The following is a 54,822-nucleotide window of genomic DNA, read 5'->3' as shown; positions in this document are numbered from 1 at the left end:
GAAGGCGATGCGGCCCGAGGACCTGACCCGGCTGTTCGTGGAGCGCTCCAACGCGGGCGACGCCGCCGGGGTCGCCGCGCTGTACGAGGAGCACGCCGTGATGGCCTACCCGCCGGGGCAGTTCACGGTCGGCCGGGCCGCGATCCAGCAGCTGTGGGAGCAGGTGCTGGCCCACCGGCCGCAGTTCACGCCCGAACCGCCGCTGCCCACGCTGGCCGCGGACGGCATCGCGCTGACCGCCACCCCGCCGAAGGACGGCGCCGGGGCCCGCGCCCAGGTGGTGCGGCAGCAGCCGGACGGCAGCTGGCTGCGGCTGCTGGACCAGCCGGAGTTCCAGCGTCCGGGCGGGGCGGGCTGACCCCGTCCGGACACCGCGCTGCGGCCGTGCGGAATCGTGACACTTCTCCGGGCCCAGGACCGAAACCCGGCCGCCCCTTCGTGCGTGTACCTCTTCCGGAAAGACCGAACGGAGGGGGCCGTCGTGCGACGGATTTCGATGGTGGGCGGGGTACTGGGCGGGGTGCTGCTGCTGGCCGCGTGCGGGGGCGGCGGCACCGGGGGCGGCGCGGGCGCCGGCGGGCCGGTCCGGGGCGGGGGGAGCAGCCCGGCGGCGCCGAAGGCGTCCGCGGCCGTGCTGTCGATCGAGCCCGGGGACGGCGCGCAGGACGTGGCCCCGGGCGCGGTCAAGGTCTCGGTGGCGACCGGCAAGCTGACCGGGGTCACCGTCACCGACCAGGACGGCAGGCCGGTCGAGGGCGCCATCGCCGCCGACAGCCTCAGCTGGGTCCCGGCCACGGGCGGCCTCGCGGTCGGCGCGACCTACCGGGTGAACGCCGAGGCCGCCGACGCCGACGGCGTGGCCACCACCGCCACCAGCACCTTCACCACCCTCGTCCCCAAGCGGACCGCGAAGGTCGAGGACAACGTGGTGACCGGCGACAGCTTCGGCGTCGGCATGATCATCTCGGTGGACTTCGGCGTGAAGGTCAAGAACAAGGAGGCGGTCGAGCGGGCCGTCGTCGTCGAAGCCTCGGACGGCACCCAGGTCAAGGGGCACTGGTTCGAGAACGACACCCGGCTCGACCTGCGCCCCGCCGAGTACTGGAAGCCCGGCACCACCGTGCAGGTCCACCTGCGCACCAAGAGCGTGGAACTGGCGCCCGGCGTGTACGGCGCGACCCAGCGCGACGAGCACTTCACCATCGCCCGCTCCCGGATCAGCGAGGTCGACGCCCGCACCCACCAGATGGTGGTCAAGGAGGACGGCAAGCCCGACCAGACCATCCCGATCGTCGCGGGCACCAACGACAACCCCTCCTGGAACGGCACCATGACCATCTCGGCCAAGAGCCGGATGGAGAAGATGACCTCCGAGGGCCAGACCAACCTCAAGGGCCCCGGCTACGAGGCGATGGAACCGCACGCGATGCGCCTGACCTCCTCCGGCACCTACCTGCACGGCAACCCGCAGGCCGCCGGGTCGGTCGGGCGGGCGAACATCAGCCACGGCTGCATCGGCATGGTCGACACCCCGCAGGGCGACGAGAACTCGACCGCCGGGAAGGTCTACGCCGCCTCGAAGATCGGCGACGTGGTGATCGTCCGGAACTCCGTCAAGCAGGAGCCGCTCGACCCCTCCAACGGCCTCAGCGGCTGGACCGTGCCCTGGTCGCAGTGGTGACCGCGGCCCGCTCGTGATGATGACCGCGGCCCGGGCGCAGCGGTGAACGCGGCCCGCGGCGGCGGGCCTCAGCGGGTGCGGCGGCGGTAGTCGGCCGGGGTGGTGGCCAGGGTGCGGGCGAAGGCCCGGCGCATCGCCTCGGCCGAGCCGTAGCCGCAGGCCCGGGCGATCTGCTCGACGCCGTCCCGGGTGTCCTCCAGTCGGCGGCGGGCCGCCTCCAGCCGGGCCCCGGCCACGTAGCGGCCCGGGGTGACGCCGACGTCCGCGGTGAAGACCCGGGCGAACTGGCGCGGCGACAGCGCGGCGCGGCGGGCCAGCGACTCCACCGACAGGTCGTCCTCGGGGTGCTCGGTGATCCAGCGCTGCACCTCGCGCACCGGGTCCCGCTCGGCGAGCTGCGCCGACAGCTGCGCGGAGAACTGGGCCTGGCCGCCGGGACGGCGCAGGAACACCACCAGCTCGCGGGCGATCGCCAGCGCGGCGTCCCGGCCGAGGTCCTCCTCGACCAGGTGCAGCGCCAGGTCGATGCCCGCGGTGACGCCCGCCGAGGACAGGAACCGCCCGTCCCGGACGTAGATCGGCTCCGGGTCGACGGTCAGTTCGGGGTACTGGGCGGCCAGCGTCGCGCAGTGCCGCCAGTGCGTGGTGACCCGGCGGCCCGCCAGCAGGCCGGCCGCGGCCAGCAGGAAGGTGCCGGTGCAGACCGAGACGACCCGCCGGGCCTCGGCCGCGAGGACGGCGATCCGGTCCGACAGCCCCGGGTCGACCGCTCCCCGGGTGCCGGCACCGCCCGGCACCAGCAGGGTGTGCGCGGGGGCGGCCAGGTCGAGATCGGTGTCGGGCAGCAGGGTGAGACCGCTGCTGGTGCGCACCGGGCGGCCGCCCGGCGAGGCGGTGGTGACGGCGTAGCCGCCCGCGTGGAACACCTCCAGCGGGCCGCTGACGTCGAGGCTCTGCACCCCGTCGAACAGGACCATCAGCACACTGCGGGTCGGCATGTTCCCAGCCTGGCGGGCGGGGGGCGGTGGCAGCAAGGACACGGACCCCATCTTTTCTGCCATCGGGTGGGGCGGTGGGGAAGGGTCGGGAGGCGGGCCGGGGCGGGTGAAGAGGCCCTGGCGGGCAAGGGGCGGGGGGATCCGGGGCAGGGGCCGACGGGGGCGGGGAGGCCCTGGCTGCGGGAACCAGGGGCCGCCGGGCAGCGGGGAGGAGGCCCGGGCTGGGCAAAGGGGTCGGGGGGTCAGGCGAGGTGTTTGTAGTAGTGGGTGGTGTCGGCGAGGGTGCCGTCCGGGGTGGCGGCGTGGGCGGGGACGGTGCCGAAGGGGGTCCAGTGGGCGGTGCGGTAGAGGTGTTCGGCGGGGCTGCCGGTCTGGGTGTCGAGCAGGAGGAGGGTGGTGCCGGTGGTGCGGGCGGCCTGTTCGGCGTGGGTCAGCAGGTGGCGGCCGAGGCCCGCGCCGCGGGCGGTGCGGTGGACCAGGAGTTTGGCGATCTCGGCGCGGTGGCGGCCGTTCGGTTTCTGTTCGCGGAGCAGGGAGACGGTGCCCAGGGCCCGGCCGGCGGGGTCCTCGGTGACCCAGAGCAGGCGGGTGCCGTCGGCGACGGAGGGGCGGAGGGTGTCCCACCAGGCGGCGGCCTCGGCGTGGGTGGTGCCGGCCAGGAAGCCGACCGAGGCGCCGTCGGCGACCGCGTCCAGCAGCAGGTCGGCGAGGGTGTCGCGGCGGGCGTCCAGGCCCTCGGGGGTGAGCAGCAGCGGGGGCGGGGTCATGGCAGCACCAGGGCGATCAGGTAGCGGGCGGGGTGGGGGCCGGGGCAGTGGAAGCCGGAGGTGCCGTGCAGGCGGTAGCGGAGGCAGTCGCCCGCGGCGAGGTGGTGCACGGTGCCGTCGAGTTCCAGGTGCAGTTCGCCGTCCAGCACCCACAGGTGCTGTTCCAGGCCGGGGACGGGCGGGGCGTCGTAGCGGACGGCCGCGCCGGGCTGGAGGGTGCCCTCGACCAGTTCGGCGCGCAGCCCGGGGTGCGGGGGCGAGACGGAGCGGCGGGCGAAGCCGGTGGCCGGGTCGTGCCAGCGCGGCTGGTCGGCGGCGCGCAGCAGGCCGGGCGGTTCGGCCTCGACCTCGGCCAGCAGCCGGGAGACGGTGCGGCCGTGGGCGGAGCAGAGCCGGCCGAGCTGGGCGGCCGTCGGGCTGAGTTCGGCGCGTTCCAGCCGGGACAGCGTGGAGCGGCTGATGCCGCTGCGGCGGGCGAGTTCGTCCAGTGACCAGCCGCGGTCGGTGCGCAGGGCGGCGAGGCGGGCGGCCAGGCGGTGGTCCTCCTCGCCCGGGAGGTCGTCGTTTCTCACATCAGGGACAGTATCCCGAAATGGAGAGGACGGGGAACGGGGTCGGCGGCGGGGAGTCGGCGACCCGCGCTCATCGGGGATGTCAGGAATGGTTACCGTGGTGGGGTGTACCGGTTCCTGCTCAGCCCGCGGTGGCTCGTCGGCACGGTCGTCGCGGTGGCGGCGATCGTGGTCTGCCTGATGCTGGGCACCTGGCAGCTGGACCGCTTCGAGTCCCGGGTCTCGACCCACCAGGAGAACGGGCGGGCCGCGGCCGCGTCCGCGCAGGCCGACGCGCAGCCGCTGGCGGCGGTGCTGCCGGACGGTGCGGCGAAGGTCGGCACCGACACCGTCGGCCGGACGGTGCACGTCACCGGCGCGTACGACGGCGCGCACCAGCTGCTGGTGCCGGGCCGGACGGTGGACGGCAAGCAGGGCTACTACGTGCTGACGCCGCTGATCACCGACGGCGGCCGGGCGGTGGCCGTGGTGCGCGGCTGGGCGGCGGGCGAGCCGGGGGCGGCGCCGGACGTGCCGGCCGGGCAGGTCGGCGTGACCGGCCGGCTGCAGGCCCCGGAGAACAGCGGCAGCGGCGGCGCGGTGGCGGGCGGCCTGCCCGCGGGGCAGTTGGGCACGATCAGTCCGGCGACGCTGGTGAACGTGCTGCCGTACCCCGTGTACGACGGCTGGGTCGCGGCCGACGACGTCCCGTCCGGGCTGACGGCGGTGCCCACGGTGCAGCCGGAGGGCGGGGACGGGCTGAGCCTGCGGGCGTTCCAGAACCTGGGCTACACCCTGGAGTGGTTCGTCTTCGCCGGGTTCGTGGTGTTCATGTGGTTCCGGCTGGTGCGCCGCGAGGCGGAGGCCGCCCAGGACCGGGCCCTCGGGCTGGACCCGGTCCTGGACTGACCTACTGCCGGTGCCCGCTCAGCCGGACTTCGACGGCGCCGGGGACGGCGTCCGCAGCGGGGCGGGCGACTTCGACGGCGGGCCGCCCGGCGCGGAAGCGCTCGGGCTGCCGCACGGCACCGGCGGGGCCGCGGCGCCCGCCCCGGTGCCGGTCGGCGCCGGTGACGGCGTGCCGGTGATCGGGCTCGCCGCGGGCAGCGCGCCGGGGGTGGCGCAGCCCTCGTGGAAGTCGCCGCCCACGACGCCGGGCGCGGGCGACGGGTTGCCGCAGTCGTCGACGTAGTCGTCGGTGCGGGTGGAGCCCGCGGTGCGGTGGTGGTAGTGGTGCACCACCGTGGTGCCGCCCCCGCCGTAGTGCGTGATGCCGGAGCCGCTGGAGCCCGAGCCCTTGCTGCCGGAGCTCTTGGAGCCCTTCGAACCCCGGCTGCCGGAGCCGCCCTTGGAGCTGCGGCTGCCGCCGCTGCTGCCGCCGCTCTTGGCCAGCACGACGCTGCCGGTGCCGTTCCCGGCCGACACCGCGCCGGCGAGGGTGAGGCCGGTGTCGGCGGCGACGGCGCCGGCCGCCTGGACGCAGCCGTGGTCCCCGCTGCCCGACGAACAGCCGGCCGCGGTCAGCAGTACGGCGCCGGCCGCGACGACGGCCAGCGCGGCGCGTCCACCCATCAGTCGTCCCCCTTGTCGACGTCGATCGGCCCGCAGGTCACCGGACGGTGCCGGGCGCCAGGTGGCGCCGGACGAAGTCGATCTCCAGCCGGAGCTGTTTGATCCGCTCGTCGACGACCAGCGAACCGTGCCCGGCATCGTAGCGGTACACCTCGTGGACCTTGCCGAGCTCCTCCAGCCTGCGGACGTAGTTGTCGATCTGCCGGATCGGGCAGCGCGGGTCGTTGACGCCGGCGCTGATGTACACCGGGGCCTTGACCCGCTCGACGTGGGTGAGCGGGGAGGAGGCGTGCCAGCGTTCCGGGACCTCCTCGGGCGTGCCGCCGAACAGCGTCCGGTCCAGCGACTTGAGCGCCTCCATCTCGTCGGCGTACGCGGTGAGGTAGTCGGCGACCGGGACGGCGGCCAGGCCGAGCGTCCAGTGGTCGGGCTGGGTGCCGAGGCCGAGCAGGGTGAGGTAGCCGCCCCAGGAGCCGCCGGAGAGCACCAGCCGGTCCGGGTCGGCCAGGCCGGAGGCGACCGCCCAGTCGCGGACGGCGCCGATGTCCTCCAGCTCGATCAGGCCGACGCGTTCGGTGAGGGCGTCGGTCCAGGCCTGCCCGTAGCCGGTGGAGCCGCGGTAGTTGACCCGGACGACGGCGAAGCCGTGGTCGAGCCAGGCGGCGGGCCCGGCGGCGAAGGAGTCGCTGTCGTGGTGGGTCGGTCCGCCGTGCACCTCGAACACCGTGGGGTGCGGGCCCTGCCCGGACGGGCGCTGCACCAGGGCGTGCACCCGGCCGCCGGGGCCGTCCACCCAGACGTCCTCGACCGGCGCCGAGCCGGGCGGGACGGCGCCGGGGGCGCGCAGCACCACCGTGCCGGAGGTGGAGCGCACCGCGGACGGCTCGGCGGCCGAGGACCACAGGAACTCCACCGTGCCGTCGGGGCGGGCGGTGGCCCCGGCGACGGTGCCGCGCGGGGTGTCCAGCCGGGTCAGCTCGGCGGTGTCCAGGTCGTAGGAGAACAGCTCGGAGCGGGCCTCGTACTCGTGCTCGATCAGCAGCGAGCGGGCGTCCGGCCGCCACTGCGCGGACAGGTCGCCGGGGAACGGGCGGCCCTGCTCGTCGCGGAGCTTCAGCTCGGTCTCGGTGTCGGCCGCGACGTCCCACAGCATCGGCTCCCAGCGGCCGCTGCGCTGGTGGGCGACCAGCAGCCGGGTGTCGCCGGGAGCGGGCGCGAAGCCCAGGCAGGCGACGCCGCGCGGCTCGGTGCGGCCGGTGACCTCGTCGAGTTCGGCGACGGTGGCGCCGTCGGCCAGGCGCAGCACCCGGATCGCCGAGTGCATCGCGTCGCCGTGCTCGGTGTGGTCGACGGCCAGCAGGGTGCTGTCGTGCGAGAGGTCGCCGACGCCGCCGTACTCGGCGTGCCGGTAGACCACCTCGGGCCCGTCGGCGCCGGGGCGGCGCAGGTACAGGGTGGTGCCCTCGTCGTCGGTGGAGGTGCCGACCACCACGGTGCCGTCGCGGCCGAGCGCCAGGCCCGCCGAGTAGGCGGCGGGCACGCCCGGGACGGCCTCCTGGTCGGGGCCGCCGGCGAAGGGCTGGCGGCGCCAGACGCCGAACTCGTCGCCGTCGGTGTCGTCGAACCACCAGATCCACCGGCCGTCGGGGGCGAGTTCGGCGTCGGTGGTGCCGTTGGGGCGGTCGGTGACCCGGCGGTGCTCGTCGGTGGAGCGGTCCCACGCGTACACCTCGTAGGTGCCGGTCGCGTTGGACACGTACAGCGCCCGGTCGGGTGCCTCGTCCGCCCAGTCGGGCAGGGAGACCCGCGCCGCCCGGAACCGCTGCTCCCACGCCGGAACGACGTTCGTCTGCTCGTTCATGCACTCATCCAACCCGATGCCGGGGGGTGATCGGAACGGGTCGGCGGAGCGGACGGGATCGGTTCGGACACGGAGCTGGTGCGGTGCGGTTCCTGACGGACTATCAACGGTACCGTGACAAACACGGACATATCGACCGGAGGAGTCTCGCCGTGCCCGTCCCCGCGCCCCCGTTCGACCGGCTCGACGCCCACGACCTCGCCCGGGAGCTGGGCCTGGTCGAGGAGATCGAGCAGTACCTGGCCGGGCTCCCCGCCCCCGCGCCCGTCCTCCCGCCCGCACCACCGGCCGCCCTGCACGGCAGCGTCCGGCAGCCCTGGAACCACGGCCACCCGCTGCCCAGCCGCTCGCTGCTGGACCGGCTGGCCCGCCGCCCGGCCCGCCCGGCCGAGGTCACCGTCGCCGGGCACCTGCGGCTGACCTCCCGCTACCTCGCCGAGGCGGGCTGGACGCAGGGCGCACTGTGGGACGCCCGGGGCCGGGTCTGCCTGCTGGGCGCGCAGACCGCCGTCCTGGCGCACGGCTACGGCACCGCGCACACGGTGCGCCGGGCCCGCGCCCAGGTGATGGAGGTGCTGCACGCCACCGGCCGCCCGGTGCCCTCCCCCGACGTGTGGAACGACCGCCCGGGCCGCCGCCAGGCCGAGGTGCACGCGCTGCTGGAACGGGCCGGGGCCCGCGCGCTCTCCCTCGGGATCTGAGTCCGGACCCGCCGCTGCGCTCAGAGCGCCGCGGCGGCGGTGAGCCCCGCCAGCCGCCCGGCGGTCACCGAACCCGGCTCGACGGTGTAGACGACCAGCAGCAGCCCCGGCTCGCCGGGCGGGGCCAGCGTCTCGTACCCGAAGTCCAGCTCCCCGGCCCGCGGGTGCAGCAGCAGCTTGCGCCCGGACGCCTTCTCCCGGACGCCGTGCCGGGCCCACAGCTCGGCGAACAGCGCGCTCCCGGCGGTCAGTTCGGCCAGCAGCGCGGCCAGCTCGGCGTCGTCGGGGTGCCGGGCCGCGTCCAGCCGCAGGTGGGCGACGGTCTCGGCGGCGACCCGCTCGAAGTCCGGGTACAGCCGGCCGCCGGCCTCGGTGAGGAAGGCGTGCCGGGCCATGTTGCGCTCGCCCGGCGGCAGCGCGGAGAACCCGATCACCGCGTCCGCCGGGGCGTTCCAGGCCAGTACGTCCATGCAGCGGCCGAGCACGAACGCCGGGGTCGCCAGCGCGTCCAGCACCAGCCGCAGCCCCGGCCGGAGCTGCCGGGGCGTGCGCCGGTGGGTGCCGCGCGGCGGGCGGGCCAGGGTGTGCAGGTGGCCGCGCTCGGTGGCGTCCAGCCGCAGCACCCGGGCCACCGCGTCCAGCACCTCCGCGGAGACGCCGTCGCCCCGGCCCTGCTCCAGCCGCACGTAGTAGTCGACGCTCACCCCGGCCAGCTGCGCCACCTCCTCGCGGCGCAGCCCCGGTACCCGGCGTCGGCGCCCCAGCTCCGGCAGGCCCACGTCGGACGGCTGGATCCGGGCCCGGCGCTGCCGCAGGAACTCCCCCAGTTCGCTCATGCCCAGACGATACGTCGGCCGCCGCGAAGGTGGTTCTCGCGGACCCAGGAAAACCACGGCCCTGGGTGGCGCCGCCGGCCGCGGCCAGACTCGTCCCGTCAGCAGGACGCAGGAACGGACGAGGAGAACGATTCCCATGGGCTACCCCACACTGAACGGTCGGACCGCGGTCGTCACCGGAGCCGCCAGCGGCATGGGCGAGGCGATCGCCCGGCAGCTGGTCGCGGACGGCGCCCGGGTCGCGCTGCTGGCCCGCCGGGCCGACCGGCTCGCCGCGCTGGCCGCCGAACTCGGCCCGAACGCGCTCGCGGTGGCCGCCGACGTCACCGACCAGGCCGCGGTGGACGCGGCGGCCGCACTGGTCCACGAGACCTTCGGCCGGGTCGACCTGCTGGTCAACTCGGCCGGCGTGATGCTGCCCAACCCGGTCGACGACGGCCGGATCGACGAGTGGTCCCGCATGATCGACACCAACCTGACCGGCGTACTGCGGATGATCCGCGCCTTCGGCCCCGACCTGGTCGCCGCCGCGGCGGCCGGCGGCACCGCCGACCTGGTCGACGTCTCCTCCATCGCCGCGGACGTGGTCTTCCCCAACTACGCGGTGTACGGCGCCACCAAGGCCGCGCTGACCCAGCTGTCGGCCGCACTGCGCAGCGAGTACGGCCCGCGCGACGTGCGGGTCACCAACATCGAACCCGGCCTGACCGACACCGAGTTGGGCAACCACATCGACAACCCGGCACTCGGCCCGGACGGGCAGCTCGGCGCGATGTTCGACGCGATCGGCCCGCTGGCCGCCGCGGACGTCGCCGACCTGGTCGCCTACGCGACCAGCCGCCCCCGGCACGTGAACCTGCGCCAGCTGGTGGTGCTGCCGACCCGGCAGGCCTGAGCGCCGTCTACGGGGTGGCGCTCGGCGAGGCGCCCGGGGCCGGGGCGGGCGCGGGCTCCGGGCCGGTCCAGTAGACCGTGCCGCCGCAGCCGGCCGGCAGCGTGGTGTCGACCGGCGGGCCCGCGGAGGCGGCCGGGTCGGGGGTGTAGCCGAGCGTGAAGGCGGCGGCCGGCGGGGGGGTGGCGGTCGCGCCGCCGGTCGGGGCGGCGGTCGGGGACGGGTCGGTCCCGACCGCGGCCCGGGTCGGTCCGGGGGTCGGACCGGCGGCGGACACGGGGTCGGCGCCGGTGCCGGCGGGCACCTCGGCACTGCTGGCCGCCGGGGTGGCCGACGGCGGCCCGGCCGGACCGGTGGGCGTGCCGGAGGCGGTGGCGCAGCCCGTCGGCACCCAGGCGAAGCGGACCAGGTACGAGCCGCCCGCGTCGAGCAGGACCGCGGCGGGCAGCGCCGCCGGATCGGACAGCGAGCCGGCCGGGTCGCCGACGGTGTGCGCGAGCAGGCGGACGCCGGACGCCCCGCTGCCCAGTGCGAGCACCCCGGGGCCGGGGACCCGGCAGGGGCGGGGGCCGGTGTTGGTCAGCCGGAACCAGCCGTACACCGTGCCGTCGGCCGGGTCTGCGGCGTCCTGCCGGACGTCGGCCCGGCCGAGGTCGGTGCGGGCGCAGGGCGGGACGGCGGCGGGCGGGGCGGCGGGGCCGGGGTCGGCGGACGGGTTGGGGAGCGTCTCGGGGCCGGTGCCGGTCGGTCCGGCGGTGGGCAGGGCGGCGGCGGTGTGCGGGCGGCCGGGGTGGGGGCCGGGCGACTTGGCGGGGCTGCTGCCGGGGCCGGGCGCGGCCTGGCCGCCGGTGGAGTCGCCGGAGAGGCTGAACGGCTGGGTGGCGTCCACCACGGGCAGCGCGGCGATGGCGGCGGCCAGCACCACGGCCCCGCCCAGGGCCCGTCGGCGCACGGCACGGCGGCGCGGCACGGCGGCGCGCAGCCGGGGCAGCGCGCCGGGCCCGGGTTCGACGGCGGCGACGGCGCGGTGCAGCCGTTCGCGGAGCCGGTCCTCGGTCAGCGCGTCGTCCGGGCGGGGGGCCCTGCCCTCAGTCATCGGCGTGCTCCATCCGCGCCCGCAGGGCGGCGAGCCCGCGCGACCCGTACGCCTTCACCGAGCCGATGGAAATGCCGAGCACCTCCGCGACCTGAGCCTCCGTCAGGTCCGCGTAGTAGCGCAGCACCAGTACCTCCCGCTGACGGCGTTGCAACCCCCGCAGCGCGGCCTTGAGTTCGTCGCGCTCCAGCGCATCGTAAGCCCCCTCTTCTGCACTGGCCATGTCAGGCATGGGCTTGGGCAGCAGTCGGAGGCCGAGCAGGCGGCGGCGCAGGGTCGACCGGGACAGGTTGACCACGGTCTGCCGCAGGTAGGCGAGCGTCTTCTCGGGGTCGCGGACCCGGCGCCGGGCGGCGTGCACCCGGATGAAAGCCTCCTGCACGACGTCCTCGCAGGAGGAGAGGTCGTCGAGCAGCAGCGCGGCCAGCCGCAACAGGGATCGGTAGTGGGCCCGGTAGGTGTCGGTGAGCTGGTCGACGCTGGCCCCGGTCGCGTCCGCTGCCGCCGCAGCAAAGCCCATCCGACTACCGCCCCGCCGGGCCGCCCCGGGCAGGGCGACCGCCACCGCCGCCCCGGTCACGTTCATCACGATGGTTGGACACACGATCCCCTGTCCTGGTTGCCCCGGCCCGGGGGCATTCTTGCGAGAAGGGGAATCCCCCTCCCGAGCGCACTGGCTCCGAAGGGGGATTCTGGCAGACCCGGCGGACGGGCCGGGTCCGCTTCACCCGTCCCGCACACAACCGTTGCGGTGTGGGTATCCGGCGGACCCGGACGGGCCCGCTGCGTCTCAGCGGCCGGTGCCGCCGTAGACGACCGCCTCGTCGCTGTCGCTGTCCAGGCCGAACGCGGTGTGCACGGCCCGGACCGCCTCCGGCACGTCCTCGGCGCGGGTGACCACCGAGATCCGGATCTCCGAGGTGGAGATCAGCTCGATGTTCACGCCCGCCTCGGAGAGCGCCTCGAAGAACGTCGCGGTGACGCCCGGGTTGGAGCGCATGCCGGCGCCGACCAGCGAGATCTTGCCGATCGCGTCGTCGAAGCGCAGCGACTCGTAGCCGATGCCCTCCTTGACCCGGTTCAGCGCGTCGATCGCCTTCTGGCCCTCGTTGGTGGGCAGCGTGAAGGAGATGTCGGTCAGGCCGGTGGCCGCGGCCGACACGTTCTGCACGACCATGTCGATGTTGACCTCGGCATCCGCGATCGCGCGGAAGATCCGGGCCGCCTCGCCCGGCTTGTCGGGCACGCCGACGACGGTGACCTTGGCCTCCGACGTGTCGTGGGCGACTCCGGAGATGATGGCCTGCTCCATCTCGCCCCCTTCGGGCTTCTGGTTCGGGTTGGTGCCGCTGACGATCGTCCCCGGCAGACCGGAGAACGACGATCGTACGTGAATCGGGATGTTGTAGCGCCGCGCGTACTCCACGCAGCGGTCGAGCAGCACCTTCGAGCCGGACGAGGCCAGCTCCAGCATGTCCTCGAAGGCGATCCAGTCGATCTTGCGGGCCTTCTTGACCACCCGCGGATCGGCGGTGAACACGCCGTCCACGTCGGTGTAGATCTCGCAGACCTCGGCGCCCAGCGCGGCCGCCAGGGCCACCGCGGTGGTGTCCGAGCCGCCGCGGCCCAGCGTGGTGATGTCCTTCGAGACCTGCGACACGCCCTGGAAGCCCGCCACGATGGCGATGTTGCCCTCGTCCAGGGCGGCCCGGATGCGGCCCGGCGTGACATCGATGATGCGCGCCTTGTTGTGGGTCGAGTCGGTGATCACGCCGGCCTGGCTGCCGGTGAACGACTGGGCGTCGAAGCCCAGCGTCCGGATCGCCATCGCCAGCAGCGCCATCGAGATGCGCTCTCCGGCGGTCAGCAGCATGTCGAACTCGCGGCCGGACGGAATAGGGGTCACCTGTTCCGCCAGCTCAATGAGCTCGTCCGTGGTGTCACCCATCGCGGAGACCACGACGACGACCTCGTGGCCGGCCTTCCTGGTGTCCACGATGCGGCGGGCGACGCGCTTGATGCCTTCGGCATCCGCGACGGATGAGCCGCCGTACTTCTGCACGACAAGGCCCACGGGGGCTCCTCGACTCGGGGTGGTAGGTCGCGGCCAGTCTAACGAGCAGGGGTTCCCCGACCGACGCTTTCCACATGGTGAGATGCGAATATCGCACTCTGGTCACCACCGACCGGCAGGTCTGCGGGCCCCGGCCGCCCGCCCCGAAGAATCGCCGCCCGGGCCCCGCCCGCCACCCGGAATCTTCGCCTCCGCGCCGCGGATGACGGATGCGTCACACCCCGGCGCGGACACCCCTCCGGCAGCTCCGCGGCGCCCTTCCCGGAGCCCCTCGCGGAGCCCTTCGCGGCCCCCGGAGCCCCCGGGGCCGGCCCCGCGGAGCCCCGGGCCCGGCCTTTCGGAGCCCCGGGCCCGGCCCCTCGGCTAGAGCCCGAGCTCGGCCGCCATCAGGTCGCCCGCCTGCTGCTCCAGCTGCTCGTCCGTCAGCCCGTCGTCGTCGGTGTCCGCGCCGTCCGGCACCGCGCCCAGCGGCGAGTCCAGCCGCACGTGCGCGATCAGCGACTGCAGTGCGCGCAGCACCGCCGAGCAGGTCGAACCCCAGTTGGACAGGTACGAGAACTGCCACCACCACAGCGCCTCCGAGACCCGGCCCTCGCGGTAGTGCGTCAGCCCGTGCCGCAGCTCGCTGACCACCCCCGCCAGGTCGTCCGAGATCCGGAACGCGCTGGGCTTCTCCGGTGGCCCGTACGGGTCGAAGACCTCGTGGTAGACGTCGATCGGCGCCAGCAGCTCGGCGAGCCGCTCGCGCAGCTCCACCCCGTCCGGCTCCGGGCCGGCGTCCGGCTCGAAGCGGTCCTCCGGCAGCACGTCCTCGATCGCGCCCAGCCGGCCGCCCGCCAGCAGCAGCTGGGAGACCTCCAGCAGCAGCAGCGAGATCGCGCTGCCCGGTTCGTCGCCCTTGGCGACCTCGGTGACGGCCAGCACGAAGCTCCCCACCGAGTCCGCGATCTGCACCGCGAAGTCGTCCGGGGCCTCGGTGCGGCCCAGCGGGCCCGGCAGTCCGTCCGTCAGGTCAGTGGTGTCGGTTCGGTCAGACATCGAGCAGTCGTCTCCCTTCGAACGCCCGGCCGAGGGTGACCTCGTCGGCGTACTCCAAGTCCCCGCCGACGGGCAGTCCGCTCGCCAGCCGGGTGACCTTGAGGCCCATCGGCTTGCACAGCCGGGCCAGGTAGGTCGCGGTCGCCTCCCCCTCCAGGTTGGGGTCGGTGGCCAGGATCAGCTCGGTGACCGTGCCGTCCGCGAGCCGGGTCATCAGCTCGCGGATCCGCAGGTCGTCCGGACCGACCCCCTCGATCGGGCTGATCGCCCCGCCCAGCACGTGGTAGCGGCCGCGGAACTCGCGGGTCCGCTCGATCGCCACCACGTCCTTGGGCTCCTCCACCACGCAGATCACCGCGAGGTCCCGGCGCGGGTCCAGGCAGACCCGGCAGTGCTCGGCCTCCGCGACGTTGCCGCAGACCGCGCAGAACCGGACCTTCTCCTTCACCTGCTGCAGCGCGTGCGCCAGCCGGCGCACGTCCACCGGATCGGCCTGCAGGATGTGGAAGGCGATCCGCTGGGCGCTCTTCGGACCGACTCCGGGCAGCCTGCCCAGCTCGTCGATCAGGTCCTGCACCACGCCCTCGTACACCGCCACGCCTTCCTTCGACCGGGGCTCGCACCCCGGTGCCGTCTCCGGTGCCATCATCCAACGAATCGGGCGCCGGACACACCGCCCGGCGCCCTACCGGCCATAAATCACATCGCCCGTTACCCGGCGTTCCGCGCCGTGCGCCCGGCGTACCCGGCGCGTGTAGCGCGTGCGGCGCTGGTCGGCGTGCCCGGCGCGCTCCGTCCCAGCGGTGGGTACCGGACGCGCCGGGCGGACGGCTCGGGGTTCGGCCGGAAGTCAGAACGGCAGGCCGGGGATGCCACCGCCGCCGCCCAGGCCCTGGGTCAACGGGCCCATCCGCTCGGCCTGCAGCTTCTGCGCCGCCGCGGCGGCGTCGCGCACCGCGGCCACCACCAGGTCGGCCAGGGTCTCGGTGTCCTCCGGGTCGACCGCCGCCGGGGAGATGGTCAGCGCGACCAGCTCGCCCGCGCCCGTCGTCGTCGCCTCCACCAGGCCGCCGCCCGCGGAACCCGACACCCGCGCCTCGGCCAGCTCCTGCTGCGCCCGGGCGAGGTCCTCCTGCATCTTCTGCGCCTGCTTCAACAGCTGCTGCATGTTCGGCTGCCCACCAGGGAACACGGAACTCTCCTCGATCCGTCGACACTGCACACACCGGCGCGCGCCCGGCCGAAACCGCCCGCACCGGCACCTCGTCCCCGAGCCTACGCGGCCGCCCGTCGGCCCCACGTCAGTTCCGCCCGCTCCCCCGCCGCGGTGGGGACGGGGGCACGGGCGGCGGGGATCAGCTCGGACGGTGGTGGATCTCCTCCAGCACCGTCGCGCCCAGCTCGCGGACGATCAACTCCTGGGCGGAGAAGACGTCCTCGTTCAAGTCCGGGTCGTCCTCCTCCGGGACGTCGTCCTCCGGCGCCACCGCAGGCGGGGCCTGCACCGGCTGCGGCCGCTGTTGCTGCGGCGGCTGCGACTGCTGTTGTGGCGACTGCTGCTGCGGGGAAGGGGCGGACGGCGGCGGGACCGGGGCGGCGGCGGGGGCAGGCGCCGGCTGGGCCGCCGGGGCCGGCTGCTGGTACTGCGGCGCCGGTGCCTGCGGGGCCGGGCGCGGGGCCGCCGGAGCACCCCAGCTGCCGGCCGCCGGCGCCGGGGGGGCCGAGGACTGGGCGGACGGCGGGTTCGTCGCACCGGACGGGTCGACGATGCACTCCACCCGCCAGTCCACGCCCAGCGCGTCCGACAGCGCCTGCTTCAGCACCTCGTCGCTGTGACTGCCGACGAAGCTGTCCCGGGCGCCCGCGTTGACGAACGACACCTGCAGCGTGCTGCCGTCGAACCCGGCCACCTGACCGTTCTGGCTCAGCAGGATCCAGGTGAACCGGCGGCGGTTCTTCACCGCCTCCAGGATCTGCGGCCACATCTGCCGGATCTGCCCGGCGCCCTGCTGCGCCGCCGCCGAGGGCTGCGCACCGACGGGCGGCTGCGGCTGTGACTGCGGCTGCGGCTGCACGGGGGCCTGTTGGACCTGTTGGACTTGTTGGATCTGCTGGACGGGAGCGGCCGGGGCCACCGGAGCGGCCTGCTCGGCGGGCGGCTGCTCGCCGGTCGGGAAGCTGCGCGGGATCGGCCAGGCGCCCGGGGTGGCACCGGCCGGAGCCGGAGCCTGAGCCGGGGCCTGCACCGGCGCAGGGGCGGGAACGGGGGCGGGGGCGGGGGCGGGGGCGGGCACCGGCGCGGGGGCCTGCTGCACCGGGGGCTCGGGCGCGGCGGCCATCGGCTGGAACGCCACCGGGGCGGCGAAACCGCCCGTGGCGGCCCGGCGCTCCAGCTTGTCCAGCCGGGCCTGCACCGAGAGCTCGTCGCCGTACGCGCCGGGCAGCATCACCCGGGCGCAGATCAGCTCCAACTGCAGCCTGGGCGCGGCGTTTCCGCGCATCTCGGTCAGGCCGGTGTTCACCAGGTCCGCGGCGCGGCTCAGCTCGGCCGGGCCGAAGCGGTCGGCCTGCGCCTGCATCACCGCGATCCGGTCGGCCGGGGCGTCGATCAGGCTCTTCTCCCCCGCGTCCGGCACGGTGGCCAGGATCACCAGGTCGCGCAGCCGCTCCAGCAGGTCCGTCACGAACCGCCGCGGGTCGTGCCCGCCCTCGACCACCCGGTCGACCACCTGGAACACCGTCGCGCCGTCCTGCGCCGCGAACGCGTCCACCACCTCGTCCAGCAGCGCCGCGTCGGTGTACCCCAGCAGCGCCGTCGCCATCTGGTACGTCACACCGGCCTCGCCGGCGCCCGCCAGCAACTGGTCCATCACCGACATCGAGTCACGCACCGAACCCGCGCCGGCCCGCACCACCAGCGGGAACACCGAGTCCTCGACCTGGATCTCCTCCCGGCCGCAGACCTGCGCCAGGTAGTCGCGCAGCGTGCCCGGCGGCACCAGCCGGAACGGGTAGTGGTGGGTGCGGGACCGGATCGTCCCGATCACCTTCTCCGGCTCCGTGGTGGCGAAGATGAACTTCAGGTGCTCCGGCGGCTCCTCCACCACCTTCAGCAGCGCGTTGAAGCCGGCCGAGGTCACCATGTGCGCCTCGTCCAGGATGAAGATCTTGTACCGGCTGTGCACCGGCGCGAAGAACGCCCGCTCGCGCAGTTCGCGCGCGTCGTCCACACCACCGTGCGAGGCGGCGTCGATCTCGATCACGTCGATCGAGCCCGGACCGCCCGTCGCCAGGTCACGGCAGGACTGGCACTCCCCGCACGGATCGGGGGTCGGGCCCTGCTCGCAGTTCAGGCAGCGGGCCAGGATGCGGGCGCTCGTCGTCTTTCCACACCCCCGCGGCCCGCTGAACAAGTACGCGTGGTTGACCCGGTTGTTGCGCAGGGCCTGCTGGAGCGGGACGGTCACGTGCTCCTGCCCGATGACCTCCGCGAAGGTCTCGGGGCGGTAGCGGCGGTACAGGGCTAGGGACACACCCCCGAAGATATCGGGACCGGCCGACAAACGCGGACGCCCACCCACCAAACACCCCGGCAAACGCAAGGACCCCTCGCGCACCCGCCAGAGCCCTCCTACCCTTGCTGCCTTCCGGCCCTGGGGGGGTTCAGAGAGATGACGCCACACGAGGGGCTGCCCCAAGAGTAGCGGATCCCGGCCCCCACTCCCCCCACCCACCCCCGAACACCCCCCGATCTCCGATCCCCAGGCCACCCCCACCCCCCACCTGCGAGACCGTGGTCGCAACCACCCCTCTCCATGCACTAAGCTCTCCCACGGAGGATTCGCCTAGAGGCCTAGGGCGCACGCTTGGAAAGCGTGTTGGGGGCAACCCCTCACGAGTTCGAATCTCGTATCCTCCGCCTTTGCCTAGCAAGGCAGTTGAAGGCCCCGACCGGGTTCCCGGCCGGGGCCTTCTTCGTGCCCTGGTCTCAGTTTTGGTCTCAGTTCCGATTTTTGGGCTCAGCGGCGGCCGGGCCCCATCTGTGTCCGGGGGTGAGACCAGCTCCCGCCGGAGCACCCTGCAGCAGCCTTCGCCCGGCCAGGCTCTGGGTCGTGTCCAGAGCCCGCTCGTCGGGAGTGCAGCAGGCGGTGGTGCCATAGCAGGCGTCCGGCGCAACGTTCCCTTGTCGAAGACATTGGCGTCGGCCTGGCCGCCGGTGTTGTGGTGGTCGCCGTGCTGTTCGGCCAACCGACCCCAGCCACCGAGGACGTTGTCGTCCCGCACGGCGACCACCACCCGGCCGAGGCCGCCTGCCGCGAAAACCAAAGGACCCTTCCGCGAGCACTCCCGCCGTCCCATCCGTGCTGTTCGCCCGCGCGTAGAACGCCGGGGCCGCAGCCTTCATCACCCTCCTCGGTGGCGGCCGGGCCGAGGCCCGCTCGGCCGGTTTCGCCCCTGCCGACGCCGTGAACCTGGCCGTGGTCAAGGCCCAGGCCGAGGCAGGCATCAACATCTCCGCTGAGACCCCGAAGGTGCTCGTCTCCGAAGCCGTCCGAGCATCCGACGCAGTGATCGCCATGGGCTGCGGCGATACCTGCCCCATTTCCCCGGCAAGCGGTACCTGGACTGGGCGCTCGATGCCCCGGCTGGCTAGGGCATCGACGTCGTCCGGACGGTTCGCGCCAAGACCGAGCAGCGCGTCCGCAGCCCGCTCGCCGACCTCGGCGTTGAGACCGCAGCATGAGCGTGGCCATGCGCATCGCCGCTATGGCAACAGAGTGGGGGTCCCGACAAAATGCACCTGGCCAGGAGTAATGCGCACCTCCCAGTGATCGCTTCTCACGCCACCCAAGATCGTTTCCCGGTGCCCGGCGGTGCTTCCACGGCCCTACCCCACCCCGAACCGACGCTGCTTGGCACGGGCGCGCGACACGATCGTCCGCGCGCCGGATGCGTTCATGCGCATACGCGCGAACTCGACGCTCACATCGAACCGCGTCGCCACCTGCTCGTCGGTCCAATCCTTGTAGGCCACCTGGATGGCGGCCTTCATAGGAACCAGGAGTTCGCCCGAGAGAGCGAGGGCCTGCGCCTCCTGCGTCTTCACGACAGGGTCCAGGCTTCGGCACCCTCCGTCGGTGAACACGACGCTGTTGAACTCGTGCTCCAGCAGAAGGTGCGCCATCTCGTGTGCAACGTTTGACCGGCGTCGCTGCGGATTGTGCGAGCTGTTCTCGACGATGAAGCGTGCCGTGCCCACCGGAACCAGAGCCGCAGACCAGGCGCCCGCCCGCTCGCTCGCAAAATATTCCAAGGTCTCCGCTGGGCAGCCTGAGCCGCCGAGTTCACTCAGCGGGTAGACCGGGATGCCGTACTCATCCGCGAGGCGAGCAAGATCGATGGGCTGATGGAGCCCGACCTGAATGCGGGCCCGCTCCTCCAGAGCCAGGTCTTCCAGCGCCTTCTTGGTCCATCGCTGCCCCACGCCTCACCTCGAACCGGACTCTCGATCGGCGGCAAACCGACGCACGGCTGCCCCGATCAGCTCTTCCAAGTGCTTCACGTCTGCCTCGCCCAGGTCGGAGCGGGCTCGCAGTAGCGGGGCAAGCTGCACAAGAAGCTCAGGCTCTTCGGGGACTTCACCCGATCGGACACCCTCGTCAACCATGAAGCTCTCGGCCGGCTCGCCGAGCCAGCTGACCAGCGCGGCGAATGCGTCCACGTCCGGACGGTTGCCGTTGGCCAAGCGCGTCATGGTCGACGGGCTGACGCCCACCTGAACGGCCAGCTGCCTCCACGAAAGGTCCCTCGACGCCCTCGCAGCGTCCAGCGCCGCATAGAGGGCGGCCACGTTCACCTTCGTCCGGGCCATCGCCCTCCTCCTCGGTCTCTGGTTTCCCTTCCTTCTTTCTACCAGTGTTTGACATCTCGAACACCACGGCTTACCTTGATCCTCAAGAGATGTTCGACATCTCAAACAGTGGAGGCATCTCGACACATTCATGCCGAGTGCCTGCGCAGTCCGAGGAACAACGCCATCAAGATCAGAAAGAGGTACCCGATGGAGACCCCCATCGACACGACCGCCAAGACGGACGCCCACCAGCACGTCAGCGTCACCGTCAAGGTCAACAACCAGGACGTGACACTGCCGGACCGCGAGGTGACCGGCCTGGAGATCAAGCAGGCCGCGATCTCGCAGGGCCTGCCGATCGACGTGGGCTTCCAGCTCTCGGTCAAGCGCAGCCATGGCCGGTACGAGGTCGTGGACGACGATGAGCTGATCCGCGTCCACACCCACCAGGAGTTCCTCGCCGTACCGCCGGACGACAACTCGTGACCTCTCCGACACCGGCAATCGCCGAAGCCGTCGAAGCCGTCCGAGCCCAGTTCGCCGGTCATCCGGTCGAAGTGGTCCCGGACGGCTCCGGCGGGGTCTACGTCGTCGTGGAGCAGGTCGAGATCGGAGCGGCTTACGTGCCGTCGATGACCTGGCTGGGCTTCCAAATCAGCGCAGCGTACCCGGACGCCGACATCTACCCGCACTACGTCGGTCCGCTCACCCGCACAGACGGTGGAGCCCACGGCCAGGCCATCCAGTCCGTCACGTGGCAGGACAAGCCTGCCTTGCAGATCTCCAGACGCTCGAACCGCCGCGACCCGAACATCGACAGCGCCGCGCTCAAGGCCGAAAGGATTCGCAAGTGGCTCGCCGACCAGTGAACCCGCCCGCCACGGGCTGGAGCCTCACCATCCCGCCCAAGATCTGGGACCGTCTGTCGGATCACGTCCTGGGGTCCGCCGCCCGCGGCGCCGTCCTTCTCGCCGGCCTCGCCGACGGGCCGCGAGGACCTCGGCTACTCGCCCGCGAGCTGATCCTCGCCGACGAGGGCAGGGACTACATCCCCGGCGAGTTCGGCCACCGGGCTCTTGCCCCGACCTTCGTCCGCGACGCGGTGATCAGGGCCCGCGACGAGGGACTGGCCTACATCGCCGCCCACGCCCACCTCGGACTCGACCACGTGGGCTTCTCCGAGATCGACCTGGCCAGCCACGAGCGCGGCTACCCCAGCCTCAGCCAGATCAGCGGCCAGGTGGTCGGAGCGCTCGTAATCACCGACCACGCCGCAGCCGGAGATCTCTGGCTGCCCGACGGCCGCCGGGAAGAACTGGCAGAAACGATCATCCCGACCGGGAACCTGCTGCGGCTGCGCTCCCAGCCGGCCGAGGAAGGGCGCCCGGATTCCCTGCACGACCGCCAGGCGCGCCTCCTCGGCGACCTGGGCCAGGAGACGCTCCGTCGGTTGCGCGTTGCCGTCGTGGGGCTCGGGGGTGTCGGCAGCATCCTCGTCGAGGAGCTCGCCCGGCTGGGCGTGGGCGAGCTCGTCCTGATCGACGACGAGACGGTCGAGGAGACGAATCTGCCCAGGCTCGTCGCCTCCGGGCGCGAGGACATCGGGCGGCTCAAGACGGAGGTCGCCGCGCGCAACGCGCGACGCGCCAACCCGGATGTCCGGCTGATCGAGATCGCCCGGCGTGTGGAACGTCCGGAGTCGCTGGAGGAACTCGTTCGCTGCGACTGGATCTTCTTGGCCGCCGACGGTGACGCTGCCCGCCACTGGGTGAACGGCACCGTCCAGCAGTACCTCGTCCCGGCCACCCAGGTCGGGGTCAAGGTCCCGCTGACTCCTCAGGGAGATGTGGGACAGATCCACACTGCCACCCGTCTCGTGTTGCCCGGCTCGGGATGCCTGTGGTGCAGCCGGCTCATCGACCCGACCCGCTTGGCCGTCGACATGCACCCTGCGGGGGAACGCGATGCGGCGCAGTACGTTCCCGGAGTCCCCGCACCGAGCGTGATCACCCTGAACACACTCGCGGCCGGCGAGGCGGTCAACCACTTCGTGTTCGCGGTGGTCGGCCTGCACGATGAGGAGAACGACCACGCCTCGGTGATCCACCGGCCTCGAACACGCCAACGCGATCTCCAGGAACCTCGGCAGGATCCGACCTGCCGCTGGTGCACATCGACCGGACGGCTCGGGCTCGGACGGAAGGGAAGCACACCGTTCTGAGCAGTACCTCGGAGGCGTTCCAGTAGGTCGGGAACGCCTCCGGCCCGTTGGTAGGGCCTGAAAGGCGGGAGCGAGTTCACGGGCGGGGGTGACGCAGCGTTCGACACCAATGCGTGTGGCGGGGACAAGGGATTCGGTGGTGACGGCGAAGGCCCGGCTCGGTGCCATTGGCCTGCAAAAATGCCTTGGCCTAGTAGGTGAGGAAGATGCCGCAGATTTTGTTGTGGGTGCCGGGCAGGAAGGCCATGTCTTACGTTCTCGCCTGACTAGGGGGTCTGTTCACTCGCGCCGAGGGCCCGACCGCATCGCGGTCGGGCCCTCGGCGCGAGTGAACAGACGATCTGAGCCGACGCTTGCTCAGGCCGCGTCTTCGTTAGGCTCCTCCGGCCAGATCCGATGTCCCCCACAGAGCCGCGCCGATCTTCTGGCCGACGTCGTGCAGCATCGGGTCGGTGACGTGCTGGTAGCGCTTGGCCATCGAGGCCGAGGACCAGCCCATGATCGCCATGACGATCCGCTCGGGGACGCCGAGCAGGAGGAGGACGGTCGAGGCGGTGTGGCGGGCGTCGTGGAGGCGGCCGTCGCGGATGCCGGCCTCGCGCAGCAGGCGCTTCCAGTGGTGGTAGTCGGTGCTGGGGTTGAGGGGATGGCCGGTCTCGTCGGTGAAGACGTAGCCCTTCTCCACCCAGAGGTCGCGGGCGAGGGCGCGCTCGCGGTCCTGCTCCTCCTGGTGGTGGCGGAGGACGACGGCGAGCGGTTCGGGCAGCGGGACCGGGCGGCGGCCGGCGCGGGACTTGGTGTCCTTGGTCTCGCGGCGGACGGCCACCTTCTGCGGGCAGAAGCCGGGCTTGCGCCCGCAGCGGTCGCCGCAGCCGTGCCGGTACTTGGGCCGCAGTCGGCCGCGCTTGACCCAGGCGACGCCTCGGGCGAAGTCGACGTCCTTCCACTGGAGCCCGAGCACCTCGCCCTGACGCAGGCCGAGGGCGAGCGCGAAGATCCAGCGGGCGGAGTTCCGCCGCTGGCGGGCCGTGTCCAGGATCGCCTGAACCTCTTCGACCTCATAGGGCTCGATCTCCTCCTCTTCGAGCTTCGGGGCCTTGGCGACGGTGGCGACGTTGCGGGTCAGGTGGCCGCGCCGGACGGCTTCGGCGAGCGCGACGCGGACGGTGCGGTGGGCCTGGTGGGCGGTACCGGCGGCGCTGCCGTTGGCCTGCATCCGCTTGTAGAAGCGCTCCAGGTGCTCGGGTTCGAGCTTCTCCAGGCGGTGGGCGCCAACGCCGGGCACGAGGTGGACGCGGACGGCGACCTCGTAGCCGTCGTAGGTGTTCTCGCTGACGGTGCCGGGGACGATCTCCTTGATCCAGTGGGCCAGCCACTTGCCGACGGTCCACTTCTGGCCGGCCTTGGGCACGGTGCCGTCGTCGCGGAGCTTCTCCAGCTTCCGGACCTTGGTGGTGACCTCGGCGCGGGTCTTGGCGCTGACGTGGCGACGGTCGGGCGTGCCGTCGTCCTTGACGCCGACGGTGACGCGGCCGTGCCAGCGGCCGTCGTTGCCCTCGTAGATCGAGGAGTCGCCGTTGGGCTTGCGGGTGTTCGCCATCGGTTCCCCTCTCAGGCCGCGAGGGTGACGGGCGAAGTGGCGGCCCGGGTGCGGGCGGCCATGTACTCCTTGAGCGCCTCGGCGGGCACGCGGCGGAGACGGCCGATGGTGACGGACGGGACCTCGCCGGAGGCGACGAGGGCGTACATCGTCGTCCGGCCGACGCCGAGTCGGCGAGCGGCTTCTTCGACCGTGAGCGCGACGAGGGTGGGGTCGGGCGCTTCCGTGGCGCAGGACAGGACGAGGCCGACGAGCTGCTGCTCGGTGAGGTCGAGCGCGCCGGCGAGGCGCGCCAGGGACAGGGGCGTTTCGGGCATGGAGGTTCCTCCCAACGGCGCGGGGCAACGCGCCGTCGTGGCGACTGGTGGGATGGGCGGTGGTCGGGGTTGGGCTTCGCGGCGTCCTTCGGCGTTCGTAGCGCCGGAGGACGGGCGGTGAGGAGGGACGGGGTCGGTGGGCGGGACCGGCACACTACGGCGGTCCCGGCCGGGAACCTAAAACGATCTTGGCCAGGCGGACTCGCCTTGCCTTTTAGGTTTCCGGCCGCCTCCGGGCGACGATGGGCCCGCGAGGCCGGCGCGTCACGACGGGGTGCTGGCTGCGAGGGCTACTGGTCGGCACCGGGAGGCTTGCGGAGCGGATCCCAGGGCGAGTTGGGAGCCGGGTACCACTCGGTCTCGGCTCTGGCGGAGCCGACGTCGACGCCTTGGGCCGCGAGGCGCTCGGCGATCTCGTCGTACTCGCGCTCGGCCTCTTCCAGCCGGGCCTTGGCTGCCTGCTCCAGGTCGCGGGCGGTTCTCCACTCCTGCTCGGCGGCCTGGACGCGGAAGCCGGCCTCCTGGAGTTCGTAGTCCGGCTCGTCGGGCCCGGCGACGGCCTCGGTCATGAAGTTGCCCACCGGGACGCTGAGCGCCTTGGCCAGGCCGATCACCTCGTCGAAGCGGAGCGGGCGGGTGCCGTTCTCGATCTTGGCGATCTGGGTCTGGTGGAACTTGAAGCCGAGCCGGGTCATGCGCTCGGCCACGTCCTCCTGGGAGAGGCGGGCGGCCTTGCGCAGAACCTTCAGGTTGTGGGCCACCAGGGCCTCGCCCTCCAGGGGCGTGAAGCGATGCACCATGAGGTTGACCATACCAACCTCCCTTCGCTTGAGATCGGCGGCGCGAGCGGACCTTCAGAAGGTAGCAGCATCATCCATCCAACCTCCAAGGGATTGAAGGCAGTCTGCACGAAACCTTCACATTCGAGGCCAGCCAGCATGCATGCCCCAAGAGGTTGAGAAAAATATGCCTGAATAGCTTGACCAGGGGCACCCCGCCATGCCTATGCTGTCGATGTCAGCATGAAGAACCCAACCGAAGGGAGGTTGAACGGGTCGAGTCGGCCCGAGCGCCTCTACAGAAAACGCGAAGCCCCCGGCGCTACGAACACCGGGGGCTGATCGGAAACCTCGCCACCGCCCATCCCAGGACAGTCGACCTACGGCGGATCGGGTTGCCCCCCGAAGCCGCCGAGTGAGGAATCGCCATGACCGAGGGTACTGCCTCCCACCTCCCTCCCACAGCCCCTTCCGTGCCCGACTGGCCGCCGGTCGCCAGGCCCGGCAAGCCCGGGGCCCACCACGAAACCCCTATCGTCGCTCCGTCCACAGGCTGTGGACAGGAGTCCGCCGAGGCGGAGACCCCCACGGCCGCCGCCGTGGACTGGGTCGACGCGATGCCGGACGCCGAGGCCGGCGAGGGCTCGGAGGTCCTCGGGCAACTGAAGGGCCTGATCGCCAACTTCGTGATCCTGCCGTCCGAGCAGGCCCTGGACGCCGTGACGCTGTGGGTGGCGGCGACCCACCTGCAGGGCTCGTGGCAGCACGCCCCGCGCCTGGCGGTGGTCGGCCCGGCGAAGCGGTGCGGCAAGTCGCGGCTGCTGGACGTATTGACCGAGACCGTTCACCAGCCGGTGCTGACGGTGAACTCGACCCCGGCGGCGGTGTTCCGCTCGATCACCGAAGAGCCGCCGACCCTGCTGGTCGACGAGGCGGACACGATCTTCGGCAGCCCGAAGATGGCGGAGAAGAACGAGGAGATGCGCGGCCTGCTGAACGCCGGGCACCAGCGCGACCGCTACGTGCTGCGGGTGGTCGGCAACGACCACACCCCGCGCAAGTTCCACACCTTCGCCATGGCCGCCATCGCCGGAATCGGCGACCTGCCCGACACGATCATGGACCGCTCGATCGTGGTCCGCATGCGCCGCCGCGCCGAAGGCGAGTCCGTCGCGCCGTACCGCACCAAGCGCGACAGCCCCTCCCTCCACGCCGTCCGCGACCGGCTCGCCCGCTGGAGCGCGCCGCTCACCGACCGCGCCCTGAACTGGGAACCGCGCATGCCGGTGGAGGACCGCGCGGCCGACACCTGGGAGCCCCTGGTGATCGTCGCCGACCTCGCCGGAGGCCACTGGCCCCGCCTGGCCCGCCAGGCGTGCAGGCGGATGGTCGCCGCCGAGGCGCAGACCGAGGAGGACAACCCCGGCGGCGCGCGGATCCTCGCCGACATCCGCCGCATCTTCCACGCCGCCGGGGAGCCGGAGAGCATCGCCACCGACCAGCTGCTGTTCACCCTCAACGGCGACCCCGAGGGTCCGTGGGCGGAGTCCGGCCGGGGCGGGCTGAGCCCGCGTGGCCTCGGCGCGATGCTCCGCGAGTTCGGCATCTCCTCCGGCAACGTCCGCATGCCCGACGGAACCCAGCGCAAGGGCTACCTGCGCAACAAGTTCCTCGACGCCTGGCGCCGCTACTGCCCCACCGTCCACCCCACCACCGGCAGCAGCACCGCCACGAGCACGGCCAGCGGCATGGTCAGCAGAGGCTGACCACCACCCCGTGTTGCCGTCCCTGCCGTCCCAGCCGTAACAGCGCAGGTCACCGCACCTACAGCCGAGACGGAACGCCACGCCAAGACGGCACCGGCATCCGTACCGAGACGGGTCAAGCCGCTGCCGGGACGGCAGACGTCCCCGCCCGCCGCCGCCCCAGCCACGGGGTGCCAGCGGCAGGCCGGCCCGGGACGGCAACCACACCCGTCTTGTGCCGTCCCAGCCGTCCCTGCCGTAAAACCGCAGGTCAAAGACCGTCAGACCGAGACGGATAAGCGTCCCGAGACGGATGGCGCGACCGTCCCGAAACTGAACACCCCTACCCGAAGCCGCACCCACCAGCGGCCTCGGGGAGGGGCGCCGAGACGGCAGGACGGCAAAGACGGCACTTCCGCACACCACCCACTCCACCTGCGAGGACTACCTTCCGCATGCCCGTCACCCGCCCACGCCGCACGTTCCGCCCGGACGCCGTCCTCGTCCAGGCCGCCATCGCGGGCGCCCTGTCCTTCGCCCACCTTCACGACATCGCCGACGCCGCCGGACAGCACGGCTGGAAAGCCTGGGCCTACCCCGTCTCGGTCGACCTGCTGCTCGTCGCCGCCTGGAACCGGATGCGGACCCTGCGCACCACCGATCGCCCGGCCGGCACCGCCTGGACCTGGTTCGCCATCGCCCTGGCCGCCTCCCTCGGCGCGAACGTCGCCACAGCCGGGCTCCTCGACCTCGACCGCGTCCCGGCCTGGCTGCGGATCCTGGTCGCCGGGTGGCCCGCCCTCGCCTTCCTCGGCGGCACCCTCCTCACCCACGGCACCACCACGGCCGGGGCCACCGCGAAGCCGGTACCCGCCCTCGACGAACTGCCGCTACCCGAGGGCGCCGAGCCCACCGTGGTGCCCCCGGTCGTCGAACCCGCTCCGCCGACCGCGCCGGAGCGGCCCGACCCGTCCCGCGACGAGTCGGCGGCCGACCGCGAGGACGTCCGGCCCGACGCGCGAGAGCCGGTGGTCGGGACCAAGCGCACCGGCCGCAGGCCCGCCGCCTCCATGGACGAGCTGGTCGAGATGGTCCGCCCGGCCGTCGAGAAGCTCGGCATCACCCAGGCCCTGGTCAAGAAGACCCTGCGCGAGGAGGGCATCCCGATCTCCAACGAGCGCCTCGCACAGCTGACTCAGCGCCTCAAGGACGAGCTGGTCGACTCGCAGGCGGCCTGATGCCCCCACCACCCGCCGGACGGTGCCAGGCGGGCACCCTCTCCCCCTCCCCAGCCGGTGAGTACCGGTGCCCCGCATGTCGCCGGTGCGGGGCACCGGAAGTCCCGCCCCCGCCTTCCGCACCGGATGACCCGGCACTGCCGAACCGGATCCCCAGCCCGACAACCATCCGCATCCCGCACGCACCGCTGCCCGCCGCACGCATGTCCCGACAGAAAATCCGGAGGCCCCCGTGCCCAACCCGAACGACCACCACACCACTGCCCGCGCACTGCCCGAGGAGGGCTCCAAGGGCGGTAGGCTGATCGGCCGTCTGCTTCTCGCGTTCGGCAACTCGGCTCCTGGCGGAGCCAGTTGTACCCAGTCTCCGACACTTCGCGCGGGACTGGGTGCCCCCGCCCCAGGGGTGGCGGAGGAGGCCCGGCGCGAGGGCGCGCCGAGCTGGAAGGTCCAGGCCGAGGGCGGCCCGGACCCGGACAAGCTCAACGCGCTGCAACTCGACGTCCTCGCCCCCGCCGATCAGCGCGCCGCGCCGACGCTCGCCGCCGACGCGAGCGTGCGCGCGACGCGAGACGCGTTCCTGCACGCGAAGACCGCCGCCCTCGACGTCCCGAAACTGAACGTCCCCAAAGGCGCTCAGCCGATGCCCACCCGCAAGTCCCGGAAGCGCGCCGAAAGTCGTCGCGAGAGGCGGGTCGGGCCGGTCAGCTTCGCCGAAGGCGAGTACGCCGAGCTCCTCGACGCCGCCCACCGCCACGGCTACGGCGGCACGATCTCCGGATACCTCGGCGACATCGCGCTCGCGTTCATCCGGGGTGACTTCACCGTCGACCTGCCCCTGCACACCGATCGCCTCGCGCTGCAGGAGTTCCGGGCCGAACTCCTGCGGGAGGTCAACGCCATCGGCAACAACATCAACCAGATGGTCCACGTGCTGCACCGCGACGACCGCCTCGAACCGGACAGCCGCGAGCGCCTGATCCGCCTGGAGCACCTGCTCCTCGACATCGCCGAAGCCCTGCTCATCCCCACCGTCCACCACGCCGTCCCCGAAGGAGGCACAGCAGCGTGATCCCCTCCATCAAGGCCCCCGGCAGCAACACCCGCGGCCTGCTCGCCTACCTCTACGGGCCCGGCCGCCAGGACGAGCACACCGACCCGCACATCGTCGGCTCCTTCAGCCCGCTCGGCCTGCGCGATCCCGGCCGGGACCCGGACGCCACCCTCACCCAGCTCGCCCGGATCCTCGACGAGCCGGTGAACCTGCGCAACAGCGGCTTCGGCAAGAAGGTCACCGGCCACGTCTGGCACTGCCCCGTACGCGCCGCCCCCGGCGACCGCTACCTCTCCGACGCCGAGTGGGGCGAGATCGCCCGCCGCACCGTCCACGCCGCCGGCATCGCACCCGACGGCGACCCGCACGGCTGCCGCTGGATCGCCGTCCGCCACGCCGACGACCACATCCACATCCTCGCCACCACCGTCCGAGAGGACGGCCGCCGCCCCAAGCTCCACGGCAGCGCCAAGCGCGCCCAGGCCGAGGCCCGGAAGATCGAGCAGGAACTCGGCCTCCACCAGGTCCAGCCCGGCGACCGAACCGGCGAGCGCCGCCCCACCCAAGCCGAGATGCACAAGGCCGACCGCCTCGGCTGGCAGCAGACCAGCCGCGAGTGGCTCCAGGACCGCATCCGCGACGCCATCCCCCACGCCGCCAGCATGGAGGAACTCTTTGCCTACCTGGAGGCCGACGGCGTCGAGGTCAAGATCCGCCGCCTGCCGTCCGGCGACCTCCAGGGCTATGCGGTCGGCCGCCCCGGCGACACCAACGCCGAGGGCGAGCAGATCTACGTTCCGGGCGGGAAGATCGCCCCCGACCTGTCCCTGCCCAAGCTCCGTGCCCGTCTCGCCGCCTCCGCGCCGGAGGAGCACCCCACCGCCCGCCGCAACCGGCCCAGCAGCAGCTGGCAGCGCACCACCGACGCCCTCGACCGCGTCCACCAGCACCTCGCCGAGGACAGCACCGCCGGTGACGAAGGGGACGGTGCACTCGGGCAGGCGCAGATCACCGCGCTGGGCGACATCATCAACGCCACCGCCCAGGCCGCCCCGCAGGAGCTGCGGGCCGAACTGCGAGCCGCCACGCGGGCATTCGCCCGCGCCCAGCGCTCCCAGGTCCGCGCCGACCACCAGGGCGCCGCCGACCTGCGCCGAGCCGCCCGCGACATCCTCCACGCGAGCGGCGGGCCCGACGGCAATGCCCTCGCCGTTATGGTCGCGGCGCTGGTGTGGGCGGCGGTCCTCGCCGGCCGCTGGCACCAGGCCCGCGGCCACGCCCAGCAGGCCCACGCTGCCCGGCAGACCGTCCAGCACCTCCAGGCCGCCTACGACCAAGCCGCCGCCGACCAGCTCGCCGCCCTCGCCAACCGCCGACCCGGACCGGAGATCACCAGCACCCTCGCCGGAGACGTCCGCTCCGCCGTCCCCGACCACGCCACCCGTATCCTCACCGACCCGAACTGGCCCGCCCTGGCCACCGTCCTCGCCGATGCCCAAGCCCTCGGCCACCAGCCCCGACAGCTCCTCCAGGAGGCCGCCGCCAGCCGCGAACTCACCACCGCCCGCCTGCCCGCCAAGGTCCTCCTCGGCCGCATCCAGCACACCAGCCGCAACCCCGCACCCAACCCCGCCGCCGAAGCCGCCCGCCGCCGCTCCCCCGCCGCCACCGCCCTCGGCCTGCGAGCCGCCCCGTCCACCGAACCGACCGCACCGCCCACCGCACCGGTCGGCACCCCGCCACGCCGGACCCGCTGAGCCCACCCCGCAAGGAGCCACCCCTGAAGATCCACCCGCTCGCCGACATGTTCCCGATGCTCGCCGAGGACGAGCTGCACGACCTCGCCGAGGACATCAAGGCCCACGGACTGCTTACGCCCATCGTCCGCGACCCCGACGGCGTCCTCCTCGACGGCCGCAACCGCCTCGCCGCCTGCGAACGCGCCGGCGTCGAACCCCGCTTCACCACCTACGACGGCACCGACCAGGCCGAATACATCTGGCTGTCCAACGTCCGCCGACGGCACATCAGCGCGGGCCAGCGCGCCATGATCCAGGCGATGATCCTTTCACTCTCGGGACACTCCCTGCGCACCCACGCCAAGCTCCACGACGTCAGCCGCTCCCGGCTCTCCCTCGCCAACACCGTCCTCCAGAGCGCGGCCGACCTCGCCGAACAGGTCCGCGCCGGCAAGCTCTCCCTCGACGCCGCCGCCGCCACCGTGCGCGAGCGCAAGGCCAAGGCCGCCGCCGTCCAGGCCGCGTTCGACCACCTCCGCATCCACGCACCCGACCTGGCCGCCCAGGTCACCGAAGGCGAACTCGCCCTCGACGCCGCCACCCGCGAACTCGGCCAGCGGCAGGCAGCCGTCCGCCGCGACCAGGACCACCTGACCGCCATCGCCGAACGGTGGGACACCCTCCGGGAACTCGCCCGCGAGCCCGACAGCCTCCACACCTTCCAAGTCCTCGACGGCCTCACCACCGACCACCGCGCGCTGGTCAGCCGCCTCATCGTCGGCGAAGCCGAGCCCCGCGCGACGGAACAGGTCGCCTGACCCACCCGGAGTCGACCCAACTCACCTGCTGTGATGTCGGTTTGATGTCGTCTGCGGCGGCCGGGAACACCACCGGCCGCCGTACGTCTTGTGGTGTCGCTGAACCCGTCACCGGCCGAAGGGCACCACTTGACCGACCCCAGACCCGACCACCGCCCCGTCGTCCGAGCCGTCCCCCACCCCGGCGAACTTGACGCCCGCGGCATCCCCATCACCTGCGCCCACTGCCACGCCCGCCGCGACTGGCTCCTGCTCAACGTCCTCCACCAGGTCTTCGTCCGCTGCCGCTGCGCACACGAGTGGGAGGAACCCGACCTCACCCGCGCCTACTTCGACCTGCACTTCACCGAACCCGAACACGAGTGGGAGAACTACGACGACGCCATGACGGCACTGGGCTTCGACGGCCTGCTCGCCGGGACAACGTGGAACTGATCTCCAGCATCCGTCGGGGCCAGCGCACTCCAGCGCTGGCCCCGACGGCCTTGGTTTCCGGACCGGTCAGCGGCGCGGTCACCTGCCCGAGAACGACCAACCGGTACGGCGGTGGCGGCCCGGACGGCCACTGACCGCAGGTCTCCCGCTTTGAGCGACGGCCGGTGCGGGACCAGCCGGTTCGTCGTTGAGGAGGATCGAGCGCCACACCCGCTCCTGGAGTTCCCGGATGCACGGTTCGCAGCCGTACATGGCCGCCTGGGCGCCGGCGACGCTGGCCGGGCCGATCCACAGGACTCTGGTCCACTGCTGGCCGCAGTAGAGCCAGCAGAAGCCGTCGACCCAGTGGTTGCCGTCGTCGGTCGACGGTGGCTCGGGCAGTCCGCCGCGCGCGAACTCGGCGATGCCGGGCACCACCAGGCGCGGCGCCGACAGTTCGGCCAACACGGCCTCACTCCTCCCCTGAACCATCGCTGCCGACCGTGCGGTCGGGGAACTGGGCTGCGGTTGTGTCAGGTTCGGCGATCTCGCCGGCCTCCAGCCCGTCGAGCGGTACCCACTCGTGCTCCAGGATCGAGTAGGTGATCGAGTCACGCCAGGCTCCGTTGACGAAGACGTGGTCGCGAATGCGGCCGTCCTCGGTCATGCCTGCCCGCAGGAGGGTCCGGGCGGACGCCTCGTTCAGGGGGGAGCGTGCGGCCCAGATCCGGTGCAGGCCCAGGAGATTGAAGCCGAGGGCGGACAGGAGGTGAACGACCTCGGTGCCGTGGCCCTTGCCCCACTCGGCAGGGTGGAGGGCGAAACCGATGGTGGCGGCCTGCTGGGGCTCCGTCGCCAGCCGGGCGTAGCCGATCAGGCGGTGGTCGCCGTGGCGGGTGACCGCGAGGCCGTACTCGGTTCGCGGGTCGGCCTTCGCCGAGTCGATCGAACGGTCGACGATCGCCTGCACCTGGTCGCGGGTGCGGGGCTCGAAGCTGAGATGCCGGGTGGCCTCGGGGTCGCCGTAGATGGCCAGGAGGTCGTCGGTGTCGCCGGGTTCGATCTCGCGCAGCGTCAGGCGGGGGCCGGTCACGTGGACTGGGGTCATGACCGCGGAGCCTATCCGCGGGCTCACCGGACGAGGACCGACGTCGGCGTCGCGGTGAACGCCTCGATCTCTTCCCGCAGGCCGGCCGCCGCGCCCCCGCCCCGGTGGGCGTCGAACGGCAGTGCGGCGTGGACCCGCTGGGCGCTGCTGGTGATGCCGAAGTTCCGCTGCTCGATGGGGAGGTCGAGCACCGGGCGGACGGCCTCGATGGCGCCTTCGATCTCGCCGCGGGCGATGCGGGCGAGGGCGAGGTCGGTCTGGGCACCGGCCTCGTCGCCGAAGGCCCACTCGTCCTCGTTGGCGGTGCGGTACGCGGCGACGGCCGCCTCGGCGCGGCTCTCACCGAGCGCGGGGTCCTCGCCGAGGTGCACGGTGGCTTCGGCGACGTAGTAGAGCTGCCGGGGGACGGGGAAGGTCATGATGCCGCCGAAAGCGTCCAGGTCGTCGGGTTCTGCAGCGGCCCGGGCGTCCTCGGCACGTTGGATGGCGGCGCGGGTAGCCTCGCCGTTGCCGAGGAGGGCGTGGGCGCGGGCGGAGAGGCAGGCGAGCCAGACCCCGGTGGTGCCGCGGACGTTGCCGGTGGCGCTCTGCCCGAGATCGGCGTAGTCGGCGGCTTCGGCGGGGCGGCCCGCCCAGTAGGAGATGAGCGACTGGAGCGAGCGGACCCAGGCACGCATGGCGTGGTGGTCGGCGTTGTCGGCGCAGACGAAGGCGGTGCGGGCCTGCATCATGGCGGCGCTCGGGTTGCCGAGGTCGTGGCTGGCCTTGGCGAGCATGCCGGAGGTGATGCCGGCGAGTAGGTACAGCTCGCGGGCCTGCAGCGGCTTGACCCGGCCGTGCTCCAGGAGCCGGAAGGTCAGGTCCTGGACCTCGACCAGGTCCCCGAGCAGGGTCGGCAGCGCGAGCCTGGGGTACGCGACGGTGAGCCGCCGTACCTCGTCCTGGATCTGGCCCAGGGTCTCCGGGCCCACACTGCTTCCTTCCGCCATCGCACTGAAGCGAAGCGCACGACGAGCCGCCATCGCGACCTGCCTTTCCAATTCCGTGGTGCCCGCGTCGAGGCGGGACTCGCTGCTGAACGGTCCTCCGGCGGGCAGGGTCGCCGCCCGCTCGGAGGGGAGGAGGGCAGGGACCGCCCGTGGGGGCGGGACGACGAGCGGAGACGCCGTGCGAGGCGGCGGGCCGACGGGAGCCGGGGCGATCAGTTGGTCGACCCCGACGTCGAACATGGCTTCCAGGACCCGGCACTGGTCCGGGTAGGGGCGGGTCTTCACCTTGCCCCCGTACCAGCGTTCGAACTGCCGCTTGGAGACCGACAGCCCCACCAGGCGGGGGTCCGTCTCGGCTTCGGCCAGGCGGACTGCGGCGGCCTCGAACTGACGGCGGAAGGTCGCGTAGACCTGCCAGTGCCGTTCCAGCGTCAAAACCCTTAACAGCGTGGGATTTTCAGCCACCGCGGATTCCTCCGGTCCCCGTTCGTCTGCTTCGACGATAGCCACGGCCGACCGTCAGGACACCCCTTGGGACGGCTCACGGTGCAGATGGCGGCGGCCATGACGGCAGTCATGTCGCACACGTCGCACGCGCCTCCCCGATGGCGAGGAAGACGACGCCCCCATGACGGCGGTCAGGTCGTATCGGTGCCGCAGCCGCCGGGCCATGCTGAACGCCACTTCGCCGTCCGTGAACGAGTGGAAGCGAAGCGTGAGGCCGACGGCCGCGAGCGACAGCGCCGTCCGAGCCGTCCATCCAGCACCACGTGCGCACCGGCCGCCGATCGGAAGGCCGGCAACGGGAGGGAACCGATGGAGAGCACACTGACCGCGCTGGCCGGGCAGATCGCCCAGCTGGCGTCCGTGGACACCGCCCAGTTGGAGCGGATGCGCCACGAAGCCCTGACCGCCCAGGCCCCCTGGAAGGCGGAGTACGGCGCCTACCAGTCCGGGGGCTGGTGGACCACCTCGCTGATGAACGCCTCCGGCGACGCCGCCGACGTCAGGATCAGCGACTGCGCCGCCCGGCCGACCGAGCTGCTGGAGCGGATGCCCGCGACCGCCGCGTACCTCGCCGACCTCGGACTGAACTACATGTGGGTACGGCTCGCCCGGCTGGAGGGCAACGCCTTCCTCTGGGAGCACCGCGACTACGACGAACTCGACCAGGTCGAGCGGCACCGGCTGCACATCCCGCTGCACACCAACAGCTCCGCCTTCCTGGTGACCGGCGGCACCAAGGTGCACCTGGCCGGCGGCCGGATCTGGCGACTCACCCCGACCTACCCGCACGGCGTGTGCAACCTGCTCGGCCCGGACCGGATCCACCTGATCGCCGACGTCTACGCGGACGACGCGTACCAGCGGCTGGCCCGGCACCCCTCGCTCCACCCCGCGGTCGCCGAAGCGCTGCCCGCCGCCGGCCGGACGGTCCTGGCCGAACGCCTGGAGACCGCCCGCACCATGGCCCGGCTGGGCTACCCCGAGGCGGCCGAGCGGATGCTGCTGCGGCTCTTCTACACCTACACCCTGCCCGAGGGCACGGCCTACGACCTGATCGCCGAACTACACACCTCTCTAGGCGACTTGGAGGCCGCGGCTCGCTGGACGGCGGCCAAGACCCGCCTCCTCGCCCTGTCTGCCTGACCCGCTGTCGACGCCATCGAAGCTCCGGAAGGAGAAGCACATGCCCACCCTGCAACTGGCCGAGATCACCCAGGCCAACCGGCCCGCGCAACTGCCGCTGCTGTCCAAGCTCTCCGACATCCTGGCCGCCTCCCCGGCCGTCACCCACCTGATGGTGCGCGGCTCCCTGGCCCAGGGCACCGCCGACCGGCTCTCGGACGTCGACTTCGTGGTCGGAGTCCGAGACGGCCAACTCCCCTCCTTCGCCGAGACGCTGGACGTGCTGATGTCCGTCGAGGCGGGCGCCCTGCTGCCCGGCTGGCGGGACACGATCGTCGCCGACCTCGGCGGAGTCGGGACGGTCTTCCTCGTCCCGGACGAGGGCCGGCTCCACCAGATCGACCTGTACCTCGTGCCCGCCTCCCGCGTCCCGTGCCTGCGGGAGACGGTCAGCACGGCCGTCATCCTCGACCACGAGCCCGAGCCGGCGCCCGCGCAGGACATCGCCGTGGCCGAGAGCTACGTGCACGCGTTCCTCGCCCGGCCGCGCACCTGCGGCGAGCTGCTGATCGAGCATCTGGTCCTGGCCGTGCTCCTGCACAAGCGGATCAAGCGCGGCCAGCGGTTCGTCGCGTACGCCGAGTGGCACCGGCTGCACACCGCGACGAAGGACCTGATCAAGGCCGCCCTCGCCCCGGCGTCCAGGTTCTGGGGCTGGTACCAGCTGCGCGAGGAGATCGCCGCGACCCCGATCGGCCGGGCCTGCCTCGGCGACCTGGACGCGGCGATCAGCGGCCCGGCGATCCCGCTGGCGGCCGACGTCGACGCGGCGGTCGAGCGCGTGCTGGGGCTGGTGGAGCGCGCCTGCCCGCAGGCCCTCGACGGTCTGCACGACGCCGTCGCCGCGTACCGGACCTACCAGGAGCTGGCGTGAACGCACTGCACCTCGCGGGCCCGGCCGCCGTCCGGGCCCGCGAGGGTCTGACCGCCGTGTTCTTCGGCGGTGTCGTTCCCGCCTCGGCCGAGGAGGAGCTCCTGGCCGAGGCGATCGGCCGGACGCTCGGCGGCGCCGGGTACCAGCTGCTGCACGGCGGCTACAACGGCCTGATGGAGGCCGCCGCCCGCGGGGCCGCCTCGCAGGGCACCGCTGTCACCGCGGTCACCCTGATCGGCAAGCACGACGAGTGGGGTACGTTCAACCCGCACGCCACCATGTCCGTCCACCTGCCCGACCTCGGCGCCCGGCTCAACCACTACCTGGAGAGCGCCGACCTGGTCGTCGCGATGGGCGGCGGCGTCGGCACCCTGCACGAGCTGACCGCCGCGCTCTACTACGCCACCACCGTCCGCCCGGTGCCGGTCTGCCTCGCCGGAGCGGCGGCCCTGCGCCTGCTCGCCTTCCTGCGCGCCGAGAAGTGGCTCTTCGAGACGCCCACCCGGCCGCTCGGCTTCCTGCACACCGCCGAGACCGCCGAGGGCTTCCGGGCCCTGCTCGGCGCGCTCGACACCAGCCCGATCGGAGGAGCATGACCACCCGCCGCACCGAGGCCGGCCTCGCCGCCCGGCTCGCCGAGACCGCCTGCGTGAGCGCCCCTTTCAAGCTCTCCGACGGCACCCACCTGAGCACCTACTTCGACGAGTTCCGCCTCGCCTCCGACCCGACGCTGCTGCGCGACACCGCCAGGGCGCTGGCGAATCTCGTACCCACCGACGCCCAGGCTCTGGCCGGCATCGAGCTGGGCGGCATCCCGCTGGTCGTCGCCCTGTCGGCCGCCACCGGCCTGCCCGCCGTCTTCGTGCGCCGCCTGCCGAAGCTCTACGGCTCGCACCGGCAGATCGAGGGCGCCGACATCACCGGCCTGCGCACCGTCCTGGTCGACGACGTCGTCCGCTCCGGCAGCCAACTCCTCACCATGGCAAGGACGCTGAGGATGGCCGGGTCACCGGTCACCGACGCGATGTGCGTGCTGGAGCGTTCGCTCGGCGGCCGGGCGGTGCTGGCCGAACACCGGATCACCCTCCGCTCGCTGCTCACGGAGGAGGAGTTGCCCGTGCGGCACTCCAGCGGTGCCGCGTGAGCCGCGCCGTCCTCTTCGACCTCGACGGCGTGCTGCTGGACAGCCAAGACACCCACCTCGCCACGCTGGCCGGATACGCGATGACGATGCTGGGGCGGCGGGTCACCACCGCCGACCTACCTGCCGGTGCGCACCTCGCCCCGCGCGATGGGGTGCTGGCGGCCCTCGGCCTCGACGGGCCGCTCCACGAGAAAGCCTGGGACGCGGCCACCGCCACCGCCGGCCTGCGCGCCGAGCCCTTCCCGTTCACCATCGGGACACTCACCGAGCTGCGCGCCTCCGGTGTGGCCACCGGGCTCGTCACCCTGCGCAGCCGCCGCCGGGCCGACTGGCTGCTCCCGCCCCACCTGCTCGCCTTGCTCGGCACGGTCGTCTGCTTCGAGGACGCCCCGCCCAAGCCCGCGCCCGACGGGCTGCTGCTCGCGCTCGACCGGCTCGGCGCCGACCCGCGGGAGACCGTGTTCGTGGGCGACACGGTGCTCGACGTCCGCGCCGCCCAGGCCGCGAACGTCCAAGCCGTTGGTGTCGGCTGGGGCTACACCGAGCCCGAGGCCCTGGTCAGGGCGGGTGCCGAGGTGGTGATCCACCATCCCGGCGGACTCGCCTCCGCGCTGCTCCTCCTGACGGTCAGTCAGCAGCCGAACGACTACGCCAAGCGATCTTGACGCCGGACCCGCTACTGTTGGTGGCGCAGTCGCAGCGGACCGTTGCGTCCGAGCGCGGCTGCGCCACCTCAGAGCGATGGTCTGGAGTCATGGTCTACACCGTGGGGGCGCGAGCTATCTGCGCCGAGCTGGAGAACTGAGAACCACTCAGTCCTCGTTCTCGGCCCGGCTCGGCGTGTGAACACCCCCCGCCTCTCCCACGACTTCCCGTGAGGGCCATACCGCCATGCGCTCGACGCAGATCCGCTCCACCTTCCTGGACTTCTTCACCTCCCGCGGCCACCGCCAGGTCCCGTCCAGCCCGCTGATCCCCTCCGACCCGACGCTGCTGCTGGCCAACGCCGGCATGAACCAGTTCAAGCCCTACTTCCTGGGCGAGGTCACCCCGGAGTACCCGCGCGCCACCACCATCCAGAAGTGCGCCCGCACCTCCGACATCGACAACGTCGGCCGCACCAACCGGCACGCCACGTTCTTCGAGATGATGGGCAACTTCTCCTTCGGCGACTACTTCAAGGCCGACGCCATCGCCTTCGCCTGGGAACTCCTCATCCAGGGATACAACTTGGAGAAGGACCGGCTCTGGATCACCGTCTACGAGGACGACGACGAGGCCGAGCAGCTCTGGCGCAGGATCGGCGTCCCCGCCGACCGCATCCAGCGCCTGGGCATGGAGGACAACTACTGGTCGATGGGCGTCCCCGGACCGTGCGGGCCCTGCTCCGAGGTCAACTACGACCGCGGACCGGCCTTCGGGCGCGAGGGCGGCCCCGCCGTCGACGGCGAGCGCTACATGGAGATCTGGAACCTCGTCTTCATGCAATACCAGCGCGGCGAGGGCGACAAGAAGGGTGACTTCCCGATCCTCGGCGAACTCGCCCAGCAGAGCATCGACACCGGCCTCGGCCTCGACCGCCTCGCCGCGATCCTCCAGGGCGTCGAGAACGTCTGCACCACCGACCTGCTCCTGCCCACCCTCAAGACCGTCCAGGAACTCGCCAGCCGCGACTACCCCGGCACCGGCGAGCAGAAGACCTCCTTCCAGGTCGTCACCGAGCACGCCCGCTCGATCGCCTTCCTGATCGCCGACGGCGTGCTGCCCGCCAAGGACGGCCGCGGCTACGTCCTGCGCCGCCTGATGCGCCGCGCGATCCGCCACGCCCGACTGCTCGGCATCGACGGCCCGGTCCTGCCCGCCACCACCGCGAGCGTCATCGGCAACCTCGGCGACGTCTGGCCCGAACTGCGCGCCCAGTCCGCGCTGATCGAGCAGGTCGTCGCCGCCGAGGAGGAGTCCTTCACCCGCACCCTCACCCAGGGCACCCGGCTGCTGGACGCCGCCATCACCCGCACCCGCACCGCGGGCTCGACCTCCCTCGCAGGGGAGACCGCCTTCGAACTGCACGACACCTACGGCTTCCCCGTCGAGCTGACCGTCGAGGCCGCCCGCGACGCCGGCCTGAGCGTCGACGAGGACCGCTTCGCCACCCTGCTCACCGAGCAGCAGCAGCGCGCCAAGTCCGGCGGCAAGGCCAAGACCGCCGAGGCCCTGCGCCGCCAGGACACCTACCGCGAACTGTCCGCCCGCCACGGCCGCACCGACTTCGTCGGCTACGACCGCCTCATCGCCGAGGCCACCGTCCTCGGCGTGATCGCCGACGGCACCCTCGCGTCCGGCGCCGAACAGGGCCGGACGGTCGAGGTCGTGCTCGACCGCAGCCCCTTCTACGCGGAGTCCGGCGGCCAGGTCGGCGACACCGGCGCCGTCCGCACCGCCGGCGGCGCCGTGCTGCAGGTACTGGACACCAAGCTCGGCCTGGAAGGCTTCCACGTCCACACCGTGCGCATTCTCGACGGCGAACTCCGCACCGGCCAGACCGCCGAGGCCCTCGTCGACGGCCCGCGCCGGGACGCCGTCGCCCGCTCGCACTCCGCCACCCACGTCCTGCACGCCATGCTCCGCCGCACCCTCGGCGACCACGCCCGCCAGCACGGCTCCCTCGTCGACGCCGGACGGCTCCGCTTCGACTTCTCCCACTTCTCCGCCCTCGACCCCACCCAGCTCGCCGCCCTGGAAGCCCTCGTCAACGACCACCTCCTCGACGACCCCGACGTCCGCGTCTGGCACGCCACCCGCTCGGAAGCCGAAGCCGCAGGAGCGACCGCCCTGTTCGGCGAGAAGTACGGCGACCACGTCCGCATCGTCGACATCGGCGACTTCTCCCGCGAACTGTGCGGCGGCACCCACGTCGGCCACGGCTCCAACGCCGGCCCCGTCCGCATCCTCGGCGAAGCCTCCATCGGCTCCAACCTCCGCCGCATCGAAGCCCTCACCGGCCGCGACGCCCTCACCTACTACGACACCGAACGCCGCCTCCTCGACGAACTCGCCACCCTCCTCGGCACCCGCCCCAAGGACGCCCCCGAAGCCCTGCGCAAGCGCCTCGACGCCCTCGCCACCGCCCAGCAGGAGCTCGGCCGCCTCCGCGACACCGAACTCCGCACCCGCGCCGGACAGCTCGCCGCGTCCGCCCGCACCGTCACCGGCGGCCGGATCATCACCGAGAAGGTGACCGGCCTCGGCCCCGAAGAACTCCGCACCCTGGCCACCCACACCGCCGACCTCCTGGACACCGACCGCGCCGTCGTCGTCCTCGGCACCGAACACGACGGCAAGGCCCTCCTCGCCGCCGCCATCACCCGCACCCTCCACGCCACCGGCACCCAGGCCAGCCAACTCCTCCTCCCGGCGGCCCGCGCTGTCGGCGGCGGAGCCGGCGGCAAGGGAGCCATCGCCAGTGCAGGAGGCCGCCGCACCAAAGCCCTCGACGATGCCCTCATCATCGCCGCACGAGAGGCCGCACAGGTCCTCGACCGATAGCACCCTCGCCTCCGAGCTGCACGCTGTGGGCGCGTCCCCAATTTGGGGATGCGCCACAAGCATTCCCCGTCCGACGGTCAGCAGACAGACAGGTCCTTCGCAAGAACAACGCTTTCGTAGTTGGTCACATCCCACCGCCAAGTGCCGATGGCCACGTATCCGCGTCGGCGATACCAGGCGACCAGGTCCATCGCCTGAGCCGAGGTGTCAATGACCACCTGATCAGACCCGAGAGCAGCAATCCTGCTCTCCGCAAGCATCAAGAGTCGCTGGCCGAGACCAGTTCCGCGCCGCTCCGGGTCCACTGCGAGCTGACAGAACGATCCCGCACCAGCGGGAGCTGGGTAGCCCTGCGGGGCCCTGTAAGGAGCCGCCACCGTGACTGTGCCCACCAGCTCATCGTCCTGGAATGCAACCCAGCACTCGCCCGTGCTCAGGCGGTAGGCAGTGTCCTGCTCTGACTGGTAGGCGGCGAAGAACATCCGGCCAGCCGCAGCGTGGTCAGCATAGGCACGATGTAGCAATCGGGTCAGATCTGCGGTGGAATCCAACTCGGAGAAGCGCCGTACGACGTCGCTGGAGGGACCCTCTCCAGACGCCGTCGTGCTTGTAGATCGCGCGGTCACGTAAACCAGTCTCGGTCCGCTCATCACCTTCCGCCTGTTGACCTCGAATGCTCTCCGCGGTGGGCTCCGAGCAAGTAGAAAAGCTATGCGGTGTCTGCATCGACACCGGTAACGTCCGTGTCATGGCATCGACGGTCACGTTCGAGCAGTTGTTCCTCGGGGCAAAGGACTTCGCTCATCTCGCCCTGGGTGCCCACGCAGAAGGGCAGATGGATGTCTTCCTTCTAGAAGCGGGCGTGAGCGTCGAGCGGCTGGCGAAGGCCGCCTTGGTGCAAGTACACCCGACGTTGCTGTCAGAGGTGAAGGGCAGCGACGACATGCTGCTGCACTTCGCCGGAGCCACGACCACCCCACCGCGCCGGCTGCACACGATCGGGGCCAGCACCGCAATCGCTCGACTGCGGAAGATGGGCGTGCTTTCGAGGTCCGAGGAGCTGGACGGCCTTATCGAGCTACGGAACGGCGTCGCTCACCTTGGAGCCAGCAGCGCAGACGACTACCTGGGCATCTTTGTGGACACGATCTGTCGGCTACTCGACCATGTCGGCCACGACCGCACGGAGTTTTGGGGATCATGGTCTGGCCTCGTTCAAGTGACGCTCGACAGCAGGTTCGACCTTGCGCAGAAGGGTGTGCACCTGCGGATGAGCCAAGCCCGGTTCAGACTCGAAGCCCGGTTCGGGTCGATGCCGGAAGGAACCGTCGAAAGCGTCGCCAAGGCGATCGGCGAAGCCGGGCTGGTGATCATCGACGTGAACACCGCGCAGGCCCGTTTTCGGATGCTAACCAGGTGCCCGGCCTGCAACATCGAGGCCGCGGCACTGTTCCTGAGCGCGGAGCCGGAGACGACGCTCCTGTACGAGATGGAGCTCACGACGGACGGGCTGCTGTGCAGCCTGTGCGGCTTCCGACTCACGGGCGCCGAGGAAATCGCGATCGTCGGTCTTGCCGCCACCGTGCGCTGCAAGGTCGAAGACCTCACGGAGACGATCGACGATGGACCGTTGGCCTCCGGAGACATGTTCACCCGTCTCAACTCGGGCGGTCTGCGGTGGTTCTACGAGAGCTTCTAGCGTCTCTGCCACAATCATCCCGTGGCCAAGGACGACGTAGTGCACGTGCAAGCCGTTGAACCACGGGCGACAGCCCTACCTCAACCTCTTCGATTCGCACCACCGTATGCCGATCGAAGCCCAAATCCACAGGGCTACGCGCACTGGTGGCAACTGTTTCGACTCGTCTTCGATCTGCCCAACCCCGCAGCGTTCGCGAAGCTCCCAGTCATCTCTGCCGCCGAGATTCGGATCCTGCGCCGATACATCCACACGTGCCAGGAGTTGTCGGAGTCCACCGTCCTCAGTCACAACAGCGGGGTCTCCATCAATGTGAATGACGGCGCCGAGTTGGTGATCGCCGACTTTCCGGCAAAGGAAGCCATCCGAGGGACCACCGTCCTCTTCCGCCAGATGGCGAGCACCCAGGAGCCAGCAAGCTACAGCCAGGTACGAAAGGTCATCGGCCAGATAGCGCATCGGCATCACGATGAGCACCGCGATCAACGGCTGGAGATCCAACGACTCTGGAACCGCGCCCACGGCCAGCTGAACGCCCACTTGCTCACGGCGATGGCGGATCGGCGCGCACTCGAACTACTGGGCGCACACCCGAATCTTCCTGTGCCAGGCGAGGACGTCAAGCCGCAAGAGGTCCTGTCCCTCTTCCAGTACGGGGACTTGATCCACTGGGACCGTCAGGCCGAGGCGTTCCAGGAGATCGCCGATGATGACTTCCAGCGCAAGTGGCAGACTCTGAACTTCCTCTCCGTCATGACGCAACTGAGCCACTTCTACCTCGGCTACTCGCTGCTGGTTGCCGGAGCGATCGGCGACCGTTGACGCGGTTCATTGACCGCGCGGTACGTCGGACCCATAGCCTGCCATGGTTGCAGTTCTGGTTGCATTCACCCCTGTCCGGCACCGTTCAGAGCTCGGCCGGTGGCCTGCTCCCCCGCAGGTCAGGACCCCTACGGCAACCCCCCCCCCCGGACAGCCGGACGAACATTTGGAAAGTGCATTGGTGGCAATCCCTCACGAGTTCGGATCTCGCATCCTCCGCCGTGACTGAACAGCCATAACGAAGGCCCCGACCGCTCAGCGGTCGGGGCCTTCGTCGTGTCGTGGTTGCAGTAGGCCAGCGGCTGGCTCTCCTCTTAAGAGATCCGCTCCACACGGTGGGATTGCCAAAAGAGGTAGTGGAACCCACGCCGACGGAGGAGAGTATCAGCATGAAGAGCCTGTTTGATCTTGTGGTCCCGCAAGGACGTGCCAGCCGACGGTTCACAGATGTTCAGACCAACAACGCCTTCACGGCCGCCCGACGCCTGATGGACGAGGTCTTCACCGAGTTCCATGACGTGGACCACAGCTTCGTCAAGGAGTTCCAGACCGGAGGCTTCTCGGCGAGGGTGTTCGAACTGGCGCTTTTCGCAGCTCTCCGCGAGCAAGGGCATGAGCTGGACCGCACGAACGCCGCTCCGGACTTCGTTGCGCGCGGCTCATACCCGGTCGCCATCGAGGCCACCACCACCAACCCACCTGAGGGTCAGGACCCTGACGACGTCGATCCCACCGTGGGTGCGCTGCGGCTCGTCCCGAACGACCTGCCGAGCGCGGAGCAAGAGTTCGTTTTTCAAGCCGGCAAAGCCCTCCGCCGCAAACTCCTCAAGCGTGACAAGGAAGGCCTCGCCTACTGGGAGCAGCCTCACATCGCAGGCCTGCCATTCGTCATCGCTCTTGAGTCCTTCCATAGCGCGAGTTCTCTGTTCCACGCCATTGGCCCCCTAGCCACTTACCTGTATGGCCGACGTGACGTGCCCATCTTCGACACCGACGGGACTCTCAATCTCTCCGCAGAGCCGGTCACCGAGCATGAGCACATGGGCAAGACGATTCCGAGCGGCCTCTTCGGCCTTCCGGAATCTGCATATCTGGCGGCGTTAATCTTCTCCAACAGCGCGACTGTGTCCAAGTTCAACCGCATCGGCACAGAGCTGGGCTACGGGCCGGACGACATCGCAATGATCCGTATCGGCACCATGCCCGACCCTGACCCGAACGCCATCCACCCGCAACTGTTCGGGTACCTGGTCGGAGGCGACAGTTCAGAGAAGGTCGAGTCCTTCAGCGAGGGCTGGCATGTGCTTCACAACCCGTGGGCTAAGAACACGCTCCATCCTGACGCACTGCCAGGCTTCACGCGCCACGAACTTCTCGACGACGGAAGGGTTCTGAGCACCTGGGATCGGATGTCCCCGTTTGCCTCGCAGACCCGGATCTTCGAGGGAAGCGGAGCCCGCGAGTACGCCCAGCAGATGCTGGAGCGATTCCGTAATGCGGCGGACGGCTATGAGCGGACAGCCACCCCATAAGCCTCGCAGTTCTAACTGATCATTTCAAAATGAGTTCGGCTCAGGGGCTTGGCAGTTGAGGTGGCCGGACGGCAGAGTGCTGCACGTGGCGGATGATCTTGTGCCTGATGACCTGTGGGAGCGGGTGGCCCCGCTGCTGCCGCCTCGCCCGCCGCGGCGCCACCGCCACCCCGGCCGGCTGCCCGCGGACGACCGTGCCGCCCTGCGCGGGATTGTCTACGTGCTGTGCAAGAGCGTGAGCTGGCAGGACGTACCCGCGGAGCGGACCGGCTGCAGTGGGATCACGGCCTGGCGGCGCCTGCGGGACTGGACCGAGGCCGGCGTGTGGCCGCGCCTACACGAGCTCCTGCTCGCCGAGCTGCGGTCGGCAGGCCTGCTGGAGATGGACGACTGCGCGATCGACGGCTCGCACGTCAGGGCCCTCAAAGGGGGGCTCACACCGGACCTTCGCCGGTCGACCGGGGCCGGCCGGGCAGCAAGCACCACCTGATCGTCGACCGGCACGGCACCCCGCTCGCCGTCGCACTGACCGGCGGAAACCGACACGACGTCACGCAGTTGCTGCCGCTGCTGGGCGCGATCCCGCCGGTGCGGGGCCTGCGCGGCAGACCCCGCAGGCGCCCTCGCCGGCTGTTCGCCGACCGCGGCTACGACTACGACAAGTACCGCCGCATCCTTCGCCGCAGGGGCATCACGCCGAAGATCGCCCGCCGCGGCGTCGCCCACGGTTCTGGACTCGGCAAAACGCGTTGGGTGGTCGAGCGGACCTTCGCCTGGCTGCATCAGTTCAAGCGCCTACGGATCCGCTACGAGATACGCGCCGACCTCCACCTCGGCCTGCTCCAACTCGCCTGCAGCATCATCTGCCTACGAAAGCTCCGAACCTCATTTTGAAATGATCAGTAAGCAGTGACGACCCACTGCTCCAGCATCGCCAGGCCGACGCGCTCACCGCCCGGTACGAGTGCCAGCACTGGCCCGATGGCAGCAGACGGCACCAAGTCGGCCGCCAACATCGGCGACGGAACGACACCACCGTCCTCGCCTACGTGAGAAGTCAGGCCCTAAGCCCCGCTCGGAACGAAAGGGGTGGTTGAGAACCCGGGTGCCGTGCGGCGTCCGGGTTCGAGTGGCAGGACAGCGGCTGGCGAGGGTGTACGAGGTCTGGCCTGCGGCCCGGACAGTGACGAATCTGGCCCGCCCATGCGCACGCCGACCATGGACCGCGGGAGGCAGGTCGGCGGTTCTCCGGTGCAACGGAGAACCGCCGAATCCCCTGTGACGTGGCATCGGCCGGGGCGGCCGCCGGGTGGGTGGCGGTGTCCGTGTCGGCCGCCTCCCGGTCAGCGCGAACTGTAGACCGGCCCGGTCTGGCGATGCGAGGCGACTGCCGGACAAGGAGAGGCCGGACAAGAATTCCGCCGCGGCGGCGACGCGGTGAGCTGGGGCAGAGGCCGGACGGCGGCCCAACCCGGGGAGCCGGTTGCGGATGGGACGCCGGACATCGTGGAACACCGTGATTCGCGAGTGGTGGGACACCCTGCAGGGAGTGCATCATCGGGGCAGCCCGCGGACCCGGCCGGGGTGCAACCCGCCGGACTCCACTATGTAGTGGCGGGTATGACGTGGCATCAGGACAGGCGGCCCGGGTCGAGGCGGAGGTCCCGGCCCGGGCACGGGACGAGTGAGGACTCTCTATGAGTCGGATGAAGACGGGCGGCCGCAGCCCGGAACAGCAAGGCGCGCTCTCGAACGCGACTGCCGGGGTGGTGGCGTCCGTGATGGGCGCGACCGCAGTGCTGGCCATGGCTGGCCTGCCGCTGAGGGTGATTGGCACGGTACTGGGGATGGGCGGCTTGATCGCCGTCCTGCTGGTCCGCGAACTGGCCGACGCCCGACACCGGGGCCGGTGAGCATGACGGGGAAAGACGCTCCCGGTACCGATCGGAAGCTCCGGGGGAAGGGGCATGTTCGGCGGCTGGCCGAGGAACTCAACCGGGCCCGGCAGGCGCGTGGGATGAGCCAGCGCGCGGTGGCGATGGCCCTGACGGGCGTACCCGGCTGCTCGCTGGCCTCCGTGAACCGGGCGCTGGCCGGCGAAACACTAGTGGGCTGGCCTGCGACCCTGGCGATCGGCGAGGCAGTGGGAGCTCCGCCGAAGCGCATCCGCACCCTATGGGAGAAGGCCGCCGCCAATCAGACCCCGGTCTACCGGGCCCGATCCACAGGCAGCCAGCGGGCCCCGGCCCGAGCCCACGCCGCGGATCGGCCGCTCTACCTGATCACCCAGCCCCACGAACTAGCCGAAGCGGTGCGGATGTTGCGCGCACGGCACGGCCAGCCGACGTACCGCGCGATGGAGACCGCCGCACGGCGCGCAGGGTACCGGCTGGGACGCAGCGCATGCCAGGCATTTCTTGATGGCAAGGCGGTTCCGACCTGGCCCACACTCAGGGGCTGCTTGGTGGCACTCGGGGCGGGGGAGAAAGACATCGAGCGGTGGCGCGCGGTCTGGTGCCGCGCCACCAGGACGAAGCCGGGTTTGGGAGCCGACCCGGCAAGGGCTTTCACCGGGGACGACAGGGCGTGGGAGATTCGGAGGGAGGTGATCACGCCTTCCTACCGCCCGGTGCATCTTGAGGCCGGCGCTGCGCCCGTGCCGAGCCGGGTGCCGGGCGTACGGGCGCTGCTCCAGTTCGCAGAGGAGGCCGCCGTCGCCTACGCCGCGGAGAGCCACTTCGTACCTGCGACGCGCTTCCCCGGCCCAGGCCGAATGTGGCTGGGCCACTGCGCCTCCTGCCGCAGGCCGTTGAAGGTCACCTTGGACCAGTTGCGCCCCGGCATCGGCACGTGTGAGTACTGCGCGCGGCACGTGATCCGCCCGCCTGGGAAGTCGATTGGCTAGGTTCCCTGGTCGGATCTCACTGGGTGCCCAACCCCACGTGCCTGTCCCGCAAGATCTGAAAGAGAGGGCCTAGCCCGGGATGAACTCTGAAGGGTGGGACCTGGTCTCAGCTCTGGTCTCGTTCACCCCCGTCCGGCCAGGTTCAGCCGCCGCCCAGCGGTTCGCTCCGGCGCAGGTCAGGACGGGAGCGAGCCCCGGCGGACGGCGCTGAGGAGAATTGGAAAGCGTGTTGGGGGCAACCCCTCACGAGTTCGAATCTCGTATCCTCCGCCTTCACGAAGGCCCCGACCGCTCAGCGGTCGGGGCCTTCGCCGTTCCGTGGTCGCGGTTGCGGCGGCCCACCGGACCAGCGGAAGGTCGACAGGAGAACGCGGCGGTACCGCCCCGTGTACCGGACCGTCGCCAAGGCCAGAAGATCCGCGAGGGCACCCGGGTCATCAACGTCCACTGCCTCGTCGCCGTCGGCGTCGACAACGAGGGCCGACGCGAGGTCCTGGGCCACGGGTGTGCCGGGTCGACACCCTCGCCGCTGCGGGGTGTCCGCCCGAAGGTGCCGGGCACCAGATCGACCACCGCGACCGTGCCGGGCCCGGTCGAACAGGGAGTAGCCTGGAGATTACCGAAGGCACTTCGCATGCCGGTACCGGATATTGGCGTCGTCTGCGGCGAACGGCAATGCCGGACCCGACCTCTCGGCCGGGCCCGGGGACAGGTCTTTGATCATGACCACGACCCTCGATCGTGCGACGACGTCCACCGCCACGGATTCCACGGCACGGCTCTCCCTTGCGCCCAGCGGCGTGCGGCCCGGCCGTCTGGACGGAGCCTGGTGGCCGCGCTCACGCGATCTTCTTCTCGAACTCCCCACCCTGGCCGCCGAGATCGACGAGCGGTGGGGCCGGATCACCCGGATCACTGTGAACCCCGCGCAGTGGCCCGTCATCCCCCGGCGGATCCCGGTCACTGGACACATCGTCCACGCAGGGTGGTTCACCATCGAACAGGACCCGCACATGATCATGGTGTGTTCCTACACACCGCGTCGGCTGAACCTGCTGGTCGTCCCGCCCCAGACGGATGCCGTCGAGGCCGCCCGGCTGATGGCCGAGGCCGCCGATCCCGCGAACACCAGGACCGCGAGCGAGCTGCTCACCGCGGAGCCGAGCGCCGGTGCGACCGGGCCTGACATCGGTTCCGATTTCCTGCCGTCGGCCGCCACCCCCTCCACCGGGCTTGGCGAGGCCGACCGGCGAGCCGATCTCGCCCGGAGCCGGGCCGCCTCCTGGCCGGCATCCGCGTAGGGGGCCGGCGGGAGCCGCCCGGGTCGGGGCCGGACTGTCTCACTCGCGTGACCACTCGGTCTCGGCCTGGGGTTCGCCGTCGGCACCGGCCCCTTCCCAGAGCCGGACCCTGACTGCCCGAGGGCCCGGCGCGGGTCGGGAGAGGGTGCGAACGAACACGTCCCGGAGGTGGTTGGCCGCCCGCTGCGGCGGACCGTCGTACTCCAGCGGATTCGGCATCGTCGTGTCGTCCTGCCGGGACCAGCGGCCGTCGTCGTCCTGGGTCTCCAGAATCCACCGGTAGCGCCGCATCATGCCCTCCTGTGACCACGCTCCTGCCCTGACACGACCGTACGAGGCGGGCGGGCGGAGTGCGACCGGGCATGTCGGCCGGCGGCTCCGGTGCCACGATGAAACCAGGAGCGGAGGAGGTGGCCAGTGTTCGAGGCAGGCGGCATCCGGGAGTGGCGCGGCCATGACGTGGTCGACGCCGGCGGGCACAAGATCGGCACGCTGGAGTCCGTCCACGTGGACACCGCGACCGATCAGCCGTCCTTCGCCACGGTCACGGTCGTCCTGCCCACCCGCCGCCGCCTGGTGTTCGTCCCGCTGTCCGACCCAACGGTAGGTCCCGGCTGCCCGAAGGTCCCCCTGCCCGAGAGCCGGGTGAAACACGCCCCGGGCATCGACACCGACGGCGAACTCCCCGCCGAGGACGAGGCGGCTGTCTTCGCCCACTACGGACTGACCTACGCACCGGGCACGGGCGGGGAGCGCCGCCTGGCCCTCCGCCAGGAGCCGTCCGGACCATGAAGGAGGCCGACGATGGCACTGGTGCTGTTGCTCGTCATCGTGGCGATCGTGCTCGGACTGGTCGGTGTCGTCGCCGAGGGCCTGAAGTACCTGCTGTTCATCGGCATCGCCGTACTGATCGTCGCGCTGATAATCTCCGCCGTCCGGTTCCGGCGCGGGGGCCGGCCCGTGAACCGCTGAGTCCGTGCCGGGTCCGGGCCGGACCGGGAGTAGCCTGGACATCACCGAAGGCACCTCGCATGCCGGCACCGGACACTGGCGTCGTCTCCGGCGAACGGAGATCCCGGACTTGACACCGGCCAGGTTCGGAGACAGGTCCTTGATCATGACCGTGATCGACGGCGCGACGCTTGCCACTCCCGAACCCGCCTTGCGGTTCTCCCTGGCACCGGACGGCCCGCGAGCCGGACGGCTGGACGGGGCCTGGTGGCCCCGATCGCACGACCTTCCTCTCGAACTCCCCGCCCTGGCCGCCGAATTGGACACGCGGTGGGGTCGGGTCGCCAGAATCACCGTGAACCCCGCCCAGTGGTTGACCGTCCCCCGGCGGATCCCGGTCGCGGGCCACACCGTCCACGTGGGCTGGTTCACCGCCGTGCAGGACAGGCACACGATCTCGGTCCGCTCGCACCTTCCCCACCGGCTGACTCTGCTGGTCGTCCCGCCTCGGACGGGAGCCCTCGCTGCCGCCCGGCTCATGGCCGAGGCCGCCGATCCCGCGAACACCAGTACCGCGAGCGAACTGCTCGCCGACGAGCCGTCGGCGAAGATGCCCGACCGGCGGGGGATCGTCTGGCCGGTACGCGACCCCTCGGTCTCGGCCTGGGGCTCCGCCCGGTGGGGCGGGCCGTCGTCCTCGCCCGGGCGCTCCGACACTGGTGGCCCCCGACCGACCACCGGTGACGCCGATCACCGGTGACGCCGCCGCCCGATCCTTCGCTCTTGCGCTCCTGGCGGATCGCCGTCAGTACTCGGAGCCGCTTCGCAGGTAGGTGCCCGCGACCTGGAGCCACGCTCCGGGACTGAAGCACGCCTCGATCCGGTGCGGGGTGTCCTCGAAGACCCGCAGGGCACGGAGCGCCCCGCTGGGGTGCAGGTCGTACTCGAAGGTGACGCCATCCGCGCCATCCTCGTACTGCAGGTCCAACGGCCCACTCGACGGCTCCGCCGGCGACCGGGCCTCGGCCGAGAGTTTCACGTAGCCGGACATCTTCACGTGCCGCCTTTCCTGCCTGCCCGGGGTGACCGGCTCACGGGCCTGCCCCTCAGGACGTTTCGGCCGGGTGGCCGGAGCTGACGCCGGTGTCGACGAGGATCTGCCGTGCCGAATCGCTGCCACCGGCCCTGACCGCGCGTGCCATGGAGGCCAGGGCCGCTTCCTGGCTCGCGTGCGGGGGGACGACGAGCAGGCTGAAGTGGTCACGGTCGCCCCGTGTGACGATCACGGTGTCGTCGCCGACCGGGTAGCGGTCGATGTGCACCGACCGGCCGTCGACCATCAGGCTGGCCGGGACGTCGTCCCAGGCGCCCGCGTCCAGACCGACGCTCGCAATGGGCCCGAGATGCCCGGTCAACGCGTGGACCAGGTCGGGAAGTTCGGTGCTGATGTCCCGTGAACGCGGCCACCACGCACCGTCGAGCACGCCTTCGCGTGACCGGGTGGTCTCCAGTCGCAACGCTACCGTCCCCGGCTTCGCGGCCTGCCGGAACCGCTCCGGCAGAAACCCGTAGCGGGAATCACTGGCTTCGTCCGACATAGCTCGCCACCTGTCCGCTCCGAGGGACCGGGAACACCCGATGCGGGCCGGGCCTCGCGGGGAGCGACAGCTCGGGCCGCTCCGATATCCCACGGTACTCCGCCCGCACCTGACCGACCCGGTCGGCCGTGAGAGCCACGGCGGGTGCCGCTCTCAGCGCCACTCGATCAGGAACAGGGTGGCATCGTCGCTCGTCCGTCCGCCCCGCTTCTCCTTCAGGACGTGGGAGAGCGCGCGCACCACGGCCCGCACCCCGGTCTGCGAGCGCTCGACGCGGTTGACCCAGGCGATGAGCTGTTCCTCCCCGAACTGCTCCCCGCCGGCCTCGCGCTCCTCGACCAGGCCGTCGGTGAAGCACAGGACCCGGTCACCGTGCCGCAGCACCCGCTCGCTGATCACCGGCTCCTCGCCGCCGAACCCGACCGGCAGGGTGGTGACGCTCTCCAGCCGCTCGACGACGACGTGGTCGCGGATCAGCAGCGGCTTGGGATGGCCTGCGTTGACCCACTGCAGGTGGCCGGTAACGGTGTTCAGGCGCATCATCTGCGCGGTGACGAAGTGGTCCGGCCCGAACTGCTCGGCGATGGCCCGGTCCATGAACGCGTAGATCTCGGCGAGCCCGATGTCGGCGCGTCGGGCGTGCCGGTACGCGCCGATGGCGACGGTCGCCATGGTAGCGGCGTCAAGCCCGTGGCCCATGGCGTCGATCGTGGCCACGTGCAGATGGTCGTCGTTGAGCGCGTAGTCGAAGCTGTCGCCAGCCACGTGGTAGGCGGGTTCGAGGATGCCGGCCACGGCAACCTGCGGGGTGGTCATCGCCAGCGGAGGCAGCAGTGACCACTGGATCTCCGCGGCCACGCTCATCGGCTGGAGGCGCCGGGCCTGGAAGATCCGGTCGGTGTAGCCACTCTTGGTGACCAGCAGATCCGCGACCAGGGAGGCGAAGCGCCGCAGGAGCCGCCGGTCGTCGCCATCGACGTCGTCCAGCGTGAGTGCCAGCACTCCCACCTCGTCCCCGCCGTCCAGCAATGGCAGGTACACCCGCACCCCGTCACCCTGCGGCACCTCGACGGAGACGCCACGCAGAAAGGCCGCACCAGCGGGCGAGCCGTCGATCGGCACCGGGTCCCCGGCGGCCGGCCCCCGGCCGGACAGCGGCACCAGCATCAGCTGCCCGTAGTCCTGCAGCAGGAGCACCGGGTCACGACCGCCGAACCCACGCACCGCGTCGGCGACCAACGGAGCGATCAGCTGGGGCGGAAGCTCGTGGGCCTGGTCGAGCAGCGCGCCCAGCATGTGTTCGCCGAACCCCTCCGACCGGTCCGGACGCCGCTCGCCGTCTCTGACCACTGACGGATCCTTCCTGTCCCGTACGAGTCGGCACGGGCGCGATCAACCCCGGCACTCCAGTGCGGTTCACCGGGCCAGTCCTTCCATTACGCCCGACGGCGACGCATTCCGCCCCCGGTTACGCCCCTCCCCGCGGGGCGACGCGCCGAGAAATCGGCCCGCAGGCTGTGGGCACGACCCCGATGCGCTGCGGAGACTGCCGACCCTGGTCTCAGTTCTGGTCTCATTCACCCCCGTACGGCCGCGTTCAACCGGCGCTCAACCAGACACTTCGCCGCAGGTCAGAACCAGTGTGAACGCCGACGGACACCGTTCGGGAGAATTGGAAAGCGTGTTGGGGGCAACCCCTCACGAGTTCGAATCTCGTATCCTCCGCCTGATCGAAGGCCCGGACCGCAACTGCGGTCCGGGCCTTCGGCATTTGGCAAGAAGCCACGCCGCCCCGAGGTATGGCGAGTATGGTGGCTTGCATGGCATCCAAGAAGGTCACCATTACCCTCCCCGAGGACCTGCTGGACGAGATCCGCGCGGACAGTGCCGATCGTGGCCTCTCCGCCTACGTCGCCGACGCCCTCCGGGCCAAGCGCGACCGCGATCGCCTGCAGGAACTGGTCGTGTGGCTGGAAGAGGAACACGGGCCGGTCAGCAGTGACGAACGGGCTGCCGCATACGCGGAACTGGACGGCCTCGACGCGGAGTACGACCGGCGGCGCGCGGCCCGCAGCAAGAGCAGCGGGGCAGCCGCGTGAAGAAGAAGCCCGCCGAGGAAGTCCGGCGGCGGCGCGTCTTCGTGCTGGACAGCGAAGCCCTCTCGCTCGCGGTGCGCGGCGACCGGATGATGATCGCCCGACTCGACCTCGCCGCCCGCGGCGAGGCGGAGGTCGTCACCTCGCCGATGACCCTGGTCGAGGCGTACGACGCACGCACCACGGAACAGCGCTGGGACTGGGTGCTCTCTCGGGTGAACGTCGCCGAACTCGGCAAGGACGAGGCCCGACAGGCACGTCGGCTGCTGGCGGACGCCGGCCTGCACGGGCACAAGTACGCGATCGACGCCGTGCTCGCGGTGGTGGCACTGCGGCAGCGCGGCCAGGTGACGGTCTTCACCTCCGACCCGGAGGACCTGGAGAGACTGCTGCCGGACCACGTCGTGGTGATAAAGGTCTGACCGTCCGGCCCCACTTGGTTGCGGCCCCGTGCTTCGCTCAGCTCCACGGACGGCAATCCGGTGTCGAGGCGATCACGGATCAGCGAACATCCGTCCCGAGGACCCAGGCCGGGACTTCGATGTCGGCTACACCTGCTTCACCTCGATCCCCCCAGGAGCGTGCCGCCCACATGGTCTCCACCCCGGTAGTCCTGACGAAGGCGTCCCCCACCGTCTCCCTGGACAAGCACGGCGTGAGGTCCGGTCTCATCCGGGTCAACCTGAACTGGACGTCGGCCCAGGCCGCCGCCCGACAGAAGG

59 protein-coding genes, 1 tRNA gene, 1 other RNA gene and 2 pseudogenes (2 of these 63 running past the window's edge) are annotated in these 54,822 nt (G+C 71.6%); 36 read left to right on the top strand and 27 right to left on the bottom strand.

What is annotated here, in order from left to right; translation table 11 throughout:
- Both EDD39_RS08305 and EDD39_RS08300 read left to right on the top strand, forming a co-directional pair.
- Positions 1 to 358, top strand: the 3' portion of a protein-coding gene (locus tag EDD39_RS08305; RefSeq protein WP_030463221.1) for a YybH family protein. It extends 14 nt beyond the left edge of the window; only the last 358 of its 372 coding nucleotides appear in the window; its start codon lies off the left edge, out of view; it ends in the stop codon at positions 356 to 358.
- 123 nt (positions 359 to 481) lie between these two features.
- Positions 482 to 1,681, top strand: a complete 1,200-nt coding sequence (locus EDD39_RS08300; RefSeq protein ID WP_123818006.1) for a L,D-transpeptidase — start codon at positions 482 to 484, stop codon at positions 1,679 to 1,681.
- 68 nt (positions 1,682 to 1,749) lie between these two features.
- On the opposite strand, the gene EDD39_RS08295 is transcribed toward EDD39_RS08300, so the two are convergent.
- From EDD39_RS08295 to EDD39_RS08285, 3 genes are all read right to left on the bottom strand, one after another.
- The gene (locus EDD39_RS08295; RefSeq protein ID WP_123554429.1) at positions 1,750 to 2,679 is read right to left on the bottom strand and encodes a GlxA family transcriptional regulator; all 930 of its coding nucleotides are present in this window, start codon (positions 2,677 to 2,679) and stop codon (positions 1,750 to 1,752) included.
- A 242-nt stretch (positions 2,680 to 2,921) separates the two neighbouring features.
- On the bottom strand, positions 2,922 to 3,446 hold the full coding sequence (locus EDD39_RS08290) for a GNAT family N-acetyltransferase (RefSeq protein ID WP_123554427.1): 525 nt from the start codon (positions 3,444 to 3,446) through the stop codon (positions 2,922 to 2,924).
- Entirely contained in the window at positions 3,443 to 4,018 is a 576-nt protein-coding gene (locus EDD39_RS08285; RefSeq protein ID WP_123554425.1) for a helix-turn-helix domain-containing protein, read from the bottom strand. The genes EDD39_RS08290 and EDD39_RS08285 overlap by 4 nt, the downstream gene beginning before the upstream one ends.
- 105 nt (positions 4,019 to 4,123) lie before the next feature.
- Between EDD39_RS08285 and EDD39_RS08280 the strand changes: the two genes are divergently transcribed.
- Positions 4,124 to 4,906, top strand: coding sequence for an SURF1 family protein (locus tag EDD39_RS08280; RefSeq protein ID WP_123554423.1), 783 nt, complete (start codon positions 4,124 to 4,126; stop codon positions 4,904 to 4,906).
- A gap of 18 nt (positions 4,907 to 4,924) precedes the next feature.
- Here the strand turns inward: EDD39_RS08280 and EDD39_RS39420 are convergent, their stop codons facing one another.
- Both EDD39_RS39420 and EDD39_RS08270 read right to left on the bottom strand, forming a co-directional pair.
- Positions 4,925 to 5,569 carry a hypothetical protein gene (locus EDD39_RS39420; protein ID WP_123818003.1) on the bottom strand — a complete coding sequence of 215 codons (645 nt, stop codon included), beginning with the start codon at positions 5,567 to 5,569 and terminating at the stop codon, positions 4,925 to 4,927.
- Positions 5,570 to 5,606: 37 nt separating this feature from the next.
- Positions 5,607 to 7,430, bottom strand: a complete 1,824-nt coding sequence (locus EDD39_RS08270; protein WP_123554421.1) for a S9 family peptidase — start codon at positions 7,428 to 7,430, stop codon at positions 5,607 to 5,609.
- Between the two features lie 152 nt (positions 7,431 to 7,582).
- Between EDD39_RS08270 and EDD39_RS40260 the strand changes: the two genes are divergently transcribed.
- Complete coding sequence (locus EDD39_RS40260) at positions 7,583 to 8,131, top strand: DUF6197 family protein (protein ID WP_208765468.1); 549 nt, start codon at positions 7,583 to 7,585, stop codon at positions 8,129 to 8,131.
- Between the two features lie 20 nt (positions 8,132 to 8,151).
- On the opposite strand, the gene EDD39_RS08260 is transcribed toward EDD39_RS40260, so the two are convergent.
- A complete protein-coding gene (locus tag EDD39_RS08260) occupies positions 8,152 to 8,967 on the bottom strand; it encodes a helix-turn-helix transcriptional regulator (protein ID WP_123554419.1) in 816 nt (271 codons plus the stop codon).
- Positions 8,968 to 9,103: 136 nt separating this feature from the next.
- On the opposite strand from EDD39_RS08260, the gene EDD39_RS08255 reads away from it, so the two are divergent.
- Entirely contained in the window at positions 9,104 to 9,862 is a 759-nt protein-coding gene (locus EDD39_RS08255) for an SDR family oxidoreductase (protein WP_123554417.1), read from the top strand.
- A gap of 7 nt (positions 9,863 to 9,869) precedes the next feature.
- Here EDD39_RS08255 and EDD39_RS08250 read toward each other — a convergent pair whose 3' ends face one another.
- The 8 genes from EDD39_RS08250 to ffs all read right to left on the bottom strand — a co-directional run bounded on the left by EDD39_RS08250 (position 9,870) and on the right by ffs (position 17,761).
- Positions 9,870 to 10,955 carry a hypothetical protein gene (locus tag EDD39_RS08250; RefSeq protein ID WP_123554416.1) on the bottom strand — a complete coding sequence of 362 codons (1,086 nt, stop codon included), beginning with the start codon at positions 10,953 to 10,955 and terminating at the stop codon, positions 9,870 to 9,872.
- Positions 10,948 to 11,475 carry a SigE family RNA polymerase sigma factor gene (locus EDD39_RS08245; RefSeq protein ID WP_123560251.1) on the bottom strand — a complete coding sequence of 176 codons (528 nt, stop codon included), beginning with the start codon at positions 11,473 to 11,475 and terminating at the stop codon, positions 10,948 to 10,950. Before EDD39_RS08245 ends, EDD39_RS08250 begins: the two co-directional genes overlap by 8 nt.
- Positions 11,476 to 11,745: 270 nt before the next feature.
- A complete protein-coding gene (locus EDD39_RS08240; RefSeq protein WP_030463234.1) occupies positions 11,746 to 13,029 on the bottom strand; it encodes an aspartate kinase in 1,284 nt (427 codons plus the stop codon).
- Positions 13,030 to 13,392: 363 nt separating this feature from the next.
- Positions 13,393 to 14,067, bottom strand: coding sequence for a DUF5063 domain-containing protein (locus tag EDD39_RS08235; RefSeq protein WP_123554414.1), 675 nt, complete (start codon positions 14,065 to 14,067; stop codon positions 13,393 to 13,395).
- Complete coding sequence (gene recR / locus EDD39_RS08230; RefSeq protein WP_030463236.1) at positions 14,060 to 14,659, bottom strand: recombination mediator RecR; 600 nt, start codon at positions 14,657 to 14,659, stop codon at positions 14,060 to 14,062. The genes EDD39_RS08235 and recR overlap by 8 nt, the downstream gene beginning before the upstream one ends.
- Positions 14,660 to 14,917: 258 nt before the next feature.
- Positions 14,918 to 15,235: a YbaB/EbfC family nucleoid-associated protein gene (locus EDD39_RS08225; RefSeq protein WP_425269743.1), complete on the bottom strand. Its 318-nt coding sequence runs from the start codon at positions 15,233 to 15,235 to the stop codon at positions 14,918 to 14,920.
- A gap of 187 nt (positions 15,236 to 15,422) precedes the next feature.
- Positions 15,423 to 17,600 carry a DNA polymerase III subunit gamma and tau gene (locus EDD39_RS08220; RefSeq protein WP_123554410.1) on the bottom strand — a complete coding sequence of 726 codons (2,178 nt, stop codon included), beginning with the start codon at positions 17,598 to 17,600 and terminating at the stop codon, positions 15,423 to 15,425.
- A gap of 64 nt (positions 17,601 to 17,664) precedes the next feature.
- An RNA gene (gene ffs, locus EDD39_RS08215) (signal recognition particle sRNA small type) lies at positions 17,665 to 17,761 on the bottom strand.
- 140 nt (positions 17,762 to 17,901) lie between these two features.
- Here ffs and EDD39_RS08210 point away from each other — a divergent pair.
- Positions 17,902 to 17,986, top strand: a tRNA-Ser gene (locus EDD39_RS08210).
- 484 nt (positions 17,987 to 18,470) lie between these two features.
- Positions 18,471 to 18,811 (top strand): annotated as a pseudogene (locus EDD39_RS40730) (arsenate reductase/protein-tyrosine-phosphatase family protein).
- 144 nt (positions 18,812 to 18,955) lie between these two features.
- Here the strand turns inward: EDD39_RS40730 and EDD39_RS08200 are convergent.
- A complete protein-coding gene (locus tag EDD39_RS08200; RefSeq protein ID WP_123554408.1) occupies positions 18,956 to 19,552 on the bottom strand; it encodes an ImmA/IrrE family metallo-endopeptidase in 597 nt (198 codons plus the stop codon).
- Between the two features lie 3 nt (positions 19,553 to 19,555).
- Positions 19,556 to 19,939: a helix-turn-helix domain-containing protein gene (locus EDD39_RS08195; protein WP_123554406.1), complete on the bottom strand. Its 384-nt coding sequence runs from the start codon at positions 19,937 to 19,939 to the stop codon at positions 19,556 to 19,558.
- Positions 19,940 to 20,128: 189 nt separating this feature from the next.
- Here EDD39_RS08195 and EDD39_RS08190 point away from each other — a divergent pair, with 189 nt between their 5' ends.
- Genes EDD39_RS08190 through EDD39_RS08180 form a run of 3 tightly spaced genes read left to right on the top strand, consistent with a single transcriptional unit; the run spans position 20,129 to position 22,142 of the window.
- Positions 20,129 to 20,407 (top strand): multiubiquitin domain-containing protein, encoded by a 279-nt coding sequence (locus EDD39_RS08190; RefSeq protein ID WP_123554404.1) that lies wholly within the window; start codon positions 20,129 to 20,131, stop codon positions 20,405 to 20,407.
- Positions 20,404 to 20,790 (top strand): hypothetical protein, encoded by a 387-nt coding sequence (locus EDD39_RS08185; protein WP_123554402.1) that lies wholly within the window; start codon positions 20,404 to 20,406, stop codon positions 20,788 to 20,790. The genes EDD39_RS08190 and EDD39_RS08185 overlap by 4 nt, the downstream gene beginning before the upstream one ends.
- On the top strand, positions 20,772 to 22,142 hold the full coding sequence (locus EDD39_RS08180; protein ID WP_244256648.1) for a ThiF family adenylyltransferase: 1,371 nt from the start codon (positions 20,772 to 20,774) through the stop codon (positions 22,140 to 22,142). Before EDD39_RS08185 ends, EDD39_RS08180 begins: the two co-directional genes overlap by 19 nt.
- Positions 22,143 to 22,515: 373 nt before the next feature.
- On the opposite strand, the gene EDD39_RS08175 is transcribed toward EDD39_RS08180, so the two are convergent.
- The 3 genes from EDD39_RS08175 to EDD39_RS40255 all read right to left on the bottom strand — a co-directional run bounded on the left by EDD39_RS08175 (position 22,516) and on the right by EDD39_RS40255 (position 24,859).
- The gene (locus tag EDD39_RS08175; RefSeq protein ID WP_123554398.1) at positions 22,516 to 23,742 is read right to left on the bottom strand and encodes a tyrosine-type recombinase/integrase; all 1,227 of its coding nucleotides are present in this window, start codon (positions 23,740 to 23,742) and stop codon (positions 22,516 to 22,518) included.
- A gap of 11 nt (positions 23,743 to 23,753) precedes the next feature.
- On the bottom strand, positions 23,754 to 24,059 hold the full coding sequence (locus EDD39_RS08170; RefSeq protein WP_123554396.1) for a helix-turn-helix domain-containing protein: 306 nt from the start codon (positions 24,057 to 24,059) through the stop codon (positions 23,754 to 23,756).
- Between the two features lie 290 nt (positions 24,060 to 24,349).
- Complete coding sequence (locus tag EDD39_RS40255; RefSeq protein WP_208765467.1) at positions 24,350 to 24,859, bottom strand: helix-turn-helix domain-containing protein; 510 nt, start codon at positions 24,857 to 24,859, stop codon at positions 24,350 to 24,352.
- Between the two features lie 407 nt (positions 24,860 to 25,266).
- Between EDD39_RS40255 and EDD39_RS08160 the strand changes: the two genes are divergently transcribed.
- The 6 genes from EDD39_RS08160 (at position 25,267) to EDD39_RS08135 (ending at position 31,867) form a co-directional block, all read left to right on the top strand.
- Positions 25,267 to 26,604 carry a DUF3631 domain-containing protein gene (locus tag EDD39_RS08160; protein WP_123554394.1) on the top strand — a complete coding sequence of 446 codons (1,338 nt, stop codon included), beginning with the start codon at positions 25,267 to 25,269 and terminating at the stop codon, positions 26,602 to 26,604.
- Between the two features lie 434 nt (positions 26,605 to 27,038).
- Positions 27,039 to 27,821 (top strand): DUF2637 domain-containing protein, encoded by a 783-nt coding sequence (locus EDD39_RS08155; protein WP_123554392.1) that lies wholly within the window; start codon positions 27,039 to 27,041, stop codon positions 27,819 to 27,821.
- A gap of 406 nt (positions 27,822 to 28,227) precedes the next feature.
- Positions 28,228 to 28,893, top strand: coding sequence for a MobC domain-containing protein (locus EDD39_RS08150; protein ID WP_123554390.1), 666 nt, complete (start codon positions 28,228 to 28,230; stop codon positions 28,891 to 28,893).
- Positions 28,890 to 30,632: a relaxase/mobilization nuclease domain-containing protein gene (locus EDD39_RS08145; protein WP_123554388.1), complete on the top strand. Its 1,743-nt coding sequence runs from the start codon at positions 28,890 to 28,892 to the stop codon at positions 30,630 to 30,632. Before EDD39_RS08150 ends, EDD39_RS08145 begins: the two co-directional genes overlap by 4 nt.
- Positions 30,633 to 30,679: 47 nt before the next feature.
- Positions 30,680 to 31,432: a ParB/RepB/Spo0J family partition protein gene (locus EDD39_RS08140; RefSeq protein ID WP_123554385.1), complete on the top strand. Its 753-nt coding sequence runs from the start codon at positions 30,680 to 30,682 to the stop codon at positions 31,430 to 31,432.
- Positions 31,433 to 31,561: 129 nt separating this feature from the next.
- Positions 31,562 to 31,867: a hypothetical protein gene (locus tag EDD39_RS08135; protein ID WP_123554383.1), complete on the top strand. Its 306-nt coding sequence runs from the start codon at positions 31,562 to 31,564 to the stop codon at positions 31,865 to 31,867.
- 78 nt (positions 31,868 to 31,945) lie between these two features.
- Here the strand turns inward: EDD39_RS08135 and EDD39_RS08130 are convergent, their stop codons facing one another.
- Genes EDD39_RS08130 through EDD39_RS08120 form a run of 3 tightly spaced genes read right to left on the bottom strand, consistent with a single transcriptional unit; the run spans position 31,946 to position 34,408 of the window.
- Positions 31,946 to 32,314, bottom strand: a complete 369-nt coding sequence (locus EDD39_RS08130; protein WP_123554381.1) for a hypothetical protein — start codon at positions 32,312 to 32,314, stop codon at positions 31,946 to 31,948.
- A 4-nt stretch (positions 32,315 to 32,318) separates the two neighbouring features.
- The gene (locus EDD39_RS08125) at positions 32,319 to 32,954 is read right to left on the bottom strand and encodes a GNAT family N-acetyltransferase (protein ID WP_123554377.1); all 636 of its coding nucleotides are present in this window, start codon (positions 32,952 to 32,954) and stop codon (positions 32,319 to 32,321) included.
- A 23-nt stretch (positions 32,955 to 32,977) separates the two neighbouring features.
- Positions 32,978 to 34,408 carry an NsdA family TPR-like regulatory protein gene (locus tag EDD39_RS08120; protein WP_208765466.1) on the bottom strand — a complete coding sequence of 477 codons (1,431 nt, stop codon included), beginning with the start codon at positions 34,406 to 34,408 and terminating at the stop codon, positions 32,978 to 32,980.
- A gap of 351 nt (positions 34,409 to 34,759) precedes the next feature.
- Between EDD39_RS08120 and EDD39_RS08115 the strand changes: the two genes are divergently transcribed.
- From EDD39_RS08115 to alaS, 6 genes are all read left to right on the top strand, one after another.
- Positions 34,760 to 35,593, top strand: coding sequence for an aspartyl/asparaginyl beta-hydroxylase domain-containing protein (locus EDD39_RS08115; RefSeq protein ID WP_123554376.1), 834 nt, complete (start codon positions 34,760 to 34,762; stop codon positions 35,591 to 35,593).
- A 40-nt stretch (positions 35,594 to 35,633) separates the two neighbouring features.
- Positions 35,634 to 36,506 (top strand): hypothetical protein, encoded by an 873-nt coding sequence (locus tag EDD39_RS08110; RefSeq protein ID WP_123554373.1) that lies wholly within the window; start codon positions 35,634 to 35,636, stop codon positions 36,504 to 36,506.
- A complete protein-coding gene (locus EDD39_RS08105) occupies positions 36,503 to 37,102 on the top strand; it encodes an SLOG cluster 4 domain-containing protein (protein WP_244256647.1) in 600 nt (199 codons plus the stop codon). The genes EDD39_RS08110 and EDD39_RS08105 overlap by 4 nt, the downstream gene beginning before the upstream one ends.
- Entirely contained in the window at positions 37,099 to 37,650 is a 552-nt protein-coding gene (locus tag EDD39_RS08100; protein ID WP_123554371.1) for an orotate phosphoribosyltransferase, read from the top strand. The genes EDD39_RS08105 and EDD39_RS08100 overlap by 4 nt, the downstream gene beginning before the upstream one ends.
- Complete coding sequence (locus EDD39_RS08095; RefSeq protein ID WP_123554369.1) at positions 37,647 to 38,315, top strand: HAD family hydrolase; 669 nt, start codon at positions 37,647 to 37,649, stop codon at positions 38,313 to 38,315. Before EDD39_RS08100 ends, EDD39_RS08095 begins: the two co-directional genes overlap by 4 nt.
- A 226-nt stretch (positions 38,316 to 38,541) precedes the next feature.
- Positions 38,542 to 41,196 (top strand): alanine--tRNA ligase, encoded by a 2,655-nt coding sequence (alaS, locus tag EDD39_RS08090; protein ID WP_123554367.1) that lies wholly within the window; start codon positions 38,542 to 38,544, stop codon positions 41,194 to 41,196.
- A gap of 77 nt (positions 41,197 to 41,273) precedes the next feature.
- On the opposite strand, the gene EDD39_RS08085 is transcribed toward alaS, so the two are convergent.
- Positions 41,274 to 41,846, bottom strand: a complete 573-nt coding sequence (locus EDD39_RS08085) for a GNAT family N-acetyltransferase (protein WP_123554365.1) — start codon at positions 41,844 to 41,846, stop codon at positions 41,274 to 41,276.
- Between the two features lie 98 nt (positions 41,847 to 41,944).
- On the opposite strand from EDD39_RS08085, the gene EDD39_RS08080 reads away from it, so the two are divergent.
- The 8 genes and pseudogenes from EDD39_RS08080 (at position 41,945) to EDD39_RS40720 (ending at position 49,455) form a co-directional block, all read left to right on the top strand.
- Positions 41,945 to 42,895 carry a hypothetical protein gene (locus EDD39_RS08080; protein WP_148089410.1) on the top strand — a complete coding sequence of 317 codons (951 nt, stop codon included), beginning with the start codon at positions 41,945 to 41,947 and terminating at the stop codon, positions 42,893 to 42,895.
- A 21-nt stretch (positions 42,896 to 42,916) separates the two neighbouring features.
- Positions 42,917 to 43,717, top strand: a complete 801-nt coding sequence (locus EDD39_RS08075) for a hypothetical protein (protein ID WP_148089409.1) — start codon at positions 42,917 to 42,919, stop codon at positions 43,715 to 43,717.
- A gap of 389 nt (positions 43,718 to 44,106) precedes the next feature.
- Positions 44,107 to 45,249, top strand: a complete 1,143-nt coding sequence (locus EDD39_RS08070) for a hypothetical protein (protein ID WP_123554359.1) — start codon at positions 44,107 to 44,109, stop codon at positions 45,247 to 45,249.
- A gap of 85 nt (positions 45,250 to 45,334) precedes the next feature.
- Positions 45,335 to 46,143 (top strand): IS5 family transposase gene (locus tag EDD39_RS08065; protein WP_162869973.1). Its coding sequence is split into 2 segments (ribosomal slippage): positions 45,335 to 45,674 and positions 45,674 to 46,143, totalling 810 coding nucleotides; the frame shifts between segments, so codons are not numbered across the junction.
- 803 nt (positions 46,144 to 46,946) lie between these two features.
- On the top strand, positions 46,947 to 47,162 hold the full coding sequence (locus EDD39_RS08060) for a hypothetical protein (protein WP_123554357.1): 216 nt from the start codon (positions 46,947 to 46,949) through the stop codon (positions 47,160 to 47,162).
- A 2-nt stretch (positions 47,163 to 47,164) separates the two neighbouring features.
- The gene (locus EDD39_RS08055) at positions 47,165 to 48,154 is read left to right on the top strand and encodes a helix-turn-helix domain-containing protein (RefSeq protein ID WP_123554355.1); all 990 of its coding nucleotides are present in this window, start codon (positions 47,165 to 47,167) and stop codon (positions 48,152 to 48,154) included.
- Positions 48,155 to 48,563: 409 nt separating this feature from the next.
- Positions 48,564 to 48,671 (top strand): annotated as a pseudogene (locus tag EDD39_RS42665) (transposase); the annotation flags it as partial.
- Positions 48,672 to 48,876: 205 nt separating this feature from the next.
- Positions 48,877 to 49,455 carry a DUF5994 family protein gene (locus tag EDD39_RS40720; protein WP_244256644.1) on the top strand — a complete coding sequence of 193 codons (579 nt, stop codon included), beginning with the start codon at positions 48,877 to 48,879 and terminating at the stop codon, positions 49,453 to 49,455.
- Positions 49,456 to 49,494: 39 nt separating this feature from the next.
- Here EDD39_RS40720 and EDD39_RS08040 read toward each other — a convergent pair whose 3' ends face one another.
- Positions 49,495 to 49,749, bottom strand: coding sequence for a hypothetical protein (locus EDD39_RS08040; RefSeq protein ID WP_123554353.1), 255 nt, complete (start codon positions 49,747 to 49,749; stop codon positions 49,495 to 49,497).
- 123 nt (positions 49,750 to 49,872) lie between these two features.
- Here EDD39_RS08040 and EDD39_RS08035 point away from each other — a divergent pair, with 123 nt between their 5' ends.
- The 3 genes from EDD39_RS08035 (at position 49,873) to EDD39_RS38915 (ending at position 51,166) form a co-directional block, all read left to right on the top strand.
- On the top strand, positions 49,873 to 50,247 hold the full coding sequence (locus tag EDD39_RS08035) for a PRC-barrel domain-containing protein (protein ID WP_123554351.1): 375 nt from the start codon (positions 49,873 to 49,875) through the stop codon (positions 50,245 to 50,247).
- Between the two features lie 12 nt (positions 50,248 to 50,259).
- The gene (locus EDD39_RS39415) at positions 50,260 to 50,427 is read left to right on the top strand and encodes a hypothetical protein (RefSeq protein WP_162869972.1); all 168 of its coding nucleotides are present in this window, start codon (positions 50,260 to 50,262) and stop codon (positions 50,425 to 50,427) included.
- Positions 50,428 to 50,572: 145 nt separating this feature from the next.
- Entirely contained in the window at positions 50,573 to 51,166 is a 594-nt protein-coding gene (locus EDD39_RS38915; RefSeq protein WP_244256642.1) for a DUF5994 family protein, read from the top strand.
- 45 nt (positions 51,167 to 51,211) lie between these two features.
- Here EDD39_RS38915 and EDD39_RS08025 read toward each other — a convergent pair whose 3' ends face one another.
- From EDD39_RS08025 to EDD39_RS08015, 3 genes are all read right to left on the bottom strand, one after another.
- Positions 51,212 to 51,463, bottom strand: a complete 252-nt coding sequence (locus EDD39_RS08025; RefSeq protein WP_123554347.1) for a hypothetical protein — start codon at positions 51,461 to 51,463, stop codon at positions 51,212 to 51,214.
- A 49-nt stretch (positions 51,464 to 51,512) separates the two neighbouring features.
- On the bottom strand, positions 51,513 to 52,004 hold the full coding sequence (locus EDD39_RS08020) for a DUF5994 family protein (protein WP_123554345.1): 492 nt from the start codon (positions 52,002 to 52,004) through the stop codon (positions 51,513 to 51,515).
- A gap of 153 nt (positions 52,005 to 52,157) precedes the next feature.
- Entirely contained in the window at positions 52,158 to 53,300 is a 1,143-nt protein-coding gene (locus tag EDD39_RS08015; protein WP_123560243.1) for a PP2C family protein-serine/threonine phosphatase, read from the bottom strand.
- Between the two features lie 524 nt (positions 53,301 to 53,824).
- Between EDD39_RS08015 and EDD39_RS08010 the strand changes: the two genes are divergently transcribed.
- From EDD39_RS08010 to EDD39_RS08000, 3 genes are all read left to right on the top strand, one after another.
- A complete protein-coding gene (locus EDD39_RS08010; RefSeq protein ID WP_123554343.1) occupies positions 53,825 to 54,103 on the top strand; it encodes a CopG family transcriptional regulator in 279 nt (92 codons plus the stop codon).
- Entirely contained in the window at positions 54,100 to 54,522 is a 423-nt protein-coding gene (locus EDD39_RS08005) for a PIN domain-containing protein (protein ID WP_123554341.1), read from the top strand. The genes EDD39_RS08010 and EDD39_RS08005 overlap by 4 nt, the downstream gene beginning before the upstream one ends.
- A gap of 170 nt (positions 54,523 to 54,692) precedes the next feature.
- Positions 54,693 to 54,822 carry the 5' portion of a hypothetical protein gene (locus EDD39_RS08000; protein ID WP_123554339.1) on the top strand. It continues 539 nt past the right edge of the window, so only the first 130 of its 669 coding nucleotides appear in the window; the start codon lies at positions 54,693 to 54,695; the stop codon falls past the right edge of the window.

The organism is Kitasatospora cineracea (genome assembly GCF_003751605.1).
GTDB classification, from domain to species: domain Bacteria; phylum Actinomycetota; class Actinomycetes; order Streptomycetales; family Streptomycetaceae; genus Kitasatospora; species Kitasatospora cineracea.
The sequence above is the reverse complement of the archived record's forward strand: the minus strand, read 5'-3'. Positions and strand labels throughout refer to the sequence as shown.

Coding starts and splice junctions, on each gene's coding strand:
- EDD39_RS08295 (WP_123554429.1), bottom strand. CDS start 2,679: ATGCCGACCCGCAGTGTGCTGATGGTCCTGTTCGACGGGGTGCAGAGC.
- EDD39_RS08115 (WP_123554376.1), top strand. CDS start 34,760: ATGGAGAGCACACTGACCGCGCTGGCCGGGCAGATCGCCCAGCTGGCG.
- EDD39_RS08245 (WP_123560251.1), bottom strand. CDS start 11,475: ATGGGCTTTGCTGCGGCGGCAGCGGACGCGACCGGGGCCAGCGTCGAC.
- EDD39_RS08020 (WP_123554345.1), bottom strand. CDS start 52,004: ATGTCGGACGAAGCCAGTGATTCCCGCTACGGGTTTCTGCCGGAGCGG.
- EDD39_RS08195 (WP_123554406.1), bottom strand. CDS start 19,939: ATGGCCCGGACGAAGGTGAACGTGGCCGCCCTCTATGCGGCGCTGGAC.
- EDD39_RS08010 (WP_123554343.1), top strand. CDS start 53,825: ATGGCATCCAAGAAGGTCACCATTACCCTCCCCGAGGACCTGCTGGAC.
- EDD39_RS08040 (WP_123554353.1), bottom strand. CDS start 49,749: ATGATGCGGCGCTACCGGTGGATTCTGGAGACCCAGGACGACGACGGC.
- EDD39_RS08060 (WP_123554357.1), top strand. CDS start 46,947: ATGAGTCGGATGAAGACGGGCGGCCGCAGCCCGGAACAGCAAGGCGCG.
- EDD39_RS08085 (WP_123554365.1), bottom strand. CDS start 41,846: ATGAGCGGACCGAGACTGGTTTACGTGACCGCGCGATCTACAAGCACG.
- EDD39_RS08155 (WP_123554392.1), top strand. CDS start 27,039: ATGCCCGTCACCCGCCCACGCCGCACGTTCCGCCCGGACGCCGTCCTC.
- EDD39_RS08170 (WP_123554396.1), bottom strand. CDS start 24,059: ATGCCCGAAACGCCCCTGTCCCTGGCGCGCCTCGCCGGCGCGCTCGAC.
- EDD39_RS08015 (WP_123560243.1), bottom strand. CDS start 53,300: ATGCTGGGCGCGCTGCTCGACCAGGCCCACGAGCTTCCGCCCCAGCTG.
- EDD39_RS08160 (WP_123554394.1), top strand. CDS start 25,267: ATGACCGAGGGTACTGCCTCCCACCTCCCTCCCACAGCCCCTTCCGTG.
- EDD39_RS08225 (WP_425269743.1), bottom strand. CDS start 15,235: ATGCAGCAGCTGTTGAAGCAGGCGCAGAAGATGCAGGAGGACCTCGCC.
- EDD39_RS39420 (WP_123818003.1), bottom strand. CDS start 5,569: ATGGGTGGACGCGCCGCGCTGGCCGTCGTCGCGGCCGGCGCCGTACTG.
- EDD39_RS40720 (WP_244256644.1), top strand. CDS start 48,877: ATGACCACGACCCTCGATCGTGCGACGACGTCCACCGCCACGGATTCC.
- EDD39_RS08175 (WP_123554398.1), bottom strand. CDS start 23,742: ATGGCGAACACCCGCAAGCCCAACGGCGACTCCTCGATCTACGAGGGC.
- EDD39_RS08110 (WP_123554373.1), top strand. CDS start 35,634: ATGCCCACCCTGCAACTGGCCGAGATCACCCAGGCCAACCGGCCCGCG.
- EDD39_RS08070 (WP_123554359.1), top strand. CDS start 44,107: ATGAAGAGCCTGTTTGATCTTGTGGTCCCGCAAGGACGTGCCAGCCGA.
- EDD39_RS08235 (WP_123554414.1), bottom strand. CDS start 14,067: ATGTCTGACCGAACCGACACCACTGACCTGACGGACGGACTGCCGGGC.
- alaS (WP_123554367.1), top strand. CDS start 38,542: ATGCGCTCGACGCAGATCCGCTCCACCTTCCTGGACTTCTTCACCTCC.
- EDD39_RS08260 (WP_123554419.1), bottom strand. CDS start 8,967: ATGAGCGAACTGGGGGAGTTCCTGCGGCAGCGCCGGGCCCGGATCCAG.
- EDD39_RS08080 (WP_148089410.1), top strand. CDS start 41,945: ATGGCATCGACGGTCACGTTCGAGCAGTTGTTCCTCGGGGCAAAGGAC.
- EDD39_RS08290 (WP_123554427.1), bottom strand. CDS start 3,446: ATGACCCCGCCCCCGCTGCTGCTCACCCCCGAGGGCCTGGACGCCCGC.
- EDD39_RS40255 (WP_208765467.1), bottom strand. CDS start 24,859: ATGGTGCATCGCTTCACGCCCCTGGAGGGCGAGGCCCTGGTGGCCCAC.
- EDD39_RS08140 (WP_123554385.1), top strand. CDS start 30,680: ATGTTCCCGATGCTCGCCGAGGACGAGCTGCACGACCTCGCCGAGGAC.
- EDD39_RS08270 (WP_123554421.1), bottom strand. CDS start 7,430: ATGAACGAGCAGACGAACGTCGTTCCGGCGTGGGAGCAGCGGTTCCGG.
- EDD39_RS39415 (WP_162869972.1), top strand. CDS start 50,260: ATGGCACTGGTGCTGTTGCTCGTCATCGTGGCGATCGTGCTCGGACTG.
- EDD39_RS08190 (WP_123554404.1), top strand. CDS start 20,129: ATGGAGACCCCCATCGACACGACCGCCAAGACGGACGCCCACCAGCAC.
- EDD39_RS38915 (WP_244256642.1), top strand. CDS start 50,573: ATGACCGTGATCGACGGCGCGACGCTTGCCACTCCCGAACCCGCCTTG.
- EDD39_RS08100 (WP_123554371.1), top strand. CDS start 37,099: ATGACCACCCGCCGCACCGAGGCCGGCCTCGCCGCCCGGCTCGCCGAG.
- EDD39_RS08255 (WP_123554417.1), top strand. CDS start 9,104: ATGGGCTACCCCACACTGAACGGTCGGACCGCGGTCGTCACCGGAGCC.
- EDD39_RS08055 (WP_123554355.1), top strand. CDS start 47,165: ATGACGGGGAAAGACGCTCCCGGTACCGATCGGAAGCTCCGGGGGAAG.
- EDD39_RS08250 (WP_123554416.1), bottom strand. CDS start 10,955: ATGACTGAGGGCAGGGCCCCCCGCCCGGACGACGCGCTGACCGAGGAC.
- EDD39_RS08125 (WP_123554377.1), bottom strand. CDS start 32,954: ATGACCCCAGTCCACGTGACCGGCCCCCGCCTGACGCTGCGCGAGATC.